We start from the raw sequence: 57,671 nt of genomic DNA, 5'->3' as shown, positions 1-57,671 counted from the left end.
AAAGCCTATTCAAAATTTGAGCAGGAACACGAACGCAAGCCATCGCCAGAAGAATTGGCCGATGAATTGGAATTACCTGCTGATAAAGTTTCAGATACGCTTCGGGTTGCTGGTCGCCATATATCTGTGGATGCGCCATTTGTTGAGGGTGAAGACAACAGCTTGCTGGATGTACTTGTCAATGGCGATTCACCCAATGCTGACCGTTCGTTAATCAATGAATCTCTTGCCCGTGAAATTGAACGTGCATTAGCCACATTAACCGAAAGGGAGAGCGATATCATTAAATTATTTTTTGGTATTGGATGTCAGGAAATGACATTGGAAGAAATTGGTGAGCGTTTTGGTTTAACCCGCGAAAGAGTTCGTCAGATAAAGGAAAAAGCAATACGACGTTTGCGACATACATCACGCAGTAAATTGTTAAAAACTTATCTGGGTTAATTATTGTTTCTTAGGTCGTTAAAAATTATCAACACATATCAGATTCTTTTGGAGACGAAATAATCTTAGTACGAAAAACAGGGATGTTACCATTAGTGACATCCCTGTTTTTTTGTTAATGAAATATTGTATTCAATTGTTTTACCTCATTTTCCCAGCTTAACATTGATGAGGCCACCATCATTTTCTCTCCTATCCTTTCACGTAATTTATCATCCTCACATATACGACGAATAATGGCCGCCAATTCAGAAGGCACCATGGATGATGTCAGGAGACCGGTTTCATACTGTTCAATAAAATCATGAATATCGGGAAAATCAGAAGCCAATATTGGTAAACCCAACATTGGATAATCAAACAAACGATTTGGTAAGGAGTGGTAATAATTCAAGCCCAAATTTTGAAGCAAGCATAATCCAACATGTGCCTGTGCCGCATACTTTGGCAATTCATAAAACGGCACGGCTCCAACAAAACGAACTTGTGCATTCAACTTCAAATTATCCGTTAATTGTTTAAGGTCATGTTCTAAATCGCCCCGACCAACTATCAACAATTGGTAACCCGGTAAGAAAGCCATGGCCCTTATGGCCTCTTCCAGACCACGGCCCACATTCAATGCACCCTGGTAATAAACCACAGGACGGTTGTTCACTTTACGAATGGGTATGAAGTGCTTCGCAACCGATGGAATATTTCTTACCAACTTAAAATCCAACTGATAGCGCTCTTTATATAAATTCACCAATCCTTTTGAAACAGTAATTCCGGCATAAATACCAGGCACGAGCCAATCCTGAATCGTAAGCCAAATGGACTTAATCAATGGGCGATGCTGCAACTCAGGTACTTCCGGAAAATATTCATGACTGTCAAATACAACCGGCGTTCTCCTAAAAAGACCAGCCAACCGGCAAGCGGGCAACGTATCCAGATCAACAGCCAAAAAGAAATCGGCCCGTTGTGTTAAAAGAGCAAAAAACAGACGACAATTCAGATTCAGATAAAACAACGGTCCTTTATTAAACCATAAATTAAATCGTCGAACATTGACCTCTTGCTCATAATTCTTTGCGGGCCACTTTCGCCCCCAAACTAACACTTTGTAACCTCTTGACTTCAAATAACCAGTCATTTTAGCCACACGATGATCGGTTACAAGATTATTGGAAACTGTAATAATTACTGTTCGCATATAAACAACAAATAAAAAACCTCTCCGGTAACAATCCGAAGAGGTTAATATAATAAAATTTCAACAGGCTATAACTGCTTACACATCAATATTGGCATAAGTCGCATTTTTCTCAATAAAATCGCGACGTGGCGGAACATCATCTCCCATCAACATACTAAAAATACGGTCGGCTTCGGCCGCACTTTCAATTGAAACCTGACGTAAAGTACGATGCTCAGGCGACATGGTTGTTGTCCATAATTGCTCGGCATTCATTTCACCCAAACCTTTATATCGTTGAATATGAATTGAATCTTCTTTACCGCCACCAAATTTCTCTACAAATTCACGACGCTGCTTTTCATCCCAACAATACTCCTCCACTTTGCCCTTACGCATCAAATACAATGGTGGTGTAGCAATGTACAGGTGACCTCCTAAAATCATCTCTTTCATATAACGGAAGAAAAACGTCATAATCAAAGTTGTGATATGGCGACCATCCACATCGGCATCGGTCATTATTATAATTTTATGATATCTCAGTTTTGTCAGATTAAGCGCCTTGCTGTCGTCTTCGGTACCAATCGTAACACCGAGAGCCGTAAATATATTTTTAATTTCCTCACTTTCAAACACCTTATGTTGGAGAGCTTTCTCCACATTCAAAATTTTACCTCTTAAAGGTAAGATTGCCTGAAACTGACGGTTACGACCTTGTTTAGCAGTACCACCGGCCGAGTCCCCCTCAACCAGAAACACCTCACATAGGGCAGCATCTTTTTCAGAACAATCGGCAAGTTTACCAGGCAAACCGCCTCCCGACAACACACTTTTTCGCTGTACCAATTCACGGGCTTTACGGGCCGCATGACGAGCTGTGGCCGCCAAAATAACCTTATTAACAATGGCCTTGGCATCCTTTGGATTCTCTTCAAGATAATTATTCAGCATAGTGCTGACAGCTGTGTCTACAACCCCAGCCACATCACTGTTACCCAGTTTGGTCTTTGTCTGCCCTTCAAACTGAGGCTCAGCCACTTTTACCGAGATAACAGCCGTTAACCCCTCACGAAAATCATCGCCATTGATATCAAACTTAAGCTTCTGCAACAGACCTGACTTATCAGCCCAATTTTTTAAGGTACGTGTTAAACCACGTCTAAAGCCAGTCATGTGTGTTCCGCCTTCAATGGTATTAATATTGTTGACGTAAGAATAGATGTTCTCGCTAAAAGAAGTATTATAAAGAATAGCCAACTCAACAGGCGTATCACTTTTATCTGAATTAATATAAATGATCTCGTCAATCAGAGGCTCCCGGTTTGAATCGATAAACTGAACAAATTCTTTCAGTCCATCCGTCGAATGAAAACGCTCTGAAAGATATTGCCCATTCTCATCCACTTCTCTTTTATCGGTTAATATAATTTCAATATTTGCATTTAAAAACGCCAGTTCGCGCATTCGGTCTGCCAATATTGAAAATTTGTATTCTGTCGTATTGAAAATGGTATCATCAGGTTTAAACGTTACCATCGTTCCCCTCAGTTCCGTTGTACCCACTTCAGCTACAGGTGAAATAGGTTTACCACGATGATATTCCTGCCGGTATTTTTTGCCTTCACGGTAGACCTCAACCACAGTTTTGGTTGACAGCGCGTTAACACAAGAAACACCAACACCGTGCAAACCACCAGAAACCTTATAACTACCCTTATCAAACTTACCACCGGCATGCAAAACCGTCATAACCACTTCTAGCGCAGAGCGACCTTCTTTTTCATGCATATCGACCGGGATACCCCGTCCGTTATCGACCACCGTAACCGAGTCATCTTCGTTGATGGTCACCTGTATTGAGTTGCAATGACCGGCTAAAGCCTCATCAATAGAGTTATCCACCACTTCATAAACCAAATGGTGCAAACCTTTAACACTTACATCGCCAATATACATAGCCGGACGTTTACGCACGGCTTCCAATCCTTCCAGTACCTGAATATTATTGGCCGAATAGCTGCCTTTCTCAGACGAATTAGGAGTGAGATTTAAATTATCGCTCATGATTATTTATATTGGATTAATCCGTTCAACCTGTTTTGTTGAAGGTCCACAAATATAATAAAAATATAGGTTTTAAACGACTTTTAGGCTAGATTTCGCGTCTTTTTATACAACATATAAACAGCTTATACACAACCAATAAAATCATTATATTATTCTTTTTTTGGACAAGGTTGTTTGATTTATTTTGAAGGGCCATTTTTATTAACATTAACACTAACCAATAATAATTTTGTATTTTTGGCGAAACAAGAAAGACATTCATTTTGGAAACAAATAATACATCAGCTGTAAAATACTGGTACGCCTTATATACCAAATCAAGAGCCGAAAAAAAAGTACAAGATCAACTGATAAAAAAAGGCATTGAGTCCTATTTGCCACTCAAAAGAGAATTACGTCAATGGTCTGATCGGAAAAAATGGGTTGAAACACCAATTATTAGTTCATATGTCTTCATCCGCATCTCATTGGATGACTACCGCAAAGTGTTTGAAATACCCGGAATAGTGGCTTATGTTTCTCACAAAGGAAAAGCAGTAGTGATTCCTGATGAAGAAATGGAGGCTATGCGCAAAACCGTTGAAAACAAATTGAACTTCAGCGTAGAAAGCAGCTCGCTGAAAAAAGGCCAGCAGGTAATGGTCACTTCCGGACCACTGGCAGGCGTGAAAGGAAAAATAACAAAAATAAATGGCCAGAAAAAACTGTATATTGAAATCAGCCAAATTGGTTATACACTGGTTGTTAACCTGGATGAAGCCACTAGTATAGAATAATTTAACGACCAAACAGTCGAAATAATAACATGCGGAGACTACTTTTTACCAAATACCAGAGACGAAAAAGCAAATGATGATGAGAACCTGTTTTATCAACCAACACAAGGTGTTTCATAAAAGCCAATCGCGCCTTCCAGTCTTTTGAATATTTCAAACGTTCCCATGCAATAGAATAGCCATATTTTAAGCCCGATGGTCCGCCATTGTGCCGCTTGATAAAGCTGGCCATCTCAGCCACATCATTGAGTGGCACTTCAAAATCATCGCTTCCCAAATATGATTGTGGCCATAAAAAATGCAGCAAGCCTAAAACACGTGAAACAGGCTTTAGCAAATCATTGGCCGACATAAAATTAATGATTTCCTCCTTGGTAAAACGGTTTTGATAATATTCAAAACAAAGCTTTAAATCATAAAACCACCCCAAACGCACTCCTCCATTACGATAAGAATAGTATATGTGGAGCAGTAAATGCGCCAATAAATGCAAAGGGTGCATGGCATTCAACCCACCATCGGGTATAATTTCCTTCTTTTGCCAGATAATAGCCGTGGGAATCTGATATTTTAGATTAACAGCAAATAACGATTTATGAATTTCCAGCAACACACCCCGATACATAAAACCGGGTAAATGATGCCCGTATTTATCCATATTAACCAGGTCAGCCCCATCCGGCGCAAGCATCGTAAAAGCTTCTTCAGCTCTTCCTGAGGGCACCAGAATGTCGATATCACTCATCGGTCGAAGGGCGGAATCTCTATAAACAACGCGGGAAAGAAAACTACCTTTAAGTAACATCGCTTCAATTCCTTTGCTACGAAGTTTTTGCAACACTTCATCGCCTACTATTTGCAGAGCAGCATTACGAGCCAGATTAGAAAAATACTCCTTTTTCAGCTTATTTCGCCCCACTTCCGTCAGCGAATCAACGACAGGACTGCGGTATAAAATCTGGCCCAGCCCATGCTTGAGCGCAAAGTCAATCATTGAGCCTTCGTCACCAAAATCATCAGACCAAGGTTCCGTTTCACCCCTGAAAACCAAACCGATCAACCAGTCTTCCGCAGGTAAAAAAGGAATTAATTGATTCTTGTATTTTTCAACATCTTTCAAACGCAAATATTTATGCGGCTACCGGGAAATGTCCCGGAGGTGTTCCAAATGGCGGAGAACCTGGTTCCGGAGCCTCGGGATTGAGCCAATGCAGTTTAAATAAAATATATTCAAGCGCTTTCTTTAATGCCACATTAATAGCGTATAAAGTAGGATCAATATCACTATTTAGACCTCGTACATACGTAGATACTTCAGAACTAAGCGGCATTTTTTGCGTTACCATTGCCAAACTTTCAGCACTAATGTACTGATTTTTCTTCAAGAGCCGACACAGAATCAACTCTCGTTGCGCGTTTTTATTCATCCTGGTTCCACCTCCAAAAAGACGGCAAATCAATGGACGCGAACCATATCTGGAACAATACCCCTCTCTCCCATCGAGTGAAGTCTTTTGATAAATAACACACGGAATTTCATCTATTCCCGAAGCATCAAGACTTTTCAAAAAAAGGTCGTCCTTATGTTCATGAATAATTTCAATGGCCATTGGAATCATTTCAAATGTCGATACCTCAATATTTATAGATGGCGTCATACAACAGGCGCCGCATCTATTCACACAATGGAAATTATACTTCTCCCGCACCTCTGAAATCTGGCGATCGTAGCTTCCATAATAATCGACTAACTCACGAAGCCCTTCAATATGAAGGGCTTCTATTTGATCATCAATATTTTGCATCCTTAACATATAAAGAAAAACCATGTTCTTCAGACACAAATTTAATCCTTTATTTTTTACTTTTAACCGGTTTTGATTTTTCAGGCAAAATTAAATTCAGCAAAACACCAACAACGGCAGCGAGGCCGATTCCCGACATTGAAAAATTCCCAAAATCAACGACTGCGCCCCCAATTCCAACCGTCAGCACAACTGAAAGAATTACCTGATTACGTGACTTGTGCAAATCGATTTTCGAATCCATCAAAGTTTTAATACCAACGGTTGCAATTGAACCAAAAAGCAAAAGCATAATACCACCTAAAACGCCTTCTGGTATAGACTTCAATAAACCACTGACTTTACCAACAACACTAAAAACAATAGCAGTTATGGCCGAAATACGAAGCACCATGGGGTTGGTCACTTTAGTCAATGAAATAGCACCTGTCACCTCTGAATAAGTTGTATTAGGCACACTACCAATAAAACCAGCAAAAGCAGTTGCCAGCCCATCGCCCAACATTGTACGGTGCAAACCCGGTTTTTTTACAAAATCTTTTTCTGCGACTGCACCAATCGCGTACATATCTCCCACATGTTCAATCAATGGAGCTATTGCAACCGGAATCATATAAACAATGGCGTTCCAGTTCCACTCCGGCATTGTAAATGTGGGTAAAGCAAACCAAGGTGCGGATTCCACACCACTGAAATCAACTCGGCCCATAAACAAAGCCAGTATATATCCCACCAGCAATCCTATAAAAATAGGAACCAACTGAATGAGACCCTTGGTATAAATAACAACAACAATGGCTGTTAGAAGCGTTACACCAGCCAAAAGCCAATCAGAATGAGCCTTTGCAACACCGACAGATGCCAATGAAAGACCTATTACCATAATGACAGGCCCCACCACAACGGAAGGAAAAAAAGTATTAATTAATTTCAGCCCTTTCCATTTAACAATAACCGACATGATGCCATAGACAAAACCAACAGCTACAATTCCCGACAGCATACCAGCATATCCAAACTGCTCTGTAGCCGAAATAATTGGCGCAATAAAAGCGAAACTACTTCCTAAGAATACCGGTACCATTCCTTTGGTAACCAGATGAAAAATTAACGTCCCTACCCCTGCTGAAAACAAGGCTATAGAAGGATCAATCCCCACACTCAGAGGGACAAGAACAGTAGCTCCGAAGGCCACAAATAAAAACTGGACACCTAAAATCGTATTACGCGGTAAATCTTTGAACATTGTAAATTTTATTAAATTAGGTTTAAATTATGCCGGTGTGAACATTAAATCATTCACATTTTTTAAGATTTTGGTTCAAAGAAATAAAAAAACCCTCAAAAACACTTAGTTTTTGAGGGTAATATTATTAACAAATAGCTAATTATTATACCAAACCCTGAGCCAGCATGGCATTGGCAACTTTCATAAAACCGCTGATGTTAGCGCCTTTAACATAGTTGACATACCCGTCTTCACCGGTTCCGTTTTTAACACAATTGGCATGAATACTTTTCATGATACCCTGAAGTTTATTGTCCACTTCCTCAGGTGTCCAGGTTAACCGCATTGAATTCTGCGACATTTCAAGGCCAGATACGGCAACACCACCAGCGTTAGCAGCCTTACCGGGCGCATAAAGTATTTTGCTGTCCTGAAAAACTTTAATGGCTTCAGGAGTTGAAGGCATATTAGCCCCTTCAGCAACACAAATACACCCATTAGCCACCAGCGTTGCAGCGTCATCACCATTCAGCTCATTCTGCGTTGCACAAGGCAAGGCAATATCGCATTTAGCCTTCCAGGGCCGACGTCCTTCCCAATACTGGGCAGAAGGATATTTTTCTGCATATTCTTTAATACGTCCCCTGAATGCATTTTTAAGCATCATAACATATTGAAGTTTTTCGGCATCAATACCATCCGGATCGTACACTGAACCGTTTGAGTCGGAAAGAGTAACCACCTTTGCCCCTAGTTCCAGGGCCTTTTTAACAGCATACTGAGCAACGTTACCTGAACCACTTACAGCAACCGTTTTACCTTTAAAACTACTATCCATGGTTTTTAGCATTTCAGTAGCAAAATAAACAGTTCCATAACCAGTTGCTTCAGGACGCAGCGGGCTGCCACCAAACTCAAGCCCTTTCCCGGTTAAAGAACCGGTAAATTCATTGCGTAAACGCTTATATTGACCAAACATGTACCCAACTTCACGTCCGCCAACACCAATATCTCCAGCCGGCACATCGGTATCAGCACCCACATGGCGGCTTAATTCGGTCATAAAAGACTGACAAAACTTCATGACTTCATTATCAGATTTTCCCTTTGGATTAAAATCAGATCCACCTTTGCCACCCCCCATAGGTAACGAAGTAAGACTATTTTTTAAAACTTGCTCAAAAGCTAAAAATTTCAGAATCCCCAGGTTAACAGACGCATGAAACCGAAGTCCACCTTTGTAGGGTCCAATAGCACTGTTCATTTGGATACGAAAGCCACGGTTAATCTGAACTTCACCGCGATCGTCGAGCCATGGCACACGAAACATAATTACGCGTTCCGGCTCAGTCATACGTTCCAAAATCTTATTCTTCATTAAAATCGGATTCTCCAAAATAAAGGGAGCCAAACTTTCAACAACTTCGTGTACAGCCTGATGGAACTCGGGCTCGGCAGGATTTCGTGCGATAACACCTGCCATAAAATCATCAATGTAACGAGATACCTGGTTTTTCATTTTTTATAATTTAACAATGTATATAAGATCTATTATCTCAGACTTAAAAATGAATTTTACTGCGAATAAATAAGTAAAAAATTTAATTTGGTTTCAAAAATAATATTTTTAAATATTCTAACTTACAATTTGAATTAAAAATTGACCAAAATGAACAAAAATATTTCAAATATTTATTTTTTATTCATTAGAAACAAAAACCACTCATTGTGAATATTAATAATATTCATTAATTTTGAGAAACAATATCACGCTAAACAACTTATTTAAAAGACAATATAATTTCAGACCAGAAATTAAATAAAATCAAATATCAACAACGAATTAACACTTTAAATTACATAATATTAATCAAATTAATAAATGGATAAACATAATATCAATAAAACATCAGCATACTGTTTTGTTTGTAAGCAACCTATCAAGCATACAATCATTACCTATAATAATAAAGTGAATTTACCTGTTTGCGAAAAATGCGCAGGAACGCAAGAAGAAAAAATTGCCGAAACCGAGGCACTTGATTCGTTAGCGGACGATTTTGTTTGTGGTTGTATTTAACACAACTCTTAATTCTGGTGAATCAAACAAGAAGGATCAGTCAAATCCTTTGTAATAATAGGATTTCCCGTATAGAAAACTTTCCCCAGACCATCAACAGTCACATTTAGTATACTTTCAGAATTACAATAGATCAATCCGGACCCCACAAGATTTACATCAGCATTCTGAACAGAAAAATGGATCGTATTGACCAATCCGGAACCTTCCTGTATAATTGAAATATTATCGCCAATACCATTAATGTCAATTTCGCCGGAGCCTACCTGTCTTAAAACGACCGAAGATAGCTTTCCTTCAACGGATGCTTTGGTACTCCCATTGGACTCATAATAAAATACACCTACATCAATTGAATCAACTTTGAATCGCGACCCGCCCGATATTGCAACGTTCAGTTTATCACTTTTTAGTCCATAAACAGTCACTTGTCCAGCACCGCTAATATCGATCGATTCAATGTCAACTACATATAATTTAATGAGAATCTGTTTTTGTGGAATTAAAGCCTTATTATCCTTTACGCCAAATAAAAGAAGGTTATTATCAACTTCGTAACTAATATAATTGATCAGGTTTTCGTCTGCTTCCAGCCACAGTCTTTCTGCATCGGACTGATAGATTTCAACAACAAAATCGTCAGTCAGCTCAATTTTATTAAATGACTGAAGACTAACCTCCGCCGATTGCAAACGGCCATTGCCCATTATTTCCAGATCAAAAAAATCATCACAGGAAATAAGGAAAAAAAGAATAATGACTAAAAAACACTTTTGCATTGATCATTTATATTATTGTATTACAAAGAAAAGTAAAAAAAAAGAGATTGTAGAAATAATTTAAACGGAAGATATTGATTGTGAATGAAAGTTAACCATAAACGTATTTCATTTTTCGCAAATAGTTTAAACAATATGCCAAATAGTGCATTGCTGCTAAAATTTTATGTAATACTTTTGTTAACAAACTCAAAAAAAACAACAGAAATGTAACTTAATCAAAGACATTTAACATGCGAAATATTAAGGGAACTATTTCAGGATTTTTGTTATCCGCCACAATGATTTTCAATATTGGATGCCAATCTGTTGCTTCTGACAATAATCAACCAGGCTGGCCTGTTGTTCAATCAACCCAAAAGCCCTGGACTCGATGGTGGTGGCCAGGAAGTGTCGTAAATAAAAAAGACTTAACAACAGCTCTGAGATTGTATCACGATGTCGGTTTAGGTGGGGTTGAAATCACCCCCATTTATGGCGTTAAAGGCGAAGAAAAAAACGCCATTTCATTTTTATCTCTTCGTTGGATTGAAATGCTTAAACATACAATCGCCACAGCCGACAGCCTTAATATGGGTGTGGATATGGCAATGGCATCCGGCTGGCCATTTGGTGGCCCGTGGGTTTTGGAAGCTGATGCCAGTAAACACCTTGTAATAAAACAATTTCAAATATCACGGCAAAACGAACTTCCTCAAATAAAATATACTGAAAAACCTTATTTAAGAGCCATCAATAAAAAAGTAAATATCGAACAAATTCAAAATCCTTTTTCGCTAAACGGTGACAGTTTACAATGTTGGGCACTGGAGCAAGTGCGCTTTTCCAGGCCTTTACCACTTATAGCACTTGTAGCAAAGAACCTGGACACAAAAAATGTAATCGATATAACTTCTAAAGTCTCTGGTAATGGCGAGCTTAATTGGAATATTCCAGAGGGGAATTGGACGCTTTATGCTGCATTTATGGGAAATCATGGCAAAATGGTCGAAAGAGCAGGTCCGGGCGGCGAAGGATATGTTATCGATCATTTCTCTCAGACCGCTTTAGATGACCATCTTTCACAATTTGAACATGCCTTCAAACAATGGGATGTACACGGGATACGCGCCGGCTTTAATGATTCTTATGAAGTTGACGATGCTCAGGGGAATGCTGATTTTACGCCGGACTTTTTCAATGATTTCAGTCGGTTACGTGGTTATGACTTGAAAAAAAATTTACCGGTCCTTGCTGGTGACGCTGATAATGAAACGAATATCCGTCTATGGCACGACTATCGTGAAACCATTTCCGATTTATTACTGGAGCAATTCACTCGTCCATGGCAACAATGGTCGGCCCAGCACAATATGCTCATTCGCAACCAGGCTCATGGCTCACCTGCTAATATACTCGATTTATACGGGGCTTCAGATATTCCGGAAACCGAAGGCACTGACTTAATTAAAATTAAAATGGCAGCTTCTGCAGCCCATATCACGGGTAAATCATTAGTCGCAGCAGAATCAGCCACATGGCTTAATGATCATTTTATTTCGACTCTCAATGATGTAAAATTAACACTGGATAGATTCTGGCTTGGTGGCGTCAACCATGTTTTTTATCATGGTACGGCATACAGTCCTGAAAATGCGACATGGCCGGGCTGGCTATTTTATGCTGCGGTGCACTTTCAGCCTTCAAATCCTATGTGGAACGATTTCAAAGCTCTCAACGAATATGCAACCCGAATACAAAGCTTCATGCAACGCGGGAAAAGTGGAAATAACATCTTATTATACTATCCTTTTAACGATGCCATCAGCACTCAAAAAGGAAAGCCTACACTGGTTCATTTTGATGGAACAGCTCAAGAATCCTCTTTTAGACAGGTCGCCTCTGAACTAATAAATAAAGGCTACGCCATTGATTTTATTTCTGACCGTCAATTGCTTAATTGTCGGTTTTCTGGAAATATAGTAACCAGTGGGAATCAATCTTATGATGTATTAGTTCTGCCCCCCATAGAATATATGCCCCTTAAAACCATGCAACAAATTACGGAATTAATGGCGCAAGGTGCCAAAGTCGTTTTTGTGGATAAAGTACCACAAAAAGTTTGTGGTGGTGGAGATTGGAAAGCCCGAGAGCAAGAATTCCAAAATCTGATTCAAAATTTTGATTTTTCTGATTCAACAGGAATACAAAAAAAGAATTTCGGAAAAGGTTCTGTTTTGTTGGGAAACCGGGCCAGTGAATTGCTGCAGCATCTGACCATTAATCCTGAACCAATGGCCAAACTTGGTTTGAAGTACATTAAAAGACACGAAAAGAACCGGGAGACTTACTTTATTCATAATTCGACCGATCAAAATATTGACCGCTATATTCCCTTCGGATGCAAGTACAAAGCTGCCATTATATATGACCCGATGAATTCTGAATTTGGGACAGCTTTTATAAAAGACAATGAAATTCGACTTCAAATATCATCTGGTGAATCACTTATCGTCGAGTTTTATTCAAAAATGCCCAGCAGTATTGATGACTATGCTTACAAAGAGCCGTCAGGTTTCCAGATAAATATATCGGATCAAATATGGAATCTGAAATTCATCGGCGGCGGACCTGAATTACCAAAGCCCATTGATTTAAAAGGTATTAAATATTGGACTGAGTTACACGATTCAATTTTCAGCTATTTTTCCGGTACGGCAGTATATTCAACCAGCTTCCAACTAAACGAGCCGGAGACTGATCTGTTACTAAATATTGAACAACTGGCAAATAGTGCCAATGTCCGTATTAATGGGCATCAGATAGGAACCCTATTTAGTTGTAAGGAGGAAATCATTGTTCCAGCCGGATATCTTAATAAGGGATTAAATACTATCGAAATAGAAGTCTCAAACACAATGGCCAACCGGATAATATACATGGAGAATAACAATTTGGAGTACCGTAAATTTTACAATATCAATTTTTCTTCATACCGAGGTCAAAATGCCGGACCGGATGGCCTTTTCACAGCTCACCAATGGCAACCCCAACCATCAGGTATTCAAGGCAAAGTTATTCTTAAGGGATTAAAACGATGAAACGAACTTTTGTACGAAAAAAGCAATCTCAAATAAATTTACCAATTTGAGAATCCATTTAACCAGTTCAAACGACCTACATAGAATCTGTCTATAAAATTCAACTTCTGTGTTACACTTGTTTTCAAAATTTTCATTGACTATCGTAAACTGATATTTTTCGAACAAGCATAACTTAGAAACAAAAAAGCCCGATTACAGAATAAACCTAATTTTTATAAAAAATTTGTGTCATTATGAGAAATATAAAAATTAAATCCAGAACTCATATTAAGCGTGTTAGCAACAACATAAAAACAATAGGAGTTCTTATTTTCGTACTGAGTCTGATGTCTGCTACTCAACACAAAAAAGCCAGAATATTTATGGCAGGCGATTCAACCATGCAAAGCTATCACGAAGAAAAAACGCTCATGCGCGGTTGGGGACAGTTATTACCGACTTTTTTTGACAGCTCAAAAATAGAAATTTTCAATCAGGCTATAGGCGGACGCAGTACTAAATCATTTCAGGCAGAAGGGAGATGGCAACAATTGCTCAATCAACTTCAAAAAGGCGATTACGTTTTCATTCAGTTTGGGCACAATGACGCGTCGGTAAATAAACCGGAACGCTACACGCCACCGGCAGATTATAAATCAAATCTCATTCATTTTGTTAACGATGTACGAGCAAAAAAAGCCATCCCTGTCTTGGTGACTCCCATCGTGATGCGAAAATTCACCGATAATGGTGTTTTTAAAGACGGGCATGGGATGTATCCTGATATGATGCGTGAAGCAGCCAATGAAACTGGCACGCTGTTAATTGATATGCATCGCATGAGCATGAAACTGGTTTCCGAATTGGGCCCGACGGATTCAAAAAAATTATATATGAATGTTTTACCGGGTGAACATCCGGCCTTCCCCAACGGCCTTAACGACAATACGCATTTGAGAGAAAAAGGAGCACGTGCCATGGCTCAAATAGCTGTAAACGAAATAAAAGTGCTTAAAATTAAAAAATTGATGAAATGTTTAAAAGAATAGTGACAACCGGATTTGATTTCTAAATCAGGATAAAAACCTTTAATCTTAAAATTGAAAAACAGATTTCACTATTCGATGATCATGCAGTTAACATTCTGTTATTGAAAATCTTAATAAAACAACTAAAATGAATAACGGTATTATCAAGACACTCTCTGCCATAATTATTTGGTGTATGGCAATAAATATCAACGCTGAGATAAAACTTCATGGGCTGTTTACCGACCACATGGTGCTGCAACAAAAATCCAGTGTTTTAATTTGGGGATGGGCAACACCCGGCGAAGCGGTATCTGTAACAACCGACTGGAACAATAAAGTAGTAGCCACTAAAGCCAACGCAAATGGACAATGGCAAGTTAAGGCAAAAACGATAGAAGCCGGAGGCCCATACAGCATACTGGTAAAAGGAGACAATGAAATTAAAGTATCGGATGTTTGGTTAGGCGAAGTTTGGATCTGCTCTGGCCAATCCAACATGCATATGCCAGTAGGAAAATTTGGCAAAGACGGAGATTGGCGAACCGGTGTCATTAACTATAAAAATGAAATTAAAAATGGTGATTACCCTAAAATTCGTATGTATACGGTAGAACGCGTTACATCTGAAACCATCCTTGATGACGTTAAAGGTCAATGGACTGTTTGTTCGCCTGAAACAGTTGGGGAATTTTCAGCTGTAGGATATTTTTTTGGAAAAAATCTTTATCAAGAACTAAATGTACCAATAGGATTGTTAAACACATCATGGGGTGGAACACCGGCTGAAGCATGGACGCGCAAATCGGTACTCACAGCCGATAAAGGGTTTTCTCAAAGTGTAAAACGGTACGTCTATAATATGGAAAACTGGGATCGGGTATGGTCTGATTATAAAGAGGTACTCGATTCGCTGGATCAATTGCGGGCCAGTGGTAAAAAAGTCTCAAACCCTCGTCCTCCCGTCGGATTAGGAAGCAATAAAGCGCCATATGTACTTTATAACGGAATGATTGCCCCCCTTCTCAATTATCGAATTAAAGGTGTTATCTGGTACCAGGGTGAAAATAACGCTCAGTTGGCCTGGCAATATCGTCGGCTGTTTCCTGCTATGATTAAAAACTGGCGAACCGATTGGAAACAAGGTGATTTTCCCTTTTATTTTGTTCAAATTGCACCACACAGAAGTCAGAATCCTGAAATCAGAGAAGCTCAGTTGATGGCGCTTCGGTCCGTAAAAAATTGCGGAATGGTAGTCACAACCGATATCGGAGATTCAACGAATATTCACCCCACTAATAAACAGGAAGTGGGACGCCGCTTATCATTATGGGCACTTGCTAAAACCTACAACAAGAAAGATATTGTGTACTCTGGCCCTATCTACCGCAGCATGAAAATAAAAGAAAACAAGATCATTTTGTCATTTGATTATGTTGATGGAGGACTCATCTGCAAGGGCGATTCTCTGACTCATTTTACCATTGCAGGTGCCGATAGCGTGTTCTATCCTGCCCATGCCGAAATAAAAGGAAACGTAATTACCGTTTCAGCTCCAGAGGTGAAACAACCGGCTTCCGTACGATTTGGATGGAATTACTTTCCAATTCATAATTTATTCAATAAAAGCGGCTTACCGGCCTCCCCATTTCGGACAGATGACTGGCCGGGAGCTACGTATGGTAAAAATTAAATTTTGAGATACCCCTTCCATCATCGGCTTCTATAGGTTATTAGCCATTATAGGCCTTTCCTGAGTTCCGATGGTGGTTGTCCAATTTTGCTTTTAAAGAGTCGGCTAAAATAATGAATGGACTCAAATCCTGTTTCATAAGCCACCTCTTTAATAGGCATATCTGTCGTTAACAAAAGTTCTTTGGCACGCATTAAGCGAAGTTGTAAATGATATTGGCCAGGTGATACCCCTGTATGTTTCTTAAACATCTTACGGAAGTAAGAATAACCAAGGTTTAAAGAAGACGCCAAATCGGTAAAATCCAAATCTTTATCAAGATTATTACGCATTTCAAATTTGGCTTTTTCCATGGCAGTTTCCAGTGGCTGACCTTTAAAGTCCTTATTTTTAACATGAGACACAACAGAACCTAACAAACGGATGGCTATTCCTGACGAAATAAGTTGAAACCCAGGTTTTTCCTTTGTGGCAAGCTCATAAATTTTATCATAGCAATCGATTAAGCTCTCTTTAAGACCGCAATTGATTACAGGGGATTTGCTGTTGAGAACCGGATTCTTGAAAAGTCGTTCAATAATTTCACCTTCCAAACCAATATAATGTTCAGTCCATCCTGTTGACGGGTTGGGTCGATAACGATGCCACATGCCAGGCTTAATCAACAAAATGGTTCCTGCCGTGATTGTATATTTACCATTTTGTGTTTCGATCACGCCTTTACCCTCTGTAATATAATTTACCTGGTATTCATAAAGGATACGTCCAATCTCCCAGTTAAAAAAATAACCGGATGGATGCTCTGGCGATGGATAAGTAGAGTTTGGTTTTATTGTTGATTTACCAACCACATTAAAACTTATTCCCCATTGTTTATCTTCAGGACTGGCTGCTAAATATTTAAAAAAGTCATCCATTGAATATGTGTTATTAAAACCATTAATATGGGTCAATCATTATCGAATCCAGCATAAAACTAATAAATAGTTATTATTAATCAAGATGAAATCAAGTTTTAAAAAATCCGAAAGCCAAACGAACCATAGGAATTGCTTCACACGGGCGTATTATTAATTTCGGTGAGTTCCATGTGACCTTAAAAATCAAATTATAAACACATGAAACCATCAAATCAACTTTAAAGAAAAAACAAATCACTATGTTTTCAATAATAGTTCTTACAGCTGACCAATTATCGTATTTTTCTTAAGGCGACGATGAATGATGCAATATGAACGAGATTAAAACTTAAACTGAATCAATAAATGTTAAACCAACTAAATTTATAAATATGAGATTAATTCTATTAAGCATGATGTTTGGTGTTTTTATGTCGATATCGGGCCAACGCACCGTCGAAAGCCTAAATTTTGACTGGAAATATCAAAAAGGATGGTGGGAAGGTGCTTCTCAGCCCGAGTTTAACGATTCGCAATGGCAGACTGTTAATTTGCCACACGATGCAAGTATTGCAGGCCCTTTTGTGAAAGACAGTCTGGGCTCAGATCGCCAGAATGGTTTTTTGCCACGCCAAAAAGGCTGGTACCGCAAAACGATAGATATTGACTTTTCACTTGAAGGTAAAAAGATTTTCTTTGACTTTGAAGGCGTGTACCGGGATGCACATGTATATGTCAACGGCCGCGAGGTGGCGCATCAGCTCAATGGATATCAGGCTTTTCGGGTCGATGTTACATCAGTCATACATAGTGGCAAAAACTTATTGGCAGTCAGTTATGACAACACCTACCAAAATAGTTCCCGATGGTACAATGGTGAAGGCATTTACCGTGATGTTTGGATGGTGGTAACCAACGGCGTATATGTTGACCAATATGGGACCTATGTAAGAGCACTTTCGTTATCGGATCAAAAAGCCAGAGTGGCCGTCGATGTAGAAGTCATCAATGAAATGAAAGCAACTGAGGTAACATTAAAAACAGAAATCCTGACGCCCGACGGCCAATTAATCAAAACATTAAAAAGCATCGTTCCATTAGGGGAAAAAGAACTATATACGTTTAAACAAGAATTTAATATCGATAATCCACAAATATGGGATATTGATTCTCCCCTTCTCTACACCGCAAATTCATACCTCATTGTTAATGACACATTAGTCGACCTGTATCAAACTTCATTTGGACTTCGTTCCGTCGAATTTGATCCAGAAAAAGGATTAATGCTTAATGGACGAAAAGTTTTGGTTAAAGGCGTAAACATACACCATGATTTAGGTCCCCTTGGAGCTGCAGCTTTTCAACGTGGATACGAACGACGGCTTGAAGGGCTAAAAAAACTGGGCTGCAATGCCATTCGCCTAAGTCATAACCCACACGATACGGCTATTTTGGACTGGTGCGATAAAAATGGCATGCTGGTGCTGGACGAAGCATTTGATAAATGGGCCGATCAATTCTTTGGTGAAGGGAACAACTTTAACGATCACTGGCGCAATAGTTTAAAATCATTTGTTCGTCGCGACCGTAACCACCCCTCTGTTTTTCTATGGAGTGTGGGCAATGAAACGGCACAACAACGCAGCCCTCGTTACGACTTTGGCGTGCCGATGCTAAAAGAAATGGTTGCCTTTGTTCACCAATTAGAACCCACCCGCAAAGTCACATGTGGTCTTCATCCTTCCAGAAAAAGCGGAGCCTATCGTACTGAAAATTATTACAGAGAAGGTCCCCCGGAAATGGAATTTTATATGGATATTGTAAGTACCAACTACAGAGAAGAATTTTGGGCTGTCGATAAAGCCGCCTATCCGCAACTGATGTTTCTATTAAGTGAAGCTCAGGTTGGAAACTTAGGTAACGAGTGGTTTAATTTTAATCATGATACATCTGTAGGCATGTTCTATTGGGGAGGGACCGATTACATCGGAGAATCATTTGGTTGGCCTGCCAAAGGCTGGGTTAATGGTATTATTGATTGGAATGATCACTGGAAGCCTTTTAGCTATTATATACAAAGCTTATACAGCGAAAAACCCATGGTGCATATCGCCGCTTTTGATCCCAATTCGGAAACAAAAAAATACTGGAATGAAGTACAATTGCGCTTCCAGCCAATGTATTCGCACTGGAACTGGGCCGGTAAAGATTCTGTCAGGTTATACACTTTCAGCAATTGCCAGGAGGTAGAACTGTTCATCAATGGAAAATCGCAAGGCATCAAAAAAATTCCGGAGGTTTACTACACCAAGAAAATCACCTCATACTCCGCCGAAGAGTATAACCCCGACGCTCCTATAAATGTAGGGCCAGCCATGCACAAGAAACTAGAGTGGATCGTTCCTTATCAACCCGGAAAAATTGTTGCTGTCAGCCGAATTAATGGCAAAGAAGTAGCACGTCATGAAATGGTTACAGCCGGCGCCCCTCATGCGATAGTTTTGGAACCTGATCGCACAGTTATAAAAGCAGACGGATTGGATCTCTCATATATAACAGTAAAAATAGTAGATAAAAATGGCGTTCTGATACCAGACGCAGCAAATAACATAAAATTTAATGTGTCGGGAGCCGGCGTTATTGCAGGTGTTGGAAATGCCGATCTACTAAGTGATGAATCATTTGTTTCCGACCAAAGGAAAGTATTCCAGGGCAAAGCACTTCTAGTCATTCGCGCCGGCCGTGAAAAAGGGGTGATTAAGATTAATGCGAAAACAGAAGGTTTAAAATCCTCCAAATGCACGATAGAAGTCAATTAATTTTAAGACTTTTTATGCAAAAAAAAATCTGTTCTTAAAATAGATCACTTGTTGTTTATTATTAGAAATTTACAATAAAACCGAACTACTAATTAGAGTCTGTCCATAAACTAGGTGTTTGAAATATAAAGTTCAAATTCAAGGCTTGCGAAGTCATAAAAATCAAGGGACTGACGAACGAAGTAAAGGCAGAAGCAAAGCTGTTGTTGTGGATTTATCTCATAAATGCTTTGATTATGCTTTACAAGGAGGAAGAAGACGAAGTCAGTTTACTTTTCGTAAATGACTGTTTTTATGACAAGCGTAACGCAGAAGTTGACTTTATAGACAAACACTAATTAATCAATTAAATGAAAGCTGGCTACCAGTAACATGGTTAGCCGGCTTTTTTTTGCGATACAACCGTAATAAAATGAACTATTGTTACAAATCACTATTATTAATAATTATACCGAGAACTTACAAATTAAAAGTGCTTGCCAGAAAAGGCCATTTTTTTTCGTCGCGCTGGATTTCAAAATGGTCATTTATGACAATCAAGTCACATTTTTCCAACTTCAAAATACTGAAAAATATAGCTTTTTTAAATGCTTCCTGAGTTTTCCGGCAAATACTATTTCGCATTTTTGACTCTGCTTTAGCACCCCGTCCATAAGGGAAACACCTATACAAAGCTGACGACCACACAACATATTGAATATAAAATATTAATTCGCAACACATTATATCAAACAGACCAGATACAAGCAATTCCAATCTCAAAATGCATACATCAAAAACATTTATTTCATAAAAAAAAGACACCAATTAAAACTTAAATTTCAATTGGTGCCTTAAAATAATACTCGATGAAACCTAAAATGACTATTTGCCTTGTTCCAGTTTCAATGTATGCGTGGGTAAATCACAAACTTCTGTAGGTCCAAAATATTGAATTGGCCCAGGATAGACAAAACTGGTAGTCATAGCCCATGTTTCCCTGTTATCGGCCAACATTTTGAAAGGCTTTCCATCCAGTTCAACCAAAGCCTTCTGAATTACGGGTTTTAAATTCCCATGGCGCTTTTCCATATTCATCATCATAGTGATGGGTGCACCACCCGGTATCCATTGCGCAGCAGGTGCAGTCAGATTTTTAACAGACGCCATGTAACCGGTTTTTCCTTCAGCAATTAATAGCGAAGCGGTAACCCCAAGACTGTAACAATAATCAGCATCAAAATTAGAGGGGGTGGCGCATCGTCCTTCGTAACCAAAGAAATGCCCTTGTCCGGAAAATTTACCGGTGAAAAGGCCATCCTTCTTCATCTTTTTCAATTTGGATTTCACCATATCAATAAGCAGTTTTTCAGTCTCGATCATTGATACCTGAACATTACCGTGTGGGTCACGATCAAGCATCAATTGATTGGCAAAATTATTTGGCAAACTGCGGAACACTTCAGCTGATTCAGCCGATATTTTAGAGGCCACAAAATCACGTTTATCACGATTACCTTCCAGAACAGCAACTTCAGATTCAAATTTGGCCAAAACATCATTCAACTCAGAAATTAACGTTTTCATGGCAGGAATAAATTCCACAACACCTTCAGGAATCAAAACGGTTCCAAAATTATAGCCTTTTTCGGCTCTGCGCGCTACTACATTGGCAATATCAGTCACCAACTCATCCAGAGTCATTCCTTTTTTCTCGACTTCTTCCGAAATAATAGTAATATTAGGCTGCGTTTCTAAGGCACACTCTAAAGCGATGTGAGAAGCTGAGCGCCCCATCAAACGGATAAAGTGATAATATTTCTTAGCCGAATTGGCATCTCTTTGAATATTACCAATCAATTCGCTGTAAGTTTTACAGGCGGTATCAAACCCAAAAGAAGTTTCAACCACTTCATTTTTGAGGTCACCATCAATTGTTTTGGGCACTCCAATAACCTGAATTCCACTCTTTTTAGAGGCAAAATATTCAGCCAGAACACAAGCGTTGGTATTTGAATCATCACCACCAATAATAACCAATGCACTCACGCCAAGAGCTTTGCAATTTTCAATTACTTTCTCAAATTGCGCTTCTTCTTCAAGTTTGGTACGTCCCGAACCAATAATATCAAAACCGCCAGTGTTACGATATTCATTCACCAACTCCTCGGTCAAAACAACATACTGATTATCAACCAAACCGCTGGGCCCACCCAGAAAACCGTATAATTCATTTTTCGGATTACACTTTTGGAGACCATCGAACAAACCCGATATTACGTTATGACCGCCAGGAGCCTGTCCTCCTGATAGTATTACACCCACTTTGATAGCCGGATAAGATGTCGTGTCGGAACCGGGTTCAAAAGTAATAACAGGCATCCCATAAGTATTCGGGAATATTTTTTTTATGTCATCCTGGTCGGCCACCGACTCTGTTATCTTTCCTTCTACAACTTTAACATTGCCCGTCAATGACTTAGGCATTTTGGGAACATATGTTTCCCGTGCAATTTGAAGTGGACTTTTAACCATCATAATTGTTTTAAGATTATTATTTTTAATTAATTATTCATATTTATCATGAAACCAAATCAATGTAAGTCTGCTTTACAGCTGGTCCATTTTACAAATCGAAATGATCATTTTAATGGTGGCTCCCATAGGCCTTTTAGAAACAGATCCAATTTTAAACAACATCGCAAATGCGATAAAAGACTTCCAGTGCCGTGGCCTTTTCCAAAAATCATTGCTATTGGCGGACACCTTAAAAGTTTAAAAACCTTATATAACATGATTTTCACAAAGAGGTACAAATTTGATAATATTTTTTATGAAGTTAAAGTAATCAAAGTGATTATTTACAAATTATAAAAATTTAACACTATTTGGCAACAATTCAACATTTTAGATCCCATAATTGAATTGCAATCCGTACAACTGTAAAGGATAATGATGATTTGTTTTTGCTATATTTGGAACAAATTGCAAAGACCTGTTATGTCAACTTTTTCATTTATTATCCCAGTATACAATCGCAGTGAAGAACTCGACGAGTTGTTAGATTCGATGCAGCATCAAACCGACAAAAACTTCGAGATCATTGTTATAGAGGATGGCTCAGAATTTCCGAGTAAAGATGTTATTTCAAAATACCAGTCAAGCCTGAACATTCAGTATCTCATCCAAAGCAATAAAGGACCAGGCCCGGCGCGTAATACAGGTTCGCAGGTAGCTCATGGGGGATGGCTTATTTTTCTAGATTCTGACTGCCTCTTACCTACCAATTACCTGGAAATAATAAAAAAAACGGTGGCGTGTGATGAATTCGACTGCTTTGGTGGGCCGGATAAACCCCACCCCGGATTTAACACCATTCAAAAAGCAATTGGCTACGCCATGAGTAGTGTACTCACAACCGGCGGTATACGCGGTGCAAAAGAAAGCTTCGATCGTTTTTATCCACGGAGTTATAATCTGGGGGTTCGTAAAAGTGTATTTCAGGTTTTGCACGGATTCTCGGAGATGCGTTTTGGCGAAGATCTGGATTTTAGCATGCGCTTACTGGAAAAAGGATATTCAACACGACTAATTAAAGACGGGTTTGTATATCACAAACGACGTAATAATTTTCGTTCTTTCTTTAAACAAGTTTACAATTCAGGTATTGCACGCATCAATCTCGAAATAAAACATAAAAAAACTTTAAAACCAATTCACGCCTTTCCCTCTATTTTTGTATTAGGACACGTCGGTATTTTGATATTGGCTTTTTTCAACCCTTGGATTTTAACGTTGCTATTGGTGATTCCCATTACCGTGTTCTGCCATGCCTGGTATGTTACCAAAGAACGAAAGACTGCCTGGTGGGCAGTTATGGCAACTTTCACACAAACTTTTGGCTATGGTTTGGGTTTTATGGAAGCTTTTATTCTAAGGTATATATTACGAAGAAAAGAATTTCACGCATTCAGATCAAATTTCTACAAATAAATTAATATTGATCTGATTTTAAGGCCCGTTGCCGGGCCGCTCGTTTTTTTATCCGGCTGAGTATTTTTATAGAGGGTGAAGGGTAACGTCTGCACAGCTCCGCCTCTGACATGCAAAGAATTAACTTGAAAAGATTTCGTCCATGGCATTCCAGCCATTCTAAATCCACACTTTTCTTCATCATTGAGCGTCCTAAATTTATCAACTTGAGAAGAAAACGGAATTTATCAATCTTTATTTTATAACAATTAAAAAAATATTTAATGCATTCCTAAAAGTTCTCGTAACAAATAAAAAAGTTTCAAAAACATAAATTAGCTGTCGTAAATAACCTTTTGACGAACAATTATAACCCACGACTTATAGGCTTTAGAGATAATCCCGATTTAAAAAGTCTCTATACAGCCAATGACACCTTTTTTTCATCCATCATTTTACGCAAATTAAGCAATGCATAACGCATTCTTCCAAGGGCGGTATTAATGCTAACATTGGTTTCTTCTGCAATCTCCTTGAATGACAACCCCATATAATGACGCATCTTAATCACTTCACGTTGATTATCAGGTAAAAGCTCGACCAATTGAGAAACATCACGATAAATTTCATCTTTCACCATTTCTTCCTCGATTGTCCCTTCTGAAAACGAAGAATCGTTGAAGATATCCCGCTCATAGTCTTCGTTATAAATCAAACGAAAATTCTTTTGTCGACGATAATGGTCAACAATTAAATTATGGGCAATACGCATTACCCATGATACAAAACGTCCGTTATCGGCATACTGGCCTTTATTTAACGTATCATGCACCTTCAAAAAAGCATCCTGAAAGATATCTTCTGCCAGATCCTGATTGCGAACCAATAAAAAAATATACGAAAAAACGCGTTGTTTGTGACGATTCAACAGTACGTCAAAACACTTATAATCTCCGGAAGTAAAGCCTTTTACAAGTCCTTCATCCGACAGGCTGTTATACTCTGTCATGATAATAAAAATTAATTGTCCATGTAAAAGTTTCTCCGATAGGCAGTCTTTTTATTGTTGTGAGTACAAAAGAATACAAAAAAATACAAAAAAACAAAAAAAGTCAAATAAATGATAGTTTAACTTTAATTTTTCGTGTCGTAGTTCTTTAGTATCTTTGTGCGTTTAGCATTAAAGATGAAGAAAGATAGTAATATGCCGGCACATATACAGATTAAGGGCGCGCGAGTTCATAATCTTAAAAATATTTCGCTTAATATTCCGCGTAATAAATTCATTGTTATAACTGGTGTTTCGGGGTCAGGAAAGAGTTCATTGGCTTTCGACACGCTATATGCCGAAGGACAACGTCGCTATGTGGAGAGTCTTAGTTCTTACGCGCGACAATTTCTGGGTAGAATTGATAAGCCTGAGGTCGACTACATTAAAGGTATTCCACCTGCTATTGCCATTGAACAGCGTGTCAACACACGCAATCCTCGTTCCACAGTGGGCACATCAACCGAAATATACGAATACATCAAATTATTATATGCCCGTATAGGCCGGACCTTCTCGCCTGTTTCGGGGAAAGAAGTTAAACGACATCATATATCTGATGTGGTCGATTTCATCAACAACCACCCAAAAGGAACCCGGGTCGCTATTTTGGCACCGCTAATTCCCCCTCCAGGTCGCAATTACCATGAACATCTGGAAATATTGCAGCAGCAAGGTTTTAGCCGTATCGATAAAGATAATGAACTTATAACGCTCGAAGACTTACTAAAAAACGGGCCGCTACTTGATGGCAATAGTGGCAATATGAATCTGTTAATCGACAGAATAGCAGTAGATGTTGATAATGATGACAACACCTCACGCATATCGGACTCCGTACAGACAGCTTTTTACGAAGGCCATGGTGAATGTATCATAAAAATTTATACCGGTAAAAACGCCAGTTCTCATTCTTTTTCCAATCGGTTCGAAGCCGACGGTATCATCTTTGAAGAACCCACAGAAAATACGTTCGCCTTTAACAATCCAATAGGCGCCTGCCCAAACTGTGAGGGTTTTGGAAGTGTTATTGGAATTGATGAAGATTTGGTGATTCCCAACAAACACCTCTCGGTGTACGATGGTGCTATTGCTTGCTGGAAAGGTGAAAAATTAGGCGAATGGCGCGAAAAATTAATAAAAAATGCACATAAATTTGACTTTCCGGTTCACAAACCCTATTTCGAGCTAACACAAAAACAAAGACAACTACTATGGTCTGGCAATCAATACTTTCATGGTATAAACAAATTTTTCCAACATCTGGAAGAAAAACTCTATAAAATTCAAAATCGCGTATTACTGGCACGTTACCGGGGTAAGACGGTCTGTCCGGATTGTCACGGCACACGGTTAAAAAAAGAGGCTTCATGGGTTAAAGTTGGCGGCAAAAGTATTCATGAATTGGTGACAATGCCCATTAATGAGTTGTCGCTATTTTTTAAAAATATAAATCTGGAAACGCACGAACTCAAAATTGCCAAACGTCTGCTAATAGAAATTAACACCCGATTGGATTTTCTTATACGAGTAGGCCTCAGTTATCTCAATCTCAACCGGTTGTCATCAACACTGTCGGGAGGTGAAAGCCAGCGCATCAACCTGGCCACATCATTGGGAAGCAGTCTGGTGGGGTCTCTTTATATTCTTGACGAGCCAAGCATAGGACTACATTCGCGTGACACAGAACAACTGATAAGCGTTCTTCGAAACCTTCAACAATTGGGTAACACGGTTGTGGTAGTAGAACACGACGAAGAAATAATCAGAGCCTGCGACGAAATAATTGATATAGGCCCAGGCGCCGGACAACATGGTGGGGAAGTCGTTTATCAGGGTGATTTTACCAGGCTACAATCCGTTCCGGAAAGTTTAACAACCCAGTATTTAAAGGGAACCAGAAAAATTGAAGTGCCCTCCAGCCGTCGATCATGGAATCAATCTATAGAATTAACCGGTGTCCGTGAAAATAACCTCAAAAATATTAAGGTAAAATTTCCGCTTAACACATTAACCGTTGTTACCGGCGTAAGCGGTTCAGGCAAATCTTCGCTGGTAAAAAAAGTACTTTATCCAGCCCTCAAAAAAATAAAAGGTGGTTTTGCCGATAAAACCGGAGCATTTGATCTGCTGCAAGGTGATTTGAATGCCATCCACGACGTTGAATTTGTTGATCAAAATCCAATCGGGAAATCATCACGTTCAAATCCGGCCACCTATTTAAAAGCGTGGGATGACATCAGAAAATTAATGTCAGACCAGAAGCAGGCCAAGTTGGAAGGTCTTAAACCGGCTCATTTTTCATTCAACGTAGATGGAGGACGTTGCGAAGAGTGTCAGGGCGAAGGAACGATCAAGGTTGAAATGCAGTTTATGGCCGATTTAGTATTGACATGTGAAAGCTGTCAGGGCAAACGATTTAAACCGGAAATACTGGAAATTAAGTATCGTGGCAAGAATGTTTACGACCTGCTTAAGATGACGATCAACGAAGCCATCGAATTTTTCAACGAAGGGGCCACATCAGCAGATAAACGCATTGCGGGTAAACTACAACCTTTATCGGATGTAGGGTTAGGCTACGTTCAGATGGGACAATCGTCGAACACCTTAAGTGGTGGTGAAAGCCAAAGAGTAAAGCTGGCCGCTTTTTTGGCATTGGAAACAACGCAACCGACCCTATTTATCTTTGATGAACCCACCACCGGTCTTCACTTCCACGACATACAAAAATTGCTTAAAGCCTTCAATGCCCTGATTGACAGAGGACATTCAATTATTGTAGTAGAGCATAATATGGATGTCATTAAATCTGCCGACCATATCATCGATCTGGGACCCGAAGGTGGCAGCGAAGGTGGTTATATTGCTTTTGAAGGAACACCCGAAGAACTTATTAAAAACAAAACATCGTATACTGCAAAATATCTTAAAGACTTTTTATAAAGCAATACAATCGAAGTTAATTGCCCGGCGCTCAAATTATAGTCTGTCTATAAAAGACTACTTTTTCTGCATTAGGCTTGCTATCAAAATGATCACTTACGTCAGTAAACTCATATTTTATATCTGCGCAAGCCTTAATTTTGAACTTTCAAATTTAAACGCCAGACTTTTACGGACAGACATTAACCAAACTAAAAAACTGCCATAATTTTATTCAACTCAGAACAAAAACAAAAGGCGCAAATAGTTGATACCATTAGGTTTTCAACGTCTTTGCGCCTAAACTATTTTATATTCACATCTTTATTATCACGATGCGAAAGCCTTTATTTTGAGCTTCCAAGCTCAAGTGTCTGATTGTATGAACAGACACAAATAGGATATTCTACTCCCTGTCTGAAAAATATTTCATAAACTGGGCACGTTCATAAAGCGCCGGATTTTTCATTTTCCGATAATTCATCATTCCCCGAAAATCTTCAATACTTTTAAATCCGTTTTCGTCCATCCAGCCCGACAACCTTTGAACCATTTCTGTTACCACTTCCGGCCCGTTCTTATAAACGGCAGAACATGTCTGAACAGCTTTTGCTCCGGCCAATAACATTTTTATCACAGCATCGCCATCATGTACGCCAGTAGATGCCGCCACATCAACACTATTAATTTTATCACTTACAATAGCTACCCAGCGCAGTGAACGACGGATATCGGCGGCAGAACTAAAGACCTCTGAACTTACCAATATTAACTTATTAATATCAATGTCAGGCTCATAAAACCGATTGAAAAGGACAACCCCTTTTGCTCCAGACACTGAAAGCTTATCAACAACCTGTACGAGGTTCGAAAAATAAGGGCTAAGCTTCATAGCGACAGGAATCTTAATTGATCTTGACACCACATCGGCCACCTGATAATACATATCTTCATAATCGGCAGCCACACTATTTTTATCTGTATTTACCACGAAGAGATTTAGTTCTAAAGCATCGGCTCCAGCGGTTTCAATCTGGCGTGCAAAATCAACCCATTCGTCCACCGAGAAACAATTGATGCTGGCAATCACTGGTATCTTCACCGCAGCTTTAGCCTCCTTTATCAATTGAAGATAATCGGTAACCGAATGACTTCGGCTATAATTACTAATATAGTCCATTGCCTCGGGGTAATCCATTCCCTGACTCCCCTGCACGTGATGATTAATTTCGTGATTAATTTGTTCTTCAAACAACGATTTTAAAACAACGGCACCGGCACCAGCCGCTTCCAATTTTTTAATTTTCTCAACACTATTGGTCAACCCCGAACTTCCAACAATAACAGGATTTCTGAGCTTTAGTCCCAAATAGCTTGTTTCCAGCTTTGACATGTTTTCAAATTTAGTATTGTTTCAACAAAAGTATTACCCATCTGTCTTAGAGTCTGCCAACAAAGTCTAACTTCTGCGTTATGCCTGACTTTATGGACAGACACTTTCTTATCATATATTCAGAATAAGCAAAGCTTAATAATATTTACAAAATACATTGTAATTTATCTGGCTCCAAAAATAGCACTTCCTACGCGAACCATTGTGCATCCTTCTTCAATAGCCAATAAATAATCGTTACTCATCCCCATGCTAATTTCCCGAAAATAATCAACATCACTCATCCATTGATTTTTAATCCGGTCGAAAAGCACCCTTAAACTGTGAAATTCATTTTTAATCTGCGTTTGATTATCGGTAAAAGTAGCCATGCCCATCAATCCACAAACCTGCACATTTTCCAACGAACGAACATTAAAAGATTCAAACAGGTGCAATAATTCCTCGGGCGAAAAGCCAAATTTTGTAGATTCGGTGGCGATATGTACCTGCAACAAACATGAAATTATACGTTTATTCCTGGCACCCTCATTGTTAATTACTTTCAAAAGTTTCAATGAATCAACCCCATGAATAAGACTCACAAAAGGAGCAATATATTTTACTTTGTTTGATTGCATATGTCCTATCATATGCCATTTAATATCCTTAGGTAAGGCTTCGGCTTTCGCCACCAACTCCTGTACTTTATTCTCACCAAAGACACGTTGTCCCACCTCATAAGCTTCCCTTACCAAACCGGTAGGGTGCGTCTTCGACACGGCAACCAGCTCAACATGGTCCGGAATGGATTTTCTTATTTCTTCCAATTTTTCAGCAACCGACATTTAAACATGTTTTAGTTTTGTGGGTGAAGCTTTCATCACCCATTATGTTTCAATATAATGCTATTTAGAGTTTGTCTATAAAGTCCAACTTCTGCGTTACGCTTGTCATAAAAACAGTCATTTACAAAAAGTAAACTCCTTGATTTTTATGACTTCGCAAGCCTTAAATTTGAACTTTATAGCTCAAATTCCCGACTTTATGGACAGGCACTATTTAGTGTTTGTCTATAAAGTTAACTATTGCATTGTGCTTGCTCTCAAAATACTCATTTACAGGAATGAATTCATATTTTTTGAGCTACGAAAGCCTTAAAAAATAATTGCATCTGATCTGCCTCCGGCATTTTCGGGCAAACGCGATTTATCAAAACGATACCAACGATGCAACTCAACTCGCCATTTTCCAAAATTGATATTGGCTTACATCATTTTCCTGTTTCTTTATAAACACACGACTAATGTTAAGGTTAATATCAGATCTAAAACTTTTCATATGAAACGAGCCATGAGGAATTGTTTCACACACAGAAGGATGATTATCCTGGCGAGTTCCATATGGCAACTGAAAAACAAATTATAATCATATGAAAAGCAAAATACGTCAACTAAATTCAAAATAGCAAATGCGTTTTTATTACCAACAATATCAATACAAAGGAGGTAATTAAACACCTCTCATTCTGGCTATTCCAGTTCGTGAATCACCAGCCCGCTGCGCAATTTTGGCTCAAACCAGGTCGTTTTAGGCGGCATAATATTACCCGTATCCGCGATATCAATTAATTGCTTCATAGAAACAGGATACAAAGCAAAAGCCACTTTCATTTCAAAAGCATCCACACGGCGCTGCAGCTCTTCCAGACCGCGAATTCCACCCACAAAATCAATTCGGTTAGAAGTTCTCAAATCTTCAATACCTAAAATTTTATCTAACACATATTTTGAAAGAATGGTAACGTCCAAAACGCCAATTGGGTCAGAATCGTTGTAGGTTCCTTTGCGCGCTGTTAATTTATACCAATGACCTCCCAGGTACATTCCAAACTCATGTAATTTTTCGGGTTTATGAATTTCACAGCCCATCTGAGAGACTTCAAAATAGCGTCCCAACGCCGCAATAAAGTCACCTTCAGATAAATCGTTTAAATCTTTCACCACACGGTTATAGTCAATAATCGATAACTGGTTATCAGGAAAATGAACAGCCATAAAAAAATTATACGATTCAGTCCCATTGTGATTAGGATTCTTACGTTTTCTCTCTTCTCCTACACGGGCAGCAGCCGCGGTACGATGATGACCATCTGCCACATAGGTACAAGGCACTTTTTCGGCAAACAAACGTTCAATACGCTCGTTGGTAACCATATCCATTATCACCCAAAACTGATGTCCAAAACCGTCTTCACTGATAAAATCATACTCAGGGGCCTGTTCATTCACAATATTTGCGACAATTTCATCAATTTCAGGAACCGCTTTATAACTAATAAACACAGGTTCCAGGTTGGCATTGTTCACCATAATATGGGTCATGCGGTCTTCTTCTTTATCGGGACGCGTTAACTCATGTTTTTTAATAACACCCGAAAAATAGTCGGAACAAGCTGCCGCACCAACAATACCATATTGAGTCCGGCCATTCATTGTTTGAGCATAGATATAAAAACGAGAAGTGTCATCTTTTTCCAGCCATCCCTTTTCTCTGAAACGGCAGAAATTATCGAATGATTTATTGTAGACAGTCTCGGAATGCGTATCCACGCCTTTTTTACAATCAATTTCGGCTCGTGTAATATGCAACAACGAATGATCCTTTCCTTTAGCCATAGCAGCAGCCTCTTCACTGTTCATCACATCGTAGGGCAAGCACGACAATTCTTTAGCAATTTCACGCGGAGGGCGTAAGCCCCTAAAAGGTTTTACAATAGCCATAGTGTTAGTAGTTTAGATTTTTCACCTGGATTTGACATGGCCTTAAACTTCAAGTCCCGGACAAAGCCGGGACATGAATATAGGCATATTCTATTAAATAAAATTCAAAGTGTCTTAACGATTTACCCTAAATGTTTCATCCCCGGAGGTAAAGAAACTAACTATTTGTCGGGCAGCAGCCACTCCGGCATTAATATTGGCTTCATCTGTTTGAGCACCCATTTTTTTAGGGGTAAAAAAGTATCGACCTCCAAACTGTTGCTTGAACACATCTGCATTGTCGGGTGCTATGTCTGACAGATAAATAAAATCAGGACGTTCATTCATTACTTCGACTAACTCGGCTTCGTTAATCACCTCTTTACGGGCGGTATTAACCAGTACAGCACCCTTAGGCATCAGAGACAATAAGGATTTATTGATGGAATTAACAGTAGAAGCATTGGCCGGAATGTGTAACGAAACCACTTCGCAGGTACGGTACAACTCTTCAATAGAGTTAACCGGCTCAACACCATGCGACTGCATACGGTCAGCGCTCACATAAGGGTCGTAAGCATATACTTTCATGCCAAATCCATGAGCAATTTTACCAACATAATAGCCAACGTTGCCATAGGCATGTATACCCAATGATTTACCACGAAGCTCAGTTCCCGCAGCTCCAGTATATTGTTTACGGATGCCATATACTAACATACCAAATACCAACTCAGCCACAGCATTTGAGTTTTGGCCCGGCGTATTCATAGCCACAATGTTTTTTGACGAACAAGTCACCAGGTCAAGATTATCGTATCCAGCACCAGCCCGAACCACAATTTTAAGATTTTTGGCCGACTCCAAAACATTGCAATCAATTTTGTCAGAACGAACAATTAAGGCATCTACGTCAGCAACAGCAGCTAATAAATCGCTTGGTGACTTATATTTTTCCAGTAGTCTCAATTCATAACCGGCCTCATCAACGACTTTACGAATCTGATCGACGGCCATTTTTGAGAATGGCTTTTCAGTTGCAACTAATACTCTTTTCATCTGTTTATAATTTATTTTTATTTGCCACATGGAACTCGCAGCAATAGTCACTCCCCTTTGTGAAAAACTATTCTCATGCTCGTTTCATATGTTTCTAATTTGTGGTTTATGCCACATAAACTTCCATTTAAATTGTCCTTATGTGTAAAAATCAATAATCTGCTAGGCCAATCTTTGATAATGGTTGTTCATGCGTTAATAATTTGATTTATAATAGGCTGATGATATCCGCAAAAGAATTACACTATGTAAAATTATTCTAACGACTCATTTCATCGTCATTATTTCAATAATTGGTCATACCAGCTTATAATCAATAAAATAAAAACATTTCAAAGACGAAGATGACAGCAAAAAAGGGAAGCGTGAAGCCAGCTTCATCATCTTCCCCTTCAGAGATTATTGCTTTAATATAAATCTTCGAAACTGATTCATTATTAATGTTTCTTTTCAAATTGTTGCATGACATCAACCAAAGCTTTAACACTTTCTTCAGGCAGGGCATTATATACAGAAGCCCTGAAGCCACCTACCGAACGGTGTCCTTTTATTCCCACCATTCCCTGTGCAGTGGCAAATTCAAGAAATTCAGCGTTAAGATCCTGATAATCATCATTCATGACAAAACAAATATTCATAATTGAACGATCATCGACGTTCTGCACAGTACCTTTAAACAAACGGTTTCGGTCAATTTCAGAATAAAGAATATCGGCTTTACGGATATTACGTTTTTCCATTTCTTTTAAACCGCCATTGGATTTCAACCAATTAAGAGTCTGCAATGCAGCAAAAACCGGCAAAACAGGTGGCGTATTGAACATTGAACCGCCATCGATGTGCGTTTTATAGTTCAGCATGGTTGGAATTGGACGATCAACTTTACCCAAAACATCTTCTCTCACAAGTGCAAAGGCCAACCCAGCTGGCGCCAAATTTTTCTGAGCACCGCCATAAATTATGGCATATTTAGAAACATCCAAAGGACGAGAAAAAATATCAGATGACATATCTGCAACCAAAGGAACCTTCACATCCATGTCCTTACGAATTTCGGTTCCATAAATGGTGTTATTAGTGGTAATATGCAGATAATCGACATCAGACGGGATATCAAAATCCCTGGGGATATAATTATAATTTTTATCTTTTGAAGAAGCAACTTCAACCACTTCACCAAAAAACTTAGCTTCCTTGATTGCCTTTGAAGCCCATGTGCCGGTATTCAGATAGGCTGCTTTTTTACTTAAAAGATTGTAAGGGACCATACAAAATTGCATGCTGGCACCTCCGCCTAAAAATACCACTTCATAACCCGCAGGAACCTCCAACAACTCTTTAAACAATTTATTGGCTTGTTCCATAACGGCTGTAAACTCCTTACCACGGTGCGATACTTCCATCACCGAAAGACCTGTTCCTGCAAAATTAACAACTGCTTCGGCAGTATTCTTAATGGTAACTTCGGGGAGAATTGACGGCCCGGCTGAAAAATTGTGCTTCTTCATGTGAATATCTATGTTTAAGTTGTTTTTTGTAAAAAATCAATCCTTTCGCCTTTCATACAGCTAAACAATGCAAACACGCTACAGATAATAAGTTAAGCATTTATCAGCGGCTCTACCAAAAGCTAAAATTACAACTATTCAAAAGTAACCCAACGGTATAAGGCTCTTTTTTTTTAGTTATTTATCAACAGAAATTTCAACACCTTGATTTTGTATCGCAAGACAAAAGAAAAATGAGGTTTCTATTACACAGGCAAAATTAATAGAAAAGCCGATAATAATAATTACAAAATGAAATAAAAACTGCAAGAAAAAATATCAAATTCTAACATTTTCACTGTATTCAGACCTGCAAAAGGTTGACACAACCAGACGAAACCACCACTACAACACTAATAAACAAGACATTATACAAACGGCAGTTTAACAATTTCAGCAGAAACTGACTTTTGTCGTATCCGTACAAATATTTGCGTCTCAACTTTTGCATAGTCTGTTTTAACATATCCCAGGCCAATACCCTGCTTCAAAACCGGTGACATAGTTCCTGATGTCACATTTCCAATTACATCTCCATTACTATTTACCAATTCGTAGCCATGACGCGGAATACCCCTTTCCAACAACTTAAAGCCAACCAATTTACGTGCAACACCATTGTTCTTTTGGGTATGAAGCGTCTCCCTATCAATCAAATTTTTCTCAGGTTTCAATTTGGTAATCCACCCAAGTCCTGCTTCTATTGGCGACGTGGAGTCATCAATATCATTACCATATAAACAAAAGCCCATTTCAAGCCTCAGAGTATCACGAGCGCCCAAACCGGCAGGAAGAAGCCCTTCGGTGTCACCTTCAGAAATAATTGTCCGCCACAATTTTTGAGCATCTTTATTATCCACAAATAACTCAAAGCCACCAGCTCCGGTATAACCTGTTCGGGAAATGATTACGGAATCAATGCCGGCAACCTCGCCTGTTGTAAAAGAATAGTACACCAAAGAGGAGAGATCAACCGAGGTTATTGCCTGAAGAATTTTTTCAGCTCTGGGCCCCTGAATCGCCAGCAATGAAATGCGATCACTGGCATCTTCAAGCTCCACATCCGCAGGTTTATGCTTCATGCACCAATTCCAGTCTTTCTCAATATTAGAAGCATTAACCACCAACAAATACTTTTGCGGTTGATAATGATAAACCAATAAATCGTCAACAATTCCACCTGTCCCGTTGGGAAAACAGGCATACTGAATCTTCCCGGGTTTTAGGAGCGCCACATCATTGGACGTTATACGCTGCAAAAAGCTGAGTGCGCCAGGCCCTTTCACCCAAAACTCACCCATGTGTGAAACATCAAATAAACCGGCCGATTGGCGAACAGCCATATGTTCGGAGGTTATACCACTATATTCAACGGGCATTTCAAAACCAGCAAAAGGAACCATTTTGGCGCCCGCATCAACATGCAACTGGTATAACTGAGTTCGTTTCATCAAATAAAGTATTTATACTGATTTGTAATTTCCATTTGATTCAAAGATATTCTTATCAATTTATAAAAAAAATGATTCTTAATATGTTTAAGAAAAAACAGAATTACAACATGAAAATTATTTCAAACACCATTAAATAAACCAGTATTAATTAAAGAAATAAAGATTAAACCATCCTCAGGTTATCAAAATTAACTAAATTGCATAAATTAATGAATGAATAATATATTTCCTTTTAAAAGGGAAAGTGTTAAATTTGTATAACTCAACATAGGCAAAATGAATTCCCGATTTGAAATTATAGACCTTACGTATCTCGAAAGCATCGCTGAAGGTAATATATCAGTGATCCGAGAGTTTATTTCTATTTTTTTGGAGCAGGCCGAGGAATTCAAGGAGGGATTTGAACAATATTTTAACAGAAAGCAATGGAAAGAACTCGGTGCGTTGGCTCACAAAGCCAAATCTTCTGTTATATCGATGGGAATGACCGAATTGGGTAATTGTGAATTGAAAAACCTGGAACTTATTTCCAAACAATTCAGAATTAAAGAATTAAAAAAAATGGAGGTTTTATCACCGAGAGAAGTTGAGGAACTAAATTATATTCAAAAGCAATTTGATTCATTTCCGGCAGATAAAAAAAAATGGATTAAAGATAACACCAATGCTGCCGCCATTGAAAAAATTATTTCGAAATATAACGCCATTTGCAACAAAGCGATTAAGGAATTAAAGGTGGTATAGAAAAATGGAAAATATGCTTAAATTAGAAACCAAAGGAAATGTCACTGAAGGCATTTTGGAAGGCACCAACAGGTTGAATGCTACCATAGCTCAGGAAGTTAAAATATCGTTGAACAACGCTTTAAAACAAAGCGAATTTCAACTCATTCTAAACCTTAAAAACATTCTTTTCATAGATAGTACCGGAATTGGTGTATTAATTTCGGCTCTTAAAACCTCGCGCCAAAACAATGGAACGTTCATTTTAAAAGCAGTTAACAAAGACGTTATGAGTCTCTTGACGCTAATGAAACTAGACAAAGTCTTCGATTTTTCTGAATCAACAAATCAAAATTAAATAGTACCTGCAAGGAAACATCTGCCCTTTCGTTATGCTCGCTTTCAAAATGTTCATTGATCCCGTAAATACACACTTTTCAAGCTTCAAAACTTCCCTGCTTGCAAAAGCACAAATACTAATTAAAACAAATTATTTAAATATGAAAGCCTCAAAAATGAAGCTTTCATATTTGTTACCTGAGTTTCCGGAAAAGCTCTAAGCAAAAACTTTTAAGGTCTTAGCTAACTTTCAATTCTTTTTTCTGTTTTTAAAAGTTTCAACGATTATTAAAAACAAGTGCATTATCCTTTACATCTACTACAATGGCTTGCTTAGTAGTAACTTCATTTGACAAAATCATCTTTGATAAATCGTTGAGTAAATACTTCTGAATAGCCCGTTTAATAGGCCGGGCACCATACATTGGATCAAAACCAACATTCACCAACCATTTAGCAGCTTCATCGGTAAACGATAAATTAACATTTTGCTCATTTAGCATTGTCACTACTCGGTTCAACTGTAAACGAACAATTTTAAGTATCTCGTCACGATTTAGTGGTGTAAACAAAATTATTTCATCAATCCGGTTCAGGAACTCAGGTCTGATAGTTTGTCGCAACATGCTCATAACCTTTTCACGAGCACTGTCGTCAATGGCCCCATCGCCATTACTCATGGATTCCTGCAATAGCTCAGAACCCAGATTCGACGTCATGATGATAATGGTATTCTTAAAATCAACCACACGTCCCTTATTATCTGTCAAACGACCATCATCGAGCACCTGAAGCAGTATATTGAAAACATCGGAATGCGCTTTTTCTATCTCATCCAGTAAAACCACTGAATAAGGTTTACGTCGAACGGCCTCAGTGAGCTGACCGCCTTCATCATACCCCACGTATCCGGGAGGAGCGCCAACCAACCTTGAAACAGAATGGCGCTCCTGGTATTCCGACATATCAATACGCGTCATTAGATTTTCATCATCAAATAAAAATTCGGCCAACGCCTTAGCCAATTCTGTTTTACCCACACCAGTTGAACCAAGAAAGATAAAGGACCCGATAGGCCGTTTGGCATCCTGAAGTCCGGCTCTGCTACGGCGAATAGCATTGGCCACAGCCGAAATAGCCACCTCCTGACCAACAACGCGTTTATGAAGATCATTTTCGATCTCCAGCAACTTTTGTCGTTCACTTTTAAGCATACGTGAAACCGGAATCCCAGTCCATCGGCTCACTACCTGAGCCACGTCTTCCGCATCCACTTCCTCTTTAATCATAGCCGAATCGGCTTGCTTTTCCTGTAATTGAAGTTTCAGCTTGTCAATGGCCGCTTCGGCCCCTTTTATACGACCATAACGCAATTCGGCAACCTTGTCATATTGCCCCTCCTTTTCGGCCCGCTCAGCCTCAAACCGAAACGTTTCAATATCACTTTTATGTTTCTGAATCTCTTCGACAATAGCACGCTCTTGCTCCCATTTAGAACGTAAAACCAACCGCTGTTCTTTCAATGTAGCTATGTCACGGTTAAGGGCATCCAGTTTTTGATGATCACTTTCCCGTTTTATAGCCTCACGCTCTATTTCCAACTGTTGAATTTTACGTTCAATCTCATCAATTTCCTCAGGAACTGAATTCATCTCCAAACGTAAACGAGAAGCTGCTTCATCGATCAAATCGATTGCCTTATCTGGCAAAAAACGATCAGAAATATAACGTTTTGATAATTCAACAGCTGCAATGACAGCCTCATCACGAATACGCACTTTATGGTATGATTCATACCTCTCCTTTAATCCCCTCAAAATTGAAACCGACGACATCACATCAGGTTCATCAACCATCACAATCTGGAAACGACGTTCAAGAGCTTTATCTTTTTCAAAAAACTTCTGATATTCAGATAACGTGGTTGCACCTATGGCCCGCAGATCACCTCTTGCCAAAGCCGGTTTCAAAATATTAGCCGCATCCATAGCGCCCTCACTCTTACCAGCCCCTACCAGTGTGTGAATCTCGTCAATAAACAAAACCACATCGCCGTCGGATGCAATCACGTCTTTAACCACCGACTTCAATCGTTCTTCAAACTCCCCCTTATACTTAGCCCCGGCAACCAGAGCCCCCATATCAAGAGAGAAAATTTGTTTCGACTTTAAATTATCGGGAACATCGCCATCGATGATACGATGAGCCAGTCCTTCGGCGATAGCGGTTTTACCAACACCCGGCTCCCCGATCAAAATCGGATTATTTTTGGTACGACGAGACAATATCTGCAACACACGCCGTATCTCCTCGTCGCGACCAATAACAGGATCTAATTTTCCACTTCGTGCTCTATCATTAAGATTAATGGCAAAACGCTCAAGGGCATTGTAAGTGTCCTCAGCAGTGGGGCTATTAACCTTACTACCTTTGCGCAAATCCTTTATAGCAGTCATCATGGCTTTTTCTGTAGCACCGGCATCTTTCAGCATCCGGGCCACATTACTTTTGACAACTAAAAGGGCCAAAATGATATGTTCGATAGAGGCAAACTCATCCCCCATTTCATGGGCTTTGTCAATCGCCTTCTGTAATACATCCGAAGATTCGCGACTGAGAAAGGGTTCGCCACCCGACACTTTGGGATAAGACGCAACAATACTGTCGAGTACCGAATCAATCTCACCTATACCAACTTTACTAAATAAAAATTTGACCAATTGGTCTTCTGTGGAGATAATTCCTTTAAGAAGATGTCCAGGCTCTATGGCCTGATGACTCAGACTTTGGGCTAATTGAAAAGCCTTCTGAACTGAGTCCTGTGCCTTTATGGTAAATTGATTTAAATTCATAATTAAAGAATTAAAATTACCAGCAAAGCATCAAAAGCATTGCCAAAGGCCCAAATACGACACAATGCCAGCAAACCCAGTATTTATGATGACATTTTGACATAAAAAAAGTCATTGAAAAAATTCAATGACCATAATCGTCGAAAACAAAGGTTCTTAATCCTCCATCTCAATCATAGAAAAAGGCACATTTATGATTGATTGGTAGTCTTCACCCGCTTCAAACATATCTTCATCATCTTCCTCGTAATACCAGCTAACCTGAACTTTGTTCCCTTTTTTATAAAGTAATTCGAGCTTTTTAAGCATATCCAAAATACACTTGGATGAGCTGGTATTAAAATACTCCAACTGTATGTTGACGTTGGTATGGTCCATTGGGCTGGAACCGTATCTATCGAGCCAATCGATCAATGGTTTATAAAATTCAACAGAATTCTCAGGAATAGAACGACCTTTAATTTCAATAAGACCCTTTTCACCATCCAACCTGACGTAAGGCGTTTTTGTGCTACCTTCACGAATAATAGTTTCTATTGTATCCACCATGACATAAAAATTTAACTTATATAAACATCCAAGGAAAGGAAAGAATACTTTTCATCCTGCGGATAAATATAATATTCAAGCTTATTACCTGTTTTACGAACCATATCCAAAAAACCCAAACCACTTCCCCCTGAATTTGGGTTGTCACGGACTAAAATATCTCTGTAAACAACAACGATATCTTCATCTGATAAAGAATTTACCATTTTAATACTCTCTTCAATCCGACTTAAGCGTTCAGTTTTAAAAAAATTACCAGTTGAAATACGAAAGAAAGATTGATCTTTGGACAAAACGATCAATCCATATTTGGGAACAATATCAACTTCGGCTGAAAGCGGTGGAATATCTGCATAATGATAAAGATTCTGAATACACTCAACAACAACATTGTAAACCTTCTTTCTAATTTTCCCTTTCACCAAATTTTTATCAAGCCCATCCTCTATTAAAGATAATGATTCTGTTATCTTATCAGAAGTAACAGAACCGGAGTATTTATAAATAATTTCTCCGTTAATTTTCTGCAAATACCATTTATTAAGGTCAAACTTCATTTAATGGTGTACTTTAAATCTGAGCTGAAAATATACATAAAAGCCTTTATAATGTAAGCAAAAAAGCTATTTTTTTGTCACTCTCGCTTTAAAAATGGTCATTTACGACAATAAACTCTTATTTATTTAAGCTTCGAAAGCCTCAAAGTTAAAGTTTCCTTGTTGCCACCAAACATCTAGGGCTGTACAAGCTTTTATTTAAAACCTACTGACTCCAAACCGTTGATTTTATTGACAGACACAACATAAGAGCCATTTTAACAATCTAAAAAATCTTCATCGGTTCTTAAAAGCCAAAAAGAGAAACTAAATGAAAGAGTTATACAAATATATAAATTAAAAAGAGTTATGAATTATTCAAATTGTTAAATCTAATAGTATTTCAAAAAAAACAGATAAAAACAATAACTATCTAAAACATAATATTAAATTCCATCACCACCCAAAAATCCCGAAAAGCGGTACTTTTCCTGTACTACTTTACTGTTAGGTGCCACATCAGAAGTAATCCATACGTTCCCACCAATTACCGAGTTGGCACCAATCGTAATTCTCCCGAGAATAGTAGCCTGAGCATATATAATAACATTATCTTCGACAATGGGATGACGCGGAATCCCTTTTATAGGGTTTCCCTCATTATCAAGTGGAAAACTTTTGGCTCCCAAAGTTACGCCCTGGTAGATTTTCACATTATTTCCGATGACAGAGGTGGCACCAATAACAACACCGGTACCATGATCAATGGTAAAACTACTTCCGATTTTTGCACGCGGATGTATGTCGATACCCGTCTCGGAATGAGCCATTTCAGAAATAATACGAGGTATTAGTGGCACATTCAATTCGAGCAACGTATGGGCAACTCTATAATTTGTTATTGCACGCGTGGCAGGATAACAAAAAATAACTTCGGCCTGACTCTGGGCGGCCGGATCGCTCAAAAATGCAGCTTCAATATCGGTTGACATTAAAAAACGCAGCCGTGGCAACTGACTTATAAACTCAACAGCAATTTGGGTTGCTTTGGCTTTGGCATCTCCAAGCTCGAATTTATCACTATCGGTACAGCCAAAACATAAACCTGCAAAAATCTGCTGACGTAACTTTTCATACAGCGACTCGATATTTACGCCAATGTAATACTTCACACTTCCCGGACGCGTGCGTGAACTTCCAAAATACCCGGGAAAAATAATTTCACGCACCAGATCAACAATTTCCAGGATAACCTTAACCGAAGGCATGGGCTGATCGGGATGATGACGGTGACACACCGACTTATAAGACTCTTCCTGTGAAAGAGCCTCAATTATTTTCTTCAGACTTTTAGGATACTCAGGGAAACTCATAACCATCAATATTTAATTTTTCTCTTAACATTACCTAACTCACCTATAAACCAACTATCAATCTGGTCGATCGCATTTTGAAGCCGAATAGAACCGTTACCTTCAACATATCTAAAAGGAATATTATAACGGATTAACTCTTCCTGATAACAACGGAAAAGAGAATCTCTCCTATCTCCATTTTCACGAACACAATCAAATTCCCAATCGATATCGGGTTTGCAAAGTAACACCAAATTGGGAGATAAAGTTTTAATCGCTTCGTGCAACCACACAGGACAAACGCCATAAACCTCCTGAAACCATACTTTTGTAATGATCAAAAAGGTGTCAAAAAAAATTATTTTCTGATCAGAAAAACGCCTTAGACAACGAGCATACTGAGCAATCTGTCGTCGGGCAATTGTTTCAACATCGTTAATAGCATAAGGACGCTTTAAACGCGCCACATAATCTCTGGCATACTCCGGAAGTCCAAGCGTATTATAATGAGCCGCCAAAAGCGCTGTAAGCGTTGATTTTCCTGTTGACTCGGGCCCACAAACAACGATAGATACCATAAAACTTCATCTATGAATTTCAAAGGTAGGCAATTATTGACAAAAATCATTTCTCATCGCCTTTTTCCATTTCACATACCCGACCACTGCCATAAGTGTGTACACTAAAAACAAAGCTGAAGTGATATAGAGACCTTTATAAATATACATAACCATTGACATGGCATCGATAACCACCCACAAAAGCCAATTTTCGAGTAATTTACGAGCCAACATCCAGGTTGCTACCAGGCTGGCTGCTGTTGTAAAGGCGTCTCCCAAGGGTAAATCAGATGGTGGTAAATTGAGCCATCTGGGTACAACCTTCAACACCACATAAATCAGCCCTAAAATAACGAAAATGGAAGCCGCAAATATCCAGTATTGAGAGACTTTTACAGACGTTGTTTTAAGCTCTGTTTCTGATTTCACAGAGGTCATAGCGTTCCCTAACCAATGAAACCAACCATACACGCTAACAATCAGATAATAACCTTGCAGCGCCATATCAGCATATAACCGACTACGAAAAAAAACGATTAAATAAAATGCAGAGGAAAGAAAGCCTACCGGCCACATCCAAATATTCTCACGAATGGAAAGAATCAAATAAAAAAAGGCGAAAATAGTTCCCACCAATTCAATCCAATGCTCAGTCAAAAAATGATTCATCGATTATTTTTGATGGTGCATTATTAATAGCTGCAAAAATAACCAAAATAGCGATTATTGGGCATTTTAATCACCCATTTTTACGGACGCACTAGTTCTTCTTCATTATTCGCAAAAAGCTGAATTGCTTTTTGGTAGGCGCCAACAGTCGGGTTAATAATTTCATAATAAGCACTATTACCCCACAAATTACGTGCTATAAGAGCCTTTAGCTGCAAGGCAATTAAATTATCAGCGGCGACATCAATGGCCAGTCCTATCATTGATGCTTCCTTTTGCACCTGAGTAATTAAGACATCGTCAACAGCAAAATCCTGCATAAAAGATCTAACATCCTTCCATTGCGGTTCAGTGTTATTATAAAAATCAAGGGCCACGCTACTTAGTACTCCATTAACCACCAAATCGCGATAATAATCGGAATATCCTGTAGTATCAAGCGGGACAAAAAAATCAGGCATAATACCACCACCCCCAAAAACAGGACGTCCGGCAACCAATGTTTTAAAACTAAGCGTTTCATTTACGTGAATACTATCTCTATTCCATAGTTCCCCGTTGTTATATCTATCAAGCACTTCTTCCTTATAAGAATCTTTGTCGTCGGAATAAGGTTTTTGAATGCAGCGTCCGGAAGGTGTATAATACTTTGCAATGGTGAGTCGCACTTCAGAGCCATCCGTAAGAGTAAACGGACGTTGTACCAAGCCTTTGCCATAGCTCCTGCGGCCAACAATTGCACCGCGATCCCAATCCTGAATCGCACCTGCCACAATTTCGCTGGCAGAGGCCGAATTCTCATCGATCAGAACCACCAATCCGCCATCAATCCATAAACCTTTAGACGTTGCCTTATGATCTCGACGCGATAGTGCAGCCCCCTCAGTATAAACCATCAACTTCCCCCGGTCCAAAAACTGATCAAGAATAGCCAACGCAGAGCTCATATAACCGCCTGTATTGCCACGTAAGTCCAGTATTAAATTTTCCATACCGGCCTTTTTTAGCTTTTTAAGCACGTCATTAAATTCTTTATTCGTGTTTGCTGCAAAGCGGCTGATCTTAATATATCCATTTGTCGCATCGGCCATATAAGAAGCCTCTATACTAGGGATTGGCACTTCATCGCGTACCACACTAAAATCCAACATCTTATCTTCACCCCTACGCACAATGGTAAAATCAACCTCAGTTCCTTTTCTTCCACGAAGCATGGCATACACATCATCTGAGTTAATACCAACCGACGCTACTTTTTCCCCATTGATAAACAGAATTCGATCACCGGTACGAATACCAACTTTCTCAGAGGGCCCCCCATTTATGGTTGATATAACGGTAAGCGTATCTTTTAAAATTAAAAATTCAATGCCAACACCTTCAAAATTGCCATTCAAAGCTTCGTTGGCCGCTTTAACTTCATCGGCAGGAATATATACGGAGTGCGGATCGAGCGAAGAAAGCATCGACCTGATTATTTCTTCTGCAAAAGCCGGTCTATCAATTGAATCAACATAAAAACTGTTAATTAATTGCCAGGTCACCTGAATATTATTTAAATCCTGATCGAATTTTTGGGCTTTAATGTTTCCAATGAAAAGGATAGAAAGAAATAACAACCAATATCTCATACACTAGTCAACTTATTATATCGTCTTCATACGATCATAAGACAAAATAGTTTTATGAACAACCAAAAATAAAAGGTTGAATAATCTTACTATACTTATGATAAACAATATTGTTTTTAAATTCTGCAAATTAATAATAATCACACAAATATGAAAATAATTAACTTTTTAAATATATTCTCGTAAATCCGTAAGCCAGAGGTTCACGATCAACCTATCAAAATAATTTCCGGGGATTTTAAATATTACTAAATCTATAAAATTTAATGGTTGAATTAAACTGAATATCAGAGACAGTCGTTTAGTCGATTTTCATTACGGAACCGTCAGGTTTTAGGAAGGTTCTCTCACCAACAACCAAACTATCAGACAGCAAATCGTATTTTAAATTGTGTAATTTTGTTTTAAAACCTCCTAAATCAGATAATGTATGAAACACTATTTCCGAAGAAAGTTTTTCGTCCTTAACTTGATTTAATCTATTAATTACATTTTGATCATAGTTGTCAGAATACCATACAAACATTGGAATTTCAAGTTCATACGCAGAAGGATCAGGTGTACCGTGCAAAAAAAGTTCTTTTTTATCATCGTAAAGATTCTCCCCATGGTCGGACAAATACATCATAATAGAAAGCTCATTATCCTTTTTCAGCCTGTTTATTATTTCAGATAAGAAATAATCAGTAAAAAGTATTGAATTATCATACGAATTTATGTATTTCGATTTGTATTTCACACCATTCTCAGCAATGCTAATGCTACCATCTATCTCCGGTTTAAAACGGGCAAACTCCTTTGGATATCTTAAATTATATCTATAATGACTTCCAATACTGTGAATAACAATAAATTTCCTATTAATATCATCTTTCAAACATTCATCGAGAACAGGCAAAGTCACTAAATCGTTATTCGACACATCTAATGTTTTAGATACATTTTTAAAAACGTCTGCACTCGTTGAATACAAACTATACATAGATCCAACAGAATAATTTTGATTTGTTATCCAATATGTTTTATAGCCAGCCTCTTTAAATGCTGCAATTAAACCTAACTCATTATAAACATCTTTGTAGTTAGCAGGCCCAACGCTTGACATAATCTGTGATACACTGGTAAGCGTGAAATTAGCACAAGTCGTAAATTTTGTAAACGCAATTAAATTATTTTCCTCTACAAGCCTTGGATTCGTTTTTCTTTTATAACCATATATCTGAAAGTTATCCCGTCTGGCTGTTTCTCCAATTACCAATACAATTACTTGATCATCACTGTTTGTTAAAACAGGGTTATATAAGAAATCGACATTATTTTCTTTAAACTTATTTACTTCCTTCACATCCTGATAAATATCCTCCAATTTGGAAATAGTCCCAACAGGAAAAGTTTTATTTAGCTTTACAAAAAAATAGTATTTAGTGATCCCCAGCAAGTCTGTTTTATAGGTTGTGTATGCTATTTTAAAATCTCTTATTAAGATTCCTGTTATAACTGCTAACGAAATAACACCTACAAAAAGTCTTATTTTACGACTAAGATGAAAAGAAAACTTCAGCTTGGACAGAAAGAATATGAACAGACCTATATACAAAACAGCTAAAAATACATAAGTAATATTTCCTCTTATAAGCTCAACAGCTTCATTCAAATTTGTTGCAAAAAAAGAATAATAATGCATTTCTGTCGACTGAGTACCTGTAATAGCAATGATATAAAGATCAATTAGCGCAAATGGCAACAAAGGAAGAAATAGGAGGAAAAAGACCTTTGGTTTTATAAAACTTAAAGCAAATAAAACAAGCGATAATGTATAAATAAAAAAAACAATTTTCTTGGTTATTGTGAATACCGCAGAATCTTCTCCTACACCTATAAAAATAATATTGGGAAGCATTACTATAAAGAGTAAAAATATAGCAATTACAAATTGTTTCTGTTTTTGAACCATCATAAATTAACAATAAAAGATTTAATACATCGTATTTTTAATAATTCCTTAACACTATTAGTCGATAAAAAATTTATTTTTCATTTAAGGATAAAACCTTACGGACTCTGGGTTTTTACTCATATGGTGTTTATAGGTATTCATGAGACGCATCGCTTCATTTACAGAAAAAAACGCGGCTGCAAATAATACGAAAAACAAATAGATTTATTATTAACTGCAACACAAAACTCTCCAAAAAGAACGATACCCATGCGTAATATTATATAATCATGGCTTATTGCATATTCATGAGAACTCTATTTACATTAACGATACCCCAATTATCGACACATTCATTATCAATAAATACATTTAAACAGACCAACAAGACTGCAAAACGCCTATCAAAAACATGCCATAAATAGTGACCGAAAATAACCATTTATATCATAATATCAATAAACAGGAAACATTTCATTCATAAGCCCTAGAGAGTCTATAGGCACCACTTTAGGGTAGCACCCTACACAACGTTTTTAAAAAAAAACCATTGGCAGATAAGCTAACTATATTTTGGAGGCTTACCCAGCTTCAATGCTCTGAATTTACTAGTGTAAATGATCATTTTGAAAGCGATCGTAATGAGAAAAAAATCCTTGATGGTACAGAATATCATCATTAAAGCCTTATCAAAAAACACTTAACATGTAACAATTGTTACAGAAAATACCAATCATACAACATTATCTTTGCATCATTAAAAAAGCAAAAACGATGGAAAGAGAGATGATTCATATTGATGAGACAATTTGCGATGGGTGCGGACAATGCATACCAGCCTGTCACGAAGGCGCATTGCAAATAATAGACGGCAAGGCCCGTCTCGTCAGTGATTTATTATGCGACGGATTAGGTGCTTGTTTGGGTCATTGTCCACAAGGGGCCATCACCATCGAAAAACGGGAAGCTGAGCCATACGATGAGATACAGGTGATGCAAAATACCATACCAAAAGGTAAAAACACCGTAATTGCGCATCTCAAGCATTTGAAAGACCATCACGAAACTGTTTTTTTGAAAGAAGGATTAGAATATTTACAATCCAACAAAGAATCGCTCCCTTTTAATTTTATGGACGTTATAAAAGAACTTAACGGGATTCATAAAGCAGTGCACACAGCCTGCAGTACCAACAGTTGCCCCGGATCGGCAGAAAGAGCACTAAAACCAACTGCCAACAAAACCTTTAGTCCAGTTGCAGCACCAACACATTCAACGGCTTCAGAATTACGTCAGTGGCCGGTGCAAATGCATCTGATCAATCCCTCCTCGTCAATGTTCAAAGGTAGCGATTTGGTTTTAGCGGCCGACTGTGCCGGATTTGCCATGGCTGATTTTCATCAACGCATTTTGAAAGGTAAGACACTAGCCATTGCCTGCCCCAAACTTGACCACGATCAGGACACCTATCTCAACAAATTGGTTCAACTCATTGATACTGCCAAAATAAACACACTAACCGTTGTTATTATGGAAGTACCGTGTTGCTCCGGTCTGCTTCAACTGGCCAAAAATGCAAGGCTGCAAAGTCAGCGTAAAATACCACTTAAAATGATTCGCGTTTCAGCCGAAGGGAATATCCTAAACGACGAGTGGCTTTAAATAGTGTTTGTCTATAAAGTCAACTACTTCGTTACGCTTGTCATAAAAACAGTCATTTACGAAAAGTAAACGCCTTGATTTTTATGACTTCGCAAGCCTTGTATTTGAGCTTTATATTTTAAACACTTAGGTTATGGACAGACGCTAATTAAACCGGGAAAGCCGTCCAGAATCCCATGCCTGCCCCGGAATTACCCCTTGATCAAAGCCATCATACGTACCATAAATTATCTTAAAAAAAAAGCAATCAGGCAGGTATAAAAAATGAATTGTAAACGCACAAAAATTGACGCGAAGATATGCTTTACGATCAAATACACACAACATTCGCACTAAAAAAGTCCAGGAAAGGCACATTAAACACCTAATGTACAATCTATTTTCATTGTTTAATATCGAACCTTGTAGGCCAACCAACCCACCCACTCTTTAATAAGTATTTGCCAGTTGATTAAAATCTGAGCCGAAGGCATAAAATAATCGGCAGGTACGGCCCTTTGTAAAGGATACATAGGATCGGCACCAACTGGGGTGACCTCAAAACCAAATTTATTAAAGCACCATTGCGCCCTTTTCATGTGCCAGGCAGAGGTAACCAGTGCTATTTTTTTTTGCCAACCGTTTCTTTCAAAAATCCGGGAAGTATACAATGCGTTTTCAAAGGTGTTTCGCGACAACGAATCAACTTCAACCTTCACTTGTGTTGAGACTCCCGCCTGGATCAAAAAATCAGATATAAAAGCCCCTTCAGGGCGCTCATGTAACAACACGGCGGCAGAACCGCCAGAAATGACCAAATGCGCCACCGGGTTTTGATGCACTATCGCCAAAGCTTGCATGAGACGGTCGCCACTTTGCCAAAAACGAACCCTCGCCGTTGGCTCATAATAAGAAGCCATTCCCCCCAAAACAACCACATTTATGAAGGAAGAATCATTGGCTGGAAGAGCAGTAGGAGCCGACTCCCAATGTCTTATTACTCCTCTAAAAATCATGGGATTGCTAAAAAACAAAAATATTCCTAAAATCGTCCAAAGCAACAATTTCCGCCTCTTTTTTAAAATAATAGCCAAAACTGTCAAAAGAACAATAATATTTAGAGGCGAAATAAGGAACGCCATCAACTTGGATATAATGAACATAATAGTTGTATTTATTTACACAAATTCAACAACACTAATTCTCTAATCTAGTAAAAAAATAAATCCCAGAATTTAATCGCAGAAGCATTAAAATTCGATTCATATTATCCCATATTTTAAGCATTCGGCGAAATACCGTCGATTCAAGAGGTTAAACCATTTTGACAGACAAAAATAGGAAAAAGATGAAATATAATTCAAAAGCCGAATTTATGGACAGCCACTGTTTAATGATTATCTTTCGCCTCAATTAAACAACAAGTAAAGCTATAGATGGAACCGCAGGTATGTATAGTAAGTATTGACGCCAATAACGCACTAATTAATAGCAAGGGAGAAAAAGTGACACCACCGGCCGATTGGGCATTTCTGCCCGCAGGCGATGCAGGCATCACACGTAAAGTAACGGCAAAAGGCATCTATTGGAGAGTACAAGTCAGGAAAGGACGCCGCACTATTTCGAAAGGTGTATGGGCGCCCACAGAGACAATCACTTGGGCCCGGGAACAGGTTACAGCATTACGAATGACAGAGAACTATCAAAAGGCCAAAATATCGGCAGCCCGGCGAAGAGACAAACAACAACAAACCTATGAAGCCGAATTTTTAGCAGCTGTCAAACAATTTCTGAACTTTCACCCCAAATACAAGCCAACTGAATGTTGCATGGCCGAAGCCGTTACAGCCCATACCATCCCGGTGGGTAGCGGCACCGTAGGACGAACGGCCATGATACCACTTGAAGAAAGAGCCGCCCGCGCCGTCATAGCCTGGATGCGTCACCAAACGACCGCTTACGACCACCTGAAAATTCAACGCATTAAAGGAGAACGAAGAAAAATACGCCACCAGCTGGCTGAACAGTCCACCATGCTGCTAAACAGATACCGTGAGGGATTAGCGATACACCCCGGCTGTCCGCTGCAAAAAGCGCTTAAAAAAATTTAAATCCCTGTTAGATTTTAAATCAGGAGTGTCCTGACACAACAGCCGTGAACATACAACCATCTCCCGCCTGGGTGTTTTTTTTTACTTTTACCATACGTATTAGACCGAATATTTACGTTCCATTTGAAATACAGAACCTTTAGTTAGTGTTTGGCTATAAAGCCAACTTCTGCGTTACGCTTGTCATAAAAACAGTCATTTACGAAAAGTAAACGCCTTGATTTTTATGACTTCGCAAGCCTTGAATTTGATCTTTATATTTCAAACACTTAGTTTATGGACAGACTCTCGTTAACCAGCTTCATTTAAATATGGCTTACACTCAGTGGTGTTCATACCTCCTTCCCATTCATCAAGGTCTACAGAAAATCTAAACCTGATGCATTAACTTAACGAACTATTGATTTAAAAACTAACAAAAAATCATTGAACAGAGATTGCACATTCTGTTTTATTCGGACACCCATTCCGGATTTATCCGGACACCTTTTCGGTCTGCAATTTTTCCAAAAATAAGTATAATTTTTTTTTACTATTTAGCGATCACTTTTTTCATGGATTCACCCATCATTTCGATACGGTAAGCGCCATTAACTAAACGATTCATTATCGCGTCGGCAACGGTAGGGCTCCCCAAAGGCCTACCGCTGGATGGTACGTTCAGTGATGGATGATCTGCTATTCTTTCACTACGACAAAGGCTCCCGGGCTCAAAAAGTAGTGGTCGATCTCTTAAAAAAGTTCCGGGTGGCAATTCAAACCGAGAGAGAATGGTTGACCTACGTCTTTAGCAAAATTGCCATGTACAACGCCAACTATGAATTAGACCTGGCTGAGCTGTTCCACATAATTGGAAAAAAACAACAAGTGTCAGAGTTTTCCAAATAATTCCAGGAGATTCCAGTAGAACTTAGAAAATTACAACACCCGGGCAGGTATTCACCGCTTGGGTGTTGTTTTACTTTTCCTATACGTATTGGCCGAATACTTACAGACAATGAGAAAAGCTAATAATTAATCTATTTTTGTATTTTCATGACTGATTTAGAAAAAAAGTGAACGGATATGGCCGTTTTTTATGGGGGGATATTAACCGTTTTTTCCAGTCATACTCCTATATATTGGCGGTAGTTATTGTCCTTGTTTCAGAAAATCTTTCAATGGTAAAGATGATATAGAGGAACTATCAAAAGGTTTAAATGGAGCGAACTCTTTAAATGACTTAAATGGTTTGAACTGCTTAAATGATTTAAACGGCTCAAATTTAGCATTTACCGGGACACTTGACTTCGTAAAGCCACTTTTCTCTCCTTCATGATTTCTAATTATACTATCATTAAACCAGCCAAGATGCTTACCATTAAAACCATAAATATTTTCGGAATCTAAATATGCTACAGGTGTTCCGTCCCAAAGATAGATGGTATTTTCATCTTGTATTTCTATATATGCTACAGGATTTCCGTCTTTATCAAAAAGTGTCATAATATTAAAATTAGTATTTATTAAAGAGTGGAGAGGGGGATTCGAACCCCCTTGCTACTATCTTGATAAGCTTATTTGCTATATTCATATTTTATGAGTCATATTTGTCTAAGGCTCCACATAACAGCACCCACTCCTACAATTATGCTTTTTAATGAATTCATAGTATTCTGATTTTTTAGTCCATTAATAATATTACTTAAAATGAAGCTAATCCAAAACTCTATGCCCATAACAACATTATACAACAAATCAACTTCTAAACACAAGCTTTTATCCTACAGTAAAAGAACTATCTATGAATTTGTTCTTTCCAGAAGTATTTACATTTGTTTTATGAAAAGGGAAATTATTAACACACTCTGTATTTTCAACAGGTTTATGATGGTTGATATAGGCTGCTTCAACTCTAACCCTAGAGTAGTCATCAACAGGCGTAAAACCAAAACAAAGTACTTTACCTTGTCTAACATGTTTTTTCCAATCATCAGTTTTTTCGTGATTTGCAACTCTATTATTTGCGTTGTCAGATTCGCCGATATATATTAATTTGTGTATTGTGACTGTTTTGTCTGCAACATTATGAGTGCATTCATAAACGAAATACACACCTGATTCTTTCGGGAGTCCACTTTTATTTGGTTCTCTCCAATAACCATCATGTTCTTGATTAAAAGTTTGTTCTGCCATAATAAATATACTTTAAAATTAGAGTTAATGTCTCTTTTGCCTAATTACCGCCAACGTTGCGTGCAAGATGCGTGCGAACGACAGTCAGACGAAGTATTGACTGTCAGGCTATAAGTAATTTGCTACGAAGCTATGATTTATTAATTTAAATTTAGCCGCATGCATTTTGCATATGTTAGCGTTTCGTTGTTTTATCTTTATACATTTCTCTCAGATATTATTTACTTATTCCAAGTATTGTCAATGCACTGTAATAGCTTTCTAAAACTAATTCAAGCTTTACACCCATTAGTTTGAACTCTTTTCTTAGAAGTAACTCAGTTATACGATACGGCTTTTCCATACTTTGTCCTTTTAAAAGATTTACAAGCGCACTTGTTGATTCTTGCTTAAACAAATCGTTAGGTATAACAGGATCCATAGCCATTTGCTTCAAAAAACTGACAATAGTAAAAATTGTATTCTTGTTTGGAATCAATCTCAGCGCTGTATTATTGATGCAATGAGCAAAATTGTTAGGTTGGTCTTTAAATTTCTTGTTGAATTCTTGAATTAAAATATTTGATTGAAATGTATGACCAACGTATTTGTTTTTTACAAATTCAATGCAACACACATCATCCCCATGTTTAGTTGATTTTACATACAGTTCAGAACTTATTGTTTTCCTGCTTTGAACAGGGAAAAACTTAAAATATATGGAATCGTCAGTTAAAAGAATCCGATTTCCCTTCTCCATTACTAACGAAAGATTCTCAATTATAAAATTCATGAATGTTTCGTTTTCTATCTTACCTTCTAATTTGCGAATTAAATCGAGCTTACTTGCGACAATGATTTCAGTACAATTCGAATTTATCCATTCTATAAGCCGTTGCAAATATATAACATTGCTATTTGAAGCTTCTTCAAAAATTTTATCACCAGTAACTCCATCCAGTGTAATATTTATTGACATCTTTTCTTTAGGTTCCAGCTTTTCTTTTTTTAGAGATGCACGTATGTATTCTATAACTCCTTTTGCAACCAGAAATTTATGTTCAAATACGATGTTATGCTCTCTTGATATTTGATGTAAAATAAGTATGGAACTAAAATCAAGAACAATTTCAACATCTTTTGCTAAGATATTCTCAGGATAATAAATCATTGGAATTTGAGTAATTCCATCTTTAAAATTTATTAAGTTGAAATAACCTCCCAAATAATCTGAGTTATATATTTGAATGATTATTTCAGTAAATGATAAATTAAAATTGTAATAGTTTTTAAAGGCGTCATCTTGTCTATCTTTTTGAATTGTTCCTTCTGCACCAAATAATTCCATGAATGTTTTATTTAAGCCCTCTGGTGAAGTATCTTTAAATTCAATTGATTGCATTGGAAAGCCTGAATATGGATTTAATTTCACGTCCTCAAGTATCTCATCATGTAAGCAGAGATACTTATCCATTATTCTAAGTATTTGAACATTATCAATAGTTTTAACCATTGGGCGTTCAATACTAACTATATCCCCAGTTTTATGACCAAGTAACTTTTCTGCTAGAGAATTTCCTTTATTAATTTTTAAGAATTTAGTCCTATTGTCAATTGAAAATTTGACATAACTGCCTAACTCAACAATTTCTTTTTCTTGTATAAATTCTTTTGGCATTTGTGTTGTCGCAAAAAAATAATCCATACGAGCTTGAACATTGCCAGTATCGGTCGCTTTCTTGTATAGAATATCTAATGCGATTTGATAAAATTTATTTTCAATTAATACTCTACTTACATATTGAACATGACCATAGAATTTAAAATCATGAGTTCTAAAAACCTCAGCAAGCTCTTCAATTTTCTTTACTTTACCTTTTATATCTATTTCATTTAACGAAATTAGTTTCAGTACTAGGAAAGGTTCATCGCTCGGATGTTTGAACAGGTAATTCTCTGAAATAATTAGGCATCTATCCCAATCGGGTAATTGGCGACAAACATCAGCTTCAACTCTCAATAATTCTTCATTAAAGGAGAAATCATTTCTCCAAATTGCCAATAATTCAAGAAGTTCCTTGTGATTAGAAAGCGATTTTTCTAGAGCAAGAATATAAAAGTATAAATCGCGAGATTGCTTATATTTAGAAATATATTTTCTAAATGATGATATAGCTAAATTCCACTTTTCAAGTACAAAATATGAATAAGGGATATAAAATTTAATGCTAGAATCGAGTTTTAAGATTTCGCCTTCAATTGACTGTAACTCTTGAATATTAAAGTCTATATTTTCTCTTTTAAGAATTTGAATAAAAGAGGTAACTAACTTTCTTAATTCTTCAGTCTCAAATTCTTTATTGGTCAAAAAATCTGCAACCTCAATGTCATTTATTCTATTATTTTGATACAGAATTACGGGAATCGATAAAATACTTTCACTGGAATTTAAATCAATTTTGGCAATTGAGTTAAGAAGTTCCTTGGATACTCGTATGTAATTTTCAATATCAGACATTTTAAGGTAACAGAAGGCTTCAAGATGAATAGTTTCAATAAACTTAGTTTCTTGCTTGTTAATAACTGCTATTGCTTCTTCTACTTTGCCAATCAATTGTAGGGAATTTACTAACATCATCAATAGAGATAAGTCATGATTATTTATTTCATCATACAATGACTTCATTTTAAGAACTGATTCTCTACTTTCTGTCAAAACAAATTCTGTGAAATAGTAACAAAATTCAACCGTTTTATAGTTGGCTATAATCTCTGATTTAGACATTTCTTTCAAGAAATGCCCTAATATTCTATTGGTATATTTAATAAAGCCTAAATCATCTGTATGATTTCTGGTGAATTCAATAAAATGGGCTCTTAACAATTGAGATAGAGCAATCTCAATAACAAATAAAGCTTTTTTATAATTAGTTAAAGTGAGAGGTTCTTCTTCGTCGTAACTTACATTTAAGAACTCATATTTATTGAATATTTTCATTTGATATGCAAAATCGGAACCATTTAATATATTTAGGTAAACCAACCTTTTAAAGTTCCAATTAGTTCTAACCATTGGGGGAGTTTCCAAAATAAGGGATTCTAAATCCTTACCTTCATTAAGGATAATTTTAACTGCCCATGCCACCGAATTAAATTCATCATATTTTAGAATCTCTTCAATCAAATTATTCGATTTCTCTTTTTCTTCGGTTTTTGAATATGAATAACAAGCCTTTTCTTTGATTTGGATTGTAGCAGAATTTAATCGGTTAGCTTTGATATAGCTTTGGTACATTTCTTTTGCCTTGCCAATTAATTCATAGCACTGCGCTTTTAAAAATTCAATATATGATAATAGGCTGTCAGAAGGTGTTACATTATTGAAAACAAAACTTTCTTCAAGTTTAAGAAGCAAGTTAAGTGCCGTTTTAGGTTTAAAGTTTGAAATACTTTCTTTATAAATAAGAAGCTGTCTTTTCCATTCTTCTTCAAGAAGGTTACTACTTTCAGGAAGGTTATTCTCTATAAAATCAGTAAGTTTTTTATTTGTGTCTTCAACAGTGTCTTTTATACTTGAAAGAAATGACGCCTCGTTCCTGTACCTTTCCAAATCCTTAATTTCCTTAATATAATGGTATGCAGCATTATATTGGGCTAATGCTTCGTCAAATTTTTCAAAAAAAGAATTTAACTCAGGGCTTTGATTATTTATGTCAGCAAGAAGTTCTGGCTCAGCAATAAATTTATTAAGAGTTCTTTTAATTTCATTTCTCTTTCTTTCTCGAATATCATCATTTTTGCACCAAAAAATTAAAGCTTCCTCAAATGCGTTTTTGATTTCTTTTTTAACTATTCCTTGTGATTTATTGTAAATATCTAGAGCAATCCCAGCTGCTATGCTTATTCCGAAAGAAGAGATAGGTTCCATAAAATTTATTTTATGCATTTGATTTAGTTGTCTTTATATGTCATATTTATCCTAATGTTAAGTGATTTTACAATGAAACACAACGCATCCATAACGCCACCATCGTTTACCCTAAAAAAATCATTGTATTTATACTGTCTGTTGCCGTAATTTTCTAAAAAAAAAACACCGAATTTACTAATTCGGTGATATTTATCAAACAGGTTGAACGGAAATTGTTAAGGGTTAAAAGGAAGTGGTGGTGTACTAAAATAGACAAATAATCAAAAACAGGTCCGGAATGGGGGCTTGTCAGCGGCCAATGATCTACCTTTAAAGTGAGGCCCGGAATGTTCAGCCCGGATAATCCGAAGCAAGCTGAACCCTCTGCTATGTAACGCTTGACAGTTTCAGAAATCAAATTATGTTGTCGCGCTTCGTTTTTCCATTTGGATTGGGTTATAAGCATGAATTTATTGACTCAATTAAAACCCATTCAGGAAACTGTAATATTTTAAACAGAACGAAAAAATCCAATTCACTGCTTAAAAAATTTCTGAGCCCAAAATAATTTTGATTTGACGTCCTAAAAAATTTTAGAGCCCAATTCAATTTTGATTTGACGTCTTAAAAAATTTTAGAGCCCAAAACAATTTTGATTTGACGTCTTAAAAAATTTTAAAGCCCAATTCAATTTTGATTTGACGTCTTAAAAAATTTTAGAGCC

At 37.9% G+C, this 57,671-nt stretch carries 42 protein-coding genes (1 of these 42 running past the window's edge); 14 read left to right on the top strand and 28 right to left on the bottom strand.

Translation table 11 applies throughout. The features are described from left to right. Positions 1 to 444, top strand: the 3' portion of a protein-coding gene (locus tag ACT3CD_RS12990) for a sigma-70 family RNA polymerase sigma factor (protein WP_444646068.1). 417 nt of this gene lie to the left of the window's left edge; the window shows 444 of its 861 coding nt (coding positions 418–861); its start codon lies beyond the left edge, outside the window; the stop codon is at positions 442 to 444. Between the two features lie 115 nt (positions 445 to 559). On the opposite strand, the gene ACT3CD_RS12985 is transcribed toward ACT3CD_RS12990, so the two are convergent. Then, positions 560 to 1,642 (bottom strand): glycosyltransferase, encoded by a 1,083-nt coding sequence (locus ACT3CD_RS12985; protein ID WP_444646067.1) that lies wholly within the window; start codon positions 1,640 to 1,642, stop codon positions 560 to 562. 78 nt (positions 1,643 to 1,720) lie between these two features. Continuing rightward, positions 1,721 to 3,691 (bottom strand): DNA topoisomerase (ATP-hydrolyzing) subunit B, encoded by a 1,971-nt coding sequence (gene gyrB / locus ACT3CD_RS12980; RefSeq protein WP_444646066.1) that lies wholly within the window; start codon positions 3,689 to 3,691, stop codon positions 1,721 to 1,723. Positions 3,692 to 3,957: 266 nt separating this feature from the next. Here gyrB and ACT3CD_RS12975 point away from each other — a divergent pair, with 266 nt between their 5' ends. After that, positions 3,958 to 4,470: a UpxY family transcription antiterminator gene (locus ACT3CD_RS12975; RefSeq protein WP_444646065.1), complete on the top strand. Its 513-nt coding sequence runs from the start codon at positions 3,958 to 3,960 to the stop codon at positions 4,468 to 4,470. Position 4,471: 1 nt separating this feature from the next. On the opposite strand, the gene ACT3CD_RS12970 is transcribed toward ACT3CD_RS12975, so the two are convergent. The 4 genes from ACT3CD_RS12970 to gdhA all read right to left on the bottom strand — a co-directional run bounded on the left by ACT3CD_RS12970 (position 4,472) and on the right by gdhA (position 9,022). After that, positions 4,472 to 5,590 (bottom strand): nucleotidyltransferase family protein, encoded by a 1,119-nt coding sequence (locus tag ACT3CD_RS12970; protein WP_444646064.1) that lies wholly within the window; start codon positions 5,588 to 5,590, stop codon positions 4,472 to 4,474. Between the two features lie 10 nt (positions 5,591 to 5,600). Beyond that, on the bottom strand, positions 5,601 to 6,275 hold the full coding sequence (locus ACT3CD_RS12965) for a YkgJ family cysteine cluster protein (RefSeq protein ID WP_444646063.1): 675 nt from the start codon (positions 6,273 to 6,275) through the stop codon (positions 5,601 to 5,603). Positions 6,276 to 6,324: 49 nt separating this feature from the next. Beyond that, on the bottom strand, positions 6,325 to 7,521 hold the full coding sequence (locus tag ACT3CD_RS12960) for a uracil-xanthine permease family protein (RefSeq protein WP_444646062.1): 1,197 nt from the start codon (positions 7,519 to 7,521) through the stop codon (positions 6,325 to 6,327). 145 nt (positions 7,522 to 7,666) lie between these two features. Further along, positions 7,667 to 9,022 carry an NADP-specific glutamate dehydrogenase gene (gene gdhA, locus ACT3CD_RS12955; RefSeq protein ID WP_444646061.1) on the bottom strand — a complete coding sequence of 452 codons (1,356 nt, stop codon included), beginning with the start codon at positions 9,020 to 9,022 and terminating at the stop codon, positions 7,667 to 7,669. 363 nt (positions 9,023 to 9,385) lie between these two features. Here gdhA and ACT3CD_RS12950 point away from each other — a divergent pair, with 363 nt between their 5' ends. Next, positions 9,386 to 9,583, top strand: coding sequence for a hypothetical protein (locus tag ACT3CD_RS12950; RefSeq protein WP_444646060.1), 198 nt, complete (start codon positions 9,386 to 9,388; stop codon positions 9,581 to 9,583). A gap of 8 nt (positions 9,584 to 9,591) precedes the next feature. On the opposite strand, the gene ACT3CD_RS12945 is transcribed toward ACT3CD_RS12950, so the two are convergent. After that, a complete protein-coding gene (locus tag ACT3CD_RS12945) occupies positions 9,592 to 10,362 on the bottom strand; it encodes a head GIN domain-containing protein (RefSeq protein ID WP_444646059.1) in 771 nt (256 codons plus the stop codon). Positions 10,363 to 10,595: 233 nt separating this feature from the next. Here ACT3CD_RS12945 and ACT3CD_RS12940 point away from each other — a divergent pair, with 233 nt between their 5' ends. The 3 genes from ACT3CD_RS12940 to ACT3CD_RS12930 all read left to right on the top strand — a co-directional run bounded on the left by ACT3CD_RS12940 (position 10,596) and on the right by ACT3CD_RS12930 (position 16,145). After that, positions 10,596 to 13,442, top strand: a complete 2,847-nt coding sequence (locus ACT3CD_RS12940) for a glycosyl hydrolase (protein ID WP_444646058.1) — start codon at positions 10,596 to 10,598, stop codon at positions 13,440 to 13,442. Positions 13,443 to 13,678: 236 nt separating this feature from the next. Next, on the top strand, positions 13,679 to 14,473 hold the full coding sequence (locus ACT3CD_RS12935) for a rhamnogalacturonan acetylesterase (protein ID WP_444646057.1): 795 nt from the start codon (positions 13,679 to 13,681) through the stop codon (positions 14,471 to 14,473). Positions 14,474 to 14,648: 175 nt separating this feature from the next. Beyond that, complete coding sequence (locus tag ACT3CD_RS12930; protein WP_444646056.1) at positions 14,649 to 16,145, top strand: sialate O-acetylesterase; 1,497 nt, start codon at positions 14,649 to 14,651, stop codon at positions 16,143 to 16,145. A 47-nt stretch (positions 16,146 to 16,192) separates the two neighbouring features. Here the strand turns inward: ACT3CD_RS12930 and ACT3CD_RS12925 are convergent, their stop codons facing one another. Continuing rightward, positions 16,193 to 17,062, bottom strand: a complete 870-nt coding sequence (locus ACT3CD_RS12925; RefSeq protein WP_444646055.1) for an AraC family transcriptional regulator — start codon at positions 17,060 to 17,062, stop codon at positions 16,193 to 16,195. Between the two features lie 374 nt (positions 17,063 to 17,436). Here ACT3CD_RS12925 and ACT3CD_RS12920 point away from each other — a divergent pair, with 374 nt between their 5' ends. Next, positions 17,437 to 19,863: a glycoside hydrolase family 2 TIM barrel-domain containing protein gene (locus tag ACT3CD_RS12920; protein WP_444646054.1), complete on the top strand. Its 2,427-nt coding sequence runs from the start codon at positions 17,437 to 17,439 to the stop codon at positions 19,861 to 19,863. 864 nt (positions 19,864 to 20,727) lie between these two features. Here the strand turns inward: ACT3CD_RS12920 and ACT3CD_RS12915 are convergent. Continuing rightward, positions 20,728 to 22,380: a diphosphate--fructose-6-phosphate 1-phosphotransferase gene (locus ACT3CD_RS12915; protein ID WP_444646053.1), complete on the bottom strand. Its 1,653-nt coding sequence runs from the start codon at positions 22,378 to 22,380 to the stop codon at positions 20,728 to 20,730. A gap of 462 nt (positions 22,381 to 22,842) precedes the next feature. On the opposite strand from ACT3CD_RS12915, the gene ACT3CD_RS12910 reads away from it, so the two are divergent. Next, positions 22,843 to 23,835, top strand: a complete 993-nt coding sequence (locus ACT3CD_RS12910; RefSeq protein WP_444646052.1) for a glycosyltransferase — start codon at positions 22,843 to 22,845, stop codon at positions 23,833 to 23,835. Positions 23,836 to 24,232: 397 nt separating this feature from the next. On the opposite strand, the gene ACT3CD_RS12905 is transcribed toward ACT3CD_RS12910, so the two are convergent. After that, positions 24,233 to 24,823, bottom strand: coding sequence for an RNA polymerase sigma factor (locus tag ACT3CD_RS12905; RefSeq protein WP_444646051.1), 591 nt, complete (start codon positions 24,821 to 24,823; stop codon positions 24,233 to 24,235). A 177-nt stretch (positions 24,824 to 25,000) separates the two neighbouring features. Here ACT3CD_RS12905 and uvrA point away from each other — a divergent pair, with 177 nt between their 5' ends. After that, positions 25,001 to 27,808 (top strand): excinuclease ABC subunit UvrA, encoded by a 2,808-nt coding sequence (gene uvrA, locus ACT3CD_RS12900; RefSeq protein ID WP_444646050.1) that lies wholly within the window; start codon positions 25,001 to 25,003, stop codon positions 27,806 to 27,808. 385 nt (positions 27,809 to 28,193) lie between these two features. On the opposite strand, the gene ACT3CD_RS12895 is transcribed toward uvrA, so the two are convergent. The 6 genes from ACT3CD_RS12895 to gcvT form a co-directional block, all read right to left on the bottom strand. Further along, a complete protein-coding gene (locus tag ACT3CD_RS12895; protein ID WP_444646049.1) occupies positions 28,194 to 29,180 on the bottom strand; it encodes a dihydroorotate dehydrogenase-like protein in 987 nt (328 codons plus the stop codon). A 164-nt stretch (positions 29,181 to 29,344) separates the two neighbouring features. Continuing rightward, the gene (locus ACT3CD_RS12890) at positions 29,345 to 30,007 is read right to left on the bottom strand and encodes a YggS family pyridoxal phosphate-dependent enzyme (protein ID WP_444646048.1); all 663 of its coding nucleotides are present in this window, start codon (positions 30,005 to 30,007) and stop codon (positions 29,345 to 29,347) included. 684 nt (positions 30,008 to 30,691) lie between these two features. Continuing rightward, positions 30,692 to 31,942 (bottom strand): DUF1015 domain-containing protein, encoded by a 1,251-nt coding sequence (locus ACT3CD_RS12885; protein WP_444646047.1) that lies wholly within the window; start codon positions 31,940 to 31,942, stop codon positions 30,692 to 30,694. A gap of 114 nt (positions 31,943 to 32,056) precedes the next feature. After that, positions 32,057 to 32,980, bottom strand: coding sequence for a 3-phosphoglycerate dehydrogenase (locus ACT3CD_RS12880; protein ID WP_444646046.1), 924 nt, complete (start codon positions 32,978 to 32,980; stop codon positions 32,057 to 32,059). Between the two features lie 437 nt (positions 32,981 to 33,417). Continuing rightward, complete coding sequence (gene serC, locus ACT3CD_RS12875) at positions 33,418 to 34,488, bottom strand: 3-phosphoserine/phosphohydroxythreonine transaminase (RefSeq protein WP_444646045.1); 1,071 nt, start codon at positions 34,486 to 34,488, stop codon at positions 33,418 to 33,420. A gap of 407 nt (positions 34,489 to 34,895) precedes the next feature. Beyond that, positions 34,896 to 35,978 carry a glycine cleavage system aminomethyltransferase GcvT gene (gcvT, locus tag ACT3CD_RS12870; protein WP_444646044.1) on the bottom strand — a complete coding sequence of 361 codons (1,083 nt, stop codon included), beginning with the start codon at positions 35,976 to 35,978 and terminating at the stop codon, positions 34,896 to 34,898. A 279-nt stretch (positions 35,979 to 36,257) separates the two neighbouring features. On the opposite strand from gcvT, the gene ACT3CD_RS12865 reads away from it, so the two are divergent. Further along, positions 36,258 to 36,725: an Hpt domain-containing protein gene (locus tag ACT3CD_RS12865; RefSeq protein ID WP_444646043.1), complete on the top strand. Its 468-nt coding sequence runs from the start codon at positions 36,258 to 36,260 to the stop codon at positions 36,723 to 36,725. Positions 36,726 to 36,738: 13 nt separating this feature from the next. Then, a complete protein-coding gene (locus ACT3CD_RS12860; protein WP_444646042.1) occupies positions 36,739 to 37,062 on the top strand; it encodes an STAS domain-containing protein in 324 nt (107 codons plus the stop codon). A 259-nt stretch (positions 37,063 to 37,321) separates the two neighbouring features. Here the strand turns inward: ACT3CD_RS12860 and clpB are convergent, their stop codons facing one another. The 8 genes from clpB to ACT3CD_RS12820 all read right to left on the bottom strand — a co-directional run bounded on the left by clpB (position 37,322) and on the right by ACT3CD_RS12820 (position 47,152). After that, entirely contained in the window at positions 37,322 to 39,895 is a 2,574-nt protein-coding gene (gene clpB, locus ACT3CD_RS12855) for an ATP-dependent chaperone ClpB (protein ID WP_444646041.1), read from the bottom strand. A 156-nt stretch (positions 39,896 to 40,051) separates the two neighbouring features. Next, positions 40,052 to 40,444: a DUF1987 domain-containing protein gene (locus ACT3CD_RS12850; protein ID WP_444646040.1), complete on the bottom strand. Its 393-nt coding sequence runs from the start codon at positions 40,442 to 40,444 to the stop codon at positions 40,052 to 40,054. 11 nt (positions 40,445 to 40,455) lie between these two features. Continuing rightward, positions 40,456 to 41,001 carry a SiaB family protein kinase gene (locus ACT3CD_RS12845; protein ID WP_444646039.1) on the bottom strand — a complete coding sequence of 182 codons (546 nt, stop codon included), beginning with the start codon at positions 40,999 to 41,001 and terminating at the stop codon, positions 40,456 to 40,458. Between the two features lie 425 nt (positions 41,002 to 41,426). After that, positions 41,427 to 42,353, bottom strand: a complete 927-nt coding sequence (gene epsC, locus ACT3CD_RS12840) for a serine O-acetyltransferase EpsC (RefSeq protein WP_444646038.1) — start codon at positions 42,351 to 42,353, stop codon at positions 41,427 to 41,429. Positions 42,354 to 42,358: 5 nt separating this feature from the next. Further along, complete coding sequence (locus ACT3CD_RS12835; RefSeq protein WP_444646037.1) at positions 42,359 to 42,913, bottom strand: AAA family ATPase; 555 nt, start codon at positions 42,911 to 42,913, stop codon at positions 42,359 to 42,361. Positions 42,914 to 42,946: 33 nt separating this feature from the next. Then, positions 42,947 to 43,564 carry a nicotinamide riboside transporter PnuC gene (pnuC, locus tag ACT3CD_RS12830; protein ID WP_444646036.1) on the bottom strand — a complete coding sequence of 206 codons (618 nt, stop codon included), beginning with the start codon at positions 43,562 to 43,564 and terminating at the stop codon, positions 42,947 to 42,949. Positions 43,565 to 43,644: 80 nt separating this feature from the next. Beyond that, positions 43,645 to 45,195 carry a S41 family peptidase gene (locus ACT3CD_RS12825; RefSeq protein WP_444646035.1) on the bottom strand — a complete coding sequence of 517 codons (1,551 nt, stop codon included), beginning with the start codon at positions 45,193 to 45,195 and terminating at the stop codon, positions 43,645 to 43,647. Positions 45,196 to 45,496: 301 nt separating this feature from the next. Further along, positions 45,497 to 47,152 carry a phosphoethanolamine transferase gene (locus ACT3CD_RS12820; RefSeq protein ID WP_444646034.1) on the bottom strand — a complete coding sequence of 552 codons (1,656 nt, stop codon included), beginning with the start codon at positions 47,150 to 47,152 and terminating at the stop codon, positions 45,497 to 45,499. A 753-nt stretch (positions 47,153 to 47,905) separates the two neighbouring features. Here ACT3CD_RS12820 and ACT3CD_RS12815 point away from each other — a divergent pair. Beyond that, the gene (locus ACT3CD_RS12815; RefSeq protein ID WP_444646033.1) at positions 47,906 to 48,793 is read left to right on the top strand and encodes an ATP-binding protein; all 888 of its coding nucleotides are present in this window, start codon (positions 47,906 to 47,908) and stop codon (positions 48,791 to 48,793) included. Positions 48,794 to 49,182: 389 nt separating this feature from the next. On the opposite strand, the gene ACT3CD_RS12810 is transcribed toward ACT3CD_RS12815, so the two are convergent. Beyond that, positions 49,183 to 49,935 (bottom strand): YdcF family protein, encoded by a 753-nt coding sequence (locus ACT3CD_RS12810; protein ID WP_444646032.1) that lies wholly within the window; start codon positions 49,933 to 49,935, stop codon positions 49,183 to 49,185. A 273-nt stretch (positions 49,936 to 50,208) separates the two neighbouring features. Between ACT3CD_RS12810 and ACT3CD_RS12805 the strand changes: the two genes are divergently transcribed. Then, positions 50,209 to 50,883: a DUF2293 domain-containing protein gene (locus tag ACT3CD_RS12805; protein ID WP_444646031.1), complete on the top strand. Its 675-nt coding sequence runs from the start codon at positions 50,209 to 50,211 to the stop codon at positions 50,881 to 50,883. Positions 50,884 to 51,534: 651 nt separating this feature from the next. After that, entirely contained in the window at positions 51,535 to 51,771 is a 237-nt protein-coding gene (locus tag ACT3CD_RS12800) for a hypothetical protein (protein WP_444646030.1), read from the top strand. Positions 51,772 to 52,014: 243 nt separating this feature from the next. Here the strand turns inward: ACT3CD_RS12800 and ACT3CD_RS12795 are convergent, their stop codons facing one another. The 3 genes from ACT3CD_RS12795 to ACT3CD_RS12785 form a co-directional block, all read right to left on the bottom strand. After that, on the bottom strand, positions 52,015 to 52,368 hold the full coding sequence (locus ACT3CD_RS12795; protein WP_444646029.1) for a 4-fold beta flower protein: 354 nt from the start codon (positions 52,366 to 52,368) through the stop codon (positions 52,015 to 52,017). Positions 52,369 to 52,641: 273 nt separating this feature from the next. Then, positions 52,642 to 53,058: a GIY-YIG nuclease family protein gene (locus tag ACT3CD_RS12790; protein ID WP_444646028.1), complete on the bottom strand. Its 417-nt coding sequence runs from the start codon at positions 53,056 to 53,058 to the stop codon at positions 52,642 to 52,644. A 217-nt stretch (positions 53,059 to 53,275) separates the two neighbouring features. Beyond that, positions 53,276 to 56,965 carry a hypothetical protein gene (locus ACT3CD_RS12785; protein WP_444646027.1) on the bottom strand — a complete coding sequence of 1,230 codons (3,690 nt, stop codon included), beginning with the start codon at positions 56,963 to 56,965 and terminating at the stop codon, positions 53,276 to 53,278. Positions 56,966 to 57,671: the final 706 nt, after the last annotated feature.

This window comes from Geofilum sp. OHC36d9 (assembly GCF_052400685.1).
Lineage (GTDB): Bacteria > Bacteroidota > Bacteroidia > Bacteroidales > Marinilabiliaceae > CAZHHH01.
The sequence above is the reverse complement of the archived record's forward strand: the minus strand, read 5'-3'. Positions and strand labels throughout refer to the sequence as shown.

What these genes read in the sequence shown, in the direction of transcription:
- uvrA (WP_444646050.1), top strand. Translation starts at nt 25,001, where the DNA reads ATGAAGAAAGATAGTAATATGCCGGCACATATACAGATTAAGGGCGCG.
- ACT3CD_RS12945 (WP_444646059.1), bottom strand. Translation starts at nt 10,362, where the DNA reads ATGCAAAAGTGTTTTTTAGTCATTATTCTTTTTTTCCTTATTTCCTGT.
- ACT3CD_RS12915 (WP_444646053.1), bottom strand. Translation starts at nt 22,380, where the DNA reads ATGATGGTTAAAAGTCCACTTCAAATTGCACGGGAAACATATGTTCCC.
- ACT3CD_RS12845 (WP_444646039.1), bottom strand. Translation starts at nt 41,001, where the DNA reads ATGAAGTTTGACCTTAATAAATGGTATTTGCAGAAAATTAACGGAGAA.
- ACT3CD_RS12825 (WP_444646035.1), bottom strand. Translation starts at nt 45,195, where the DNA reads ATGAGATATTGGTTGTTATTTCTTTCTATCCTTTTCATTGGAAACATT.
- ACT3CD_RS12965 (WP_444646063.1), bottom strand. Translation starts at nt 6,275, where the DNA reads ATGCAAAATATTGATGATCAAATAGAAGCCCTTCATATTGAAGGGCTT.
- ACT3CD_RS12985 (WP_444646067.1), bottom strand. Translation starts at nt 1,642, where the DNA reads ATGCGAACAGTAATTATTACAGTTTCCAATAATCTTGTAACCGATCAT.
- ACT3CD_RS12850 (WP_444646040.1), bottom strand. Translation starts at nt 40,444, where the DNA reads ATGGTGGATACAATAGAAACTATTATTCGTGAAGGTAGCACAAAAACG.
- ACT3CD_RS12930 (WP_444646056.1), top strand. Translation starts at nt 14,649, where the DNA reads ATGGCAATAAATATCAACGCTGAGATAAAACTTCATGGGCTGTTTACC.
- ACT3CD_RS12935 (WP_444646057.1), top strand. Translation starts at nt 13,679, where the DNA reads ATGAGAAATATAAAAATTAAATCCAGAACTCATATTAAGCGTGTTAGC.
- ACT3CD_RS12790 (WP_444646028.1), bottom strand. Translation starts at nt 53,058, where the DNA reads ATGGCAGAACAAACTTTTAATCAAGAACATGATGGTTATTGGAGAGAA.
- pnuC (WP_444646036.1), bottom strand. Translation starts at nt 43,564, where the DNA reads ATGAATCATTTTTTGACTGAGCATTGGATTGAATTGGTGGGAACTATT.
- ACT3CD_RS12890 (WP_444646048.1), bottom strand. Translation starts at nt 30,007, where the DNA reads ATGTCGGTTGCTGAAAAATTGGAAGAAATAAGAAAATCCATTCCGGAC.
- ACT3CD_RS12795 (WP_444646029.1), bottom strand. Translation starts at nt 52,368, where the DNA reads ATGACACTTTTTGATAAAGACGGAAATCCTGTAGCATATATAGAAATA.
- gcvT (WP_444646044.1), bottom strand. Translation starts at nt 35,978, where the DNA reads ATGAAACGAACTCAGTTATACCAGTTGCATGTTGATGCGGGCGCCAAA.
- gyrB (WP_444646066.1), bottom strand. Translation starts at nt 3,691, where the DNA reads ATGAGCGATAATTTAAATCTCACTCCTAATTCGTCTGAGAAAGGCAGC.
- serC (WP_444646045.1), bottom strand. Translation starts at nt 34,488, where the DNA reads ATGAAGAAGCACAATTTTTCAGCCGGGCCGTCAATTCTCCCCGAAGTT.
- ACT3CD_RS12910 (WP_444646052.1), top strand. Translation starts at nt 22,843, where the DNA reads ATGTCAACTTTTTCATTTATTATCCCAGTATACAATCGCAGTGAAGAA.
- ACT3CD_RS12895 (WP_444646049.1), bottom strand. Translation starts at nt 29,180, where the DNA reads ATGTCAAAGCTGGAAACAAGCTATTTGGGACTAAAGCTCAGAAATCCT.
- ACT3CD_RS12885 (WP_444646047.1), bottom strand. Translation starts at nt 31,942, where the DNA reads ATGGCTATTGTAAAACCTTTTAGGGGCTTACGCCCTCCGCGTGAAATT.
- ACT3CD_RS12960 (WP_444646062.1), bottom strand. Translation starts at nt 7,521, where the DNA reads ATGTTCAAAGATTTACCGCGTAATACGATTTTAGGTGTCCAGTTTTTA.
- gdhA (WP_444646061.1), bottom strand. Translation starts at nt 9,022, where the DNA reads ATGAAAAACCAGGTATCTCGTTACATTGATGATTTTATGGCAGGTGTT.
- ACT3CD_RS12785 (WP_444646027.1), bottom strand. Translation starts at nt 56,965, where the DNA reads ATGGAACCTATCTCTTCTTTCGGAATAAGCATAGCAGCTGGGATTGCT.
- ACT3CD_RS12925 (WP_444646055.1), bottom strand. Translation starts at nt 17,062, where the DNA reads ATGGATGACTTTTTTAAATATTTAGCAGCCAGTCCTGAAGATAAACAA.
- ACT3CD_RS12835 (WP_444646037.1), bottom strand. Translation starts at nt 42,913, where the DNA reads ATGGTATCTATCGTTGTTTGTGGGCCCGAGTCAACAGGAAAATCAACG.
- ACT3CD_RS12810 (WP_444646032.1), bottom strand. Translation starts at nt 49,935, where the DNA reads ATGTTCATTATATCCAAGTTGATGGCGTTCCTTATTTCGCCTCTAAAT.
- clpB (WP_444646041.1), bottom strand. Translation starts at nt 39,895, where the DNA reads ATGAATTTAAATCAATTTACCATAAAGGCACAGGACTCAGTTCAGAAG.
- ACT3CD_RS12805 (WP_444646031.1), top strand. Translation starts at nt 50,209, where the DNA reads ATGGAACCGCAGGTATGTATAGTAAGTATTGACGCCAATAACGCACTA.
- ACT3CD_RS12860 (WP_444646042.1), top strand. Translation starts at nt 36,739, where the DNA reads ATGCTTAAATTAGAAACCAAAGGAAATGTCACTGAAGGCATTTTGGAA.
- ACT3CD_RS12905 (WP_444646051.1), bottom strand. Translation starts at nt 24,823, where the DNA reads ATGACAGAGTATAACAGCCTGTCGGATGAAGGACTTGTAAAAGGCTTT.
- epsC (WP_444646038.1), bottom strand. Translation starts at nt 42,353, where the DNA reads ATGAGTTTCCCTGAGTATCCTAAAAGTCTGAAGAAAATAATTGAGGCT.
- ACT3CD_RS12815 (WP_444646033.1), top strand. Translation starts at nt 47,906, where the DNA reads ATGGAAAGAGAGATGATTCATATTGATGAGACAATTTGCGATGGGTGC.
- ACT3CD_RS12880 (WP_444646046.1), bottom strand. Translation starts at nt 32,980, where the DNA reads ATGAAAAGAGTATTAGTTGCAACTGAAAAGCCATTCTCAAAAATGGCC.
- ACT3CD_RS12940 (WP_444646058.1), top strand. Translation starts at nt 10,596, where the DNA reads ATGCGAAATATTAAGGGAACTATTTCAGGATTTTTGTTATCCGCCACA.
- ACT3CD_RS12820 (WP_444646034.1), bottom strand. Translation starts at nt 47,152, where the DNA reads ATGATGGTTCAAAAACAGAAACAATTTGTAATTGCTATATTTTTACTC.
- ACT3CD_RS12865 (WP_444646043.1), top strand. Translation starts at nt 36,258, where the DNA reads ATGAATTCCCGATTTGAAATTATAGACCTTACGTATCTCGAAAGCATC.
- ACT3CD_RS12920 (WP_444646054.1), top strand. Translation starts at nt 17,437, where the DNA reads ATGAGATTAATTCTATTAAGCATGATGTTTGGTGTTTTTATGTCGATA.
- ACT3CD_RS12950 (WP_444646060.1), top strand. Translation starts at nt 9,386, where the DNA reads ATGGATAAACATAATATCAATAAAACATCAGCATACTGTTTTGTTTGT.
- ACT3CD_RS12800 (WP_444646030.1), top strand. Translation starts at nt 51,535, where the DNA reads ATGGTACGTTCAGTGATGGATGATCTGCTATTCTTTCACTACGACAAA.